Below are 57671 nucleotides of genomic sequence, written 5' to 3'. Positions count from 1 at the left end.
TTGGGAATAAATCAATCAGCGTATTTTTTTCAAATTTAGGAATTGTAAATTCAGGTAACCCTTTAGGAATTTCACCTAAAATTTGAACTCCAAATTGCTCTAATTGAAATACTCTAACCGATACAATACCCAATACTACAACTACCAATGCAGCAGGAATTTTAGTTGTTAGGCGTTTTAAAAAAACTAGGATTAATATTGAAGAAACACCGATTGCAAAAGTGAGCCAGTTTATTTCTCTTAATTGCTGAAAAGCATCAAAAACTAAAGTATGAATTTTATTATCTCGTAAAATTTGAACACCCAACAAATGTTTTAATTGATTTAAACCAATAATTAAAGCTGCGGCTGATGTAAACCCACTTATAACGGGCCTTGATAAAAAATTTACTAAAAAACCCAATTTAAAAAAACCGAAAACAACTTGTAAAAAACCCATCATAAAAGCTAAAAGAATGGCAAATTCAATAAAGTTTTCTGTTCCAATTTGTGCTAATGCCGCAACCCCAGAAGCAACTATTAAAGAATCCATGGCAACAGGACCAACAGCTAATTGACGTGATGTTCCAAAAATAGCGTACACAATTTGTGGAATCATTGCTGTGTATAATCCATAAATTGGAGGTAAACCCGCAATCATGGCATAAGCAATTCCTTGCGGAATTAACATAATTCCAACAGTTAAACCGGCCTCTAAATCACCTTTAAACCACGCCTTTTTATAATTTGGGAGCCAGTCTAAAATTGGTATGTATTTTTTAAAATTCATTTTTAAAAATTTTAGCTACACTCATCGTAAATTTTAACCTTACACTCTGAACAAACTTGTTTATCTAGATGCTTAAAAATTGTGGCTATTGCTGTATTTTTATCTTTAAAAAAGTTTTCTTCTTTAATAATTTTTGCAAATCCACCTTTTTGAAGCACATCTTGACTAATTAATTTTAACCCTACAAAATAAATTCCACCTCCCCTATTTCGCCATTTTAAAACTTCCTGCGACAACCATTCTGCCCCAGCTATATCTATAAAGTTAATCCCATTTGCAAGAATTAATAAATATTTTTGATCGTTCTTTTCATATAAATCTGTAAAATATTTAGAAATACCATCTACAGCTCCAAAATAAATTGAACCATCTATTCTTATCATTTTTAATTGTGGACATTCTTTGGTGGTAGCATCTCTAATTATATTAAAAAACTTATTGTCTTGATTTTTTCCAACAATTGCAATATTTGGTTTTGAAGTTTTCTCCAAGTAAAAAAATAATGAAATAAGAATACCCAAAAACAGTGCTGTTTCTAGTTCTAAAAATAACGTCCCTAATAAGGTCACTGAAAGCACAATAAATTCTCGCTTACTACTTTTTACAATTTGCTTAATACGTTTAAAGTCAATTAAATTATAACCAACTAGCAAAATAATACCGCCCATAGCAGGTTTTGCTAAATACGAAGCATACGTTGCAAAAAACAACACTACTAATAATAACCCAATAGCTGATACTATAGCTGCTAAAGGCGTTTTTGCACCAGCTTGATAATTTACACCCGAACGTGAAAAAGATCCCGAACTAACATACGATGAAAAGAAACTAGAAATAATATTTGTTAAACCCTGACTTACAAACTCTTGATTATTATTCAATTTTTGATGAGAGCTTAGTGAAATAACCCGAGATATAGAAACTGCTTCAACTAAACCAATTAAAGCCAAGGTAATTGCTCCTGAAGTTAGCATCCGCATATCTTCAAAATTAAAATCTGGTATTTTAAAAGGTGGTAAATTAGAAGGAACATCTCCAATTGTTTCAATACTATGAAGATTTCCTCCTAAAACAACAGCCAAAACACTTCCTAAAATCATTGCAAAAAGCATATTTAATCTAGAAATATATCTAACCTTTTTAATGAGAAGCGCAATTAAAAGCGTTCCTATTGCCACCCCTAATACATATAAATTTGTTTCTTTAATATGTGAGATTATATATGCAATAATTTCATAAAATGAACTTCCTTGTGGAACATTTATTCCAAATACATGTTTTAATTGTTTAAATGCAATTAAAATTCCTGCTCCTGCAGAAAACCCAATAACAACAGTATATGAAACAAAATTTACTAATTTTCCCATCTTAGCCAGCCCCATTACTAATTTAATTACACCAGCCATAAACGACAAAAGTATGGTTAAAGAGACAAATGCTTCCAAATCGGAATCTGGAGTTACAAATTTACTTATTATAGCAAATACAACAATTGATCCTGTAGTAGTAGGTCCAGAAATTAGATGATAAGATGATCCAAATAAGGCTGCAATAACTGGAGTAATCATAGCTGTGTAAAAACCATAAATTGGAGGTAATCCTGCAATCATAGCAAAAGCTACAGCTTGTGGAATAACAATAATTGTGCCTGTAACACCCGCAATTAGGTCATCTTTCCACGTTTTTTTAGTTAAAGGAAGCCAACGTAAAAAAGGAAATATTTTATGTAAACTCATTAGTATAAATTTAGAGTTTTATGCAATAACAAAAGTAAGATGATATATTTTTAGTTTTGTGATATAAGTCACTTATAGTTTAAAACAATTCCGCTTGAGAATCACCTTTTATTTTTCCTAAATGTTGATATGCTAAATGTGTAACTTCTCTACCCCTAGGAGTCCGCATAATAAATCCTTCTTGTATTAAAAAGGGCTCGTAAACTTCTTCAATAGTTTCAGAATTTTCACCAACCGCAGTTGCTAACGTACTAATACCTACTGGACCTCCTTTAAATTTATCTATGATGGTTATTAATATTTTATTATCCATTTCATCCAACCCAAAGGCATCTACATTTAAAGCGTTTAAAGCAAACTTTGCAATTTCAATAGTTATTGTTCCGTTTCCTTTTATTTGTGCAAAATCGCGCACTCTCCTAAGTAACGCATTTGCAATTCTTGGAGTTCCACGACTTCTTCCAGCAATTTCAATAGCTGCCTCCATAGCTATAGGCATTTTTAAAATAGCTGCACTTCTTTGTATTATAGTAGTTAGTAATTCTTTCTTATAATATTGTAATCTGCTACTTATCCCAAAACGTGCGCGCATTGGCGCAGTTAATAATCCAGATCGCGTTGTAGCTCCAATTAAGGTAAATGGTTCTAAATCTATTTGAACGGTGCGTGCATTAGGCCCAGATTCTATCATTATATCAATTCTGTAATCTTCCATTGCAGAATACAAATACTCCTCAACAATTGGACTTAACCTATGAATTTCATCTATAAATAATACATCTCGCTCACTTAAATTAGTTAATAAACCTGCTAAATCACCAGGCTTGTCCAAAACAGGTCCTGAAGTAATTTTTAAGCCAGCATTTAACTCATTTGCTAAAATATGTGCTAAAGTAGTTTTACCTAAACCTGGAGGTCCGTGAAATAAAGTATGATCTAAAGCTTCTTCACGTAAATTAGCAGCTTCAACAAAAATTTTTAGATTTTCTAAAACTTGCTCCTGCCCCGTAAAATCATCAAAAGTTAATGGACGCAGTTTTTTTTCTACGTCTAATTCTTCTGGAGAATAATGTTCTTTATCTGGATTCAAGTTTTCATTCATATTGACAACACAACTTTAGTTGCACGAAGATATAAAAAAATTAGTGACAATACTTAAATTAAACATTTCTAAAAATACTGTCATTTAAACTAAAAAAAGGCTTTATTGACTTATAAATTTGTGAACTACCAAAAATAATTGTTAATTTTACGTTTATTAACGTATTATAAACATTACACATGAATTCTAATAGACGAGACTTCCTAAAAAAATCTTCCATTGCTGGAGCGGGTTTAGCATTTTTACCTAGTTTTTTAAATGCTAGTAATTTTAATTTTTCACCTGCTTTTGGAGCAACTTATATGGGAGACTTTGCTGCTCCTAAATTAGAAACTGTTCGCTGTGCTTTTATTGGTGTTGGCGCAAGAGGTTCTGGACATGCGACAAGAACCGCTAATATTGAAGGTACTGAAATAGTTGCAATCTGTGATTTATATGATGATTGGGCTACGAATACTGCAAATAATTGCAAAAAAATTGGTGCAGGAGAACGACATACTGAAATCGCACTATATACTGGAGGGGAAAATGAATGGAAAAAAATGCTCAAGAAAGAAAAACCAGATCTCGTTTTTATAAGCACCCCTTGGAAAAAACATGCGGAAATGGCTATTTATTCAATGAAGAAAGGAGCACATGCCATGGTAGAAGTACCAATTGCTCTAACCATTAAAGAAATGTGGGATATTGTTGATACTTCTGAAAAAACTAAAAAGCATTGTATGATGCTTGAAAACGTAAACTACGGACGTGAAGAATTATTATATCTAAATATGTGTAGACAAGGTGTTTTAGGTGAATTATTGCACGGTGAAGCCTCATACATACACGAATTAAAAGGACAGATGCATCAAGTTGAGCGCGGAACAGGTTCTTGGAGAACTCCACATTATGCAAATAGAGACGGGAATTTATACCCAACGCATGGTTTAGGTCCCGTTGCTCAATACATGAACTTAGCAAGAGGTGAAGATAATTTTAATCGTATTGTTTCTATGTCTTCCCCAGGAAAAGGTAGAAATATATATGCAAAGAAAAATTTTGACGCCACTCACAAATGGAATCAATTAGATTTTAAAGGAGGTGATATTAGCACCTCTATTATACAAACTGCAATGGGACGCACAATTATGGTGCAATGGGACGAAACAAGTCCACGTCCATATTCTAGACACAACCTAATTCAAGGAACCAAAGGGACTTTAACTGGCTTCCCTACAAGAATAGTGTTAGAAGGCGGTGTTGAAGGTATTACTGAAAATCACCATCAATGGGCAGAAGGAGAAAAATTAGAAGCTATTTTTGAAAAATATGAACATCCGTTGTACAAACGTATGGGAGAAATCTCTAGAAAGAATGGCGGACACGGTGGTATGGATTATTTAATGACTTTCCGTATTATCGAATGTTTAAGAAATGGACTACCATTAGATCAAAATGTGTATGAAGGTTGTTTTTGGAGCGCAGTTTCACCGTTAAGTGAAGCTTCAGTTGCAGAACATGGAAGTTCTCAATTGTTCCCTGATTTTACAAGAGGAAATTGGAAAAACACAAAACCGTTAGCAATTGTTGAATAATAACATTACGTACTAAAAAAAGCCTTTTCAATTAATTGAAAAGGCTTTTTTTTATAAATTAAAGTTAAGATTCTTCTTCCCCTTCTTTTAGTGGTGTTGTTTGTAATACATAATCTTCTTCATGTCCAGGTTTGCTATAATCGTAAGCCCACCTATGCACCGCTGGAATTTCTCCAGGCCAATTTCCGTGAACATGTTCAACCGGAGTTGTCCATTCTAAAGTATTGGATTTCCATGGGTTTTGAGTTGCTTTTTTACCTTTATAAATACTAATAAAGAAATTTGCTAAGAAAATAATCTGAGCTGCACCACCTAATATTGCAAACATTGTAATTACAATATTTACATCAGCTACATCATCAAATAAAGGAAAAGCTGTATTTGCATAATACCTACGAGGTAACCCTGCTAAACCTACAAAATGCATCGGGAAGAAAACTCCATAAGCAGCAACAACAGTTATCCAAAAGTGCCAGTATCCTAATGTTTTATTCATCATTCTACCAAATAGTTTAGGAAACCAGTGATATACACCTGCAAACATACCATAAATTGCAGAAACTCCCATTACTAAATGAAAGTGGGCAACTACAAAATAAGTATCATGTACATTAATATCTAAGGCACTATCTCCAAGCACTAATCCTGTTAAACCTCCAGAAATAAATGTAGAAACAAACCCAATTGAAAAGAGCATTGCCGTATTCATTTGAATATTTCCTTTCCACATGGTAGTAATCCAGTTAAATGCTTTTACTGCTGATGGAATTGCAATTAGTAATGTTGTAAATGTAAAAACAGAACCTAAAAATGGATTCATCCCAGAAACAAACATGTGATGTCCCCAAACAATTGTCGATAAAAATGCGATTGCGATAATAGAACCAATCATAGCTCTATATCCAAATATTGGTTTACGAGAGTTACAAGCAATAATTTCAGATACGATCCCCATTGCTGGTAGTATTACAATATATACTTCAGGATGCCCTAAAAACCAAAATAAATGTTCAAATAAAACTGGGGATCCTCCTTGATAATGCAATACTTCACCTTGAATAAATATATCTGATAAAAAGAATGACGTTCCAAAACTTCTATCAAAAATCAACAACAAAGCCGCTGATAATAATACTGGAAACGAAACTACTCCAATTATAGCTGTTACAAAAAACGCCCAAATTGTTAATGGTAATCTTGTCATTTTCATACCAACAGTTCTTAAATTAAGAACCGTTACTATATAATTTAAAGCTCCCATTAAAGAGGATGCTATGAATATTGCCATTGATACTAACCAAAGTGTCATACCCATTCCAGAACCTGGAATTGCTTGCGGTAATGCACTTAAGGGTGGATAAATTGTCCAACCTGCAGAAGCCGGTCCTGCTTCAACAAAAAGTGAAATAACCATTATTACACTCGATAAAAAGAATAACCAATAAGAAACCATATTTAAAAAACCTGAAGCCATATCACGGGCTCCAATTTGTAATGGAATTAATAAGTTACTAAACGTTCCACTTAAACCCGCGGTTAATACAAAGAAAACCATAATGGTACCATGTATTGTTACTAAGGCCAAGTAAATATCTGGAGACATAACCCCACCGTCTTGATGGTTCCCTAAAAAAGCTTCAATAATAGTAAACGATCTATCTGGCCAAGCAATTTGCAAACGAAATAACATGGACATAAATACACCGATAACACCCATAAAAATACCAGTAACTAAATACTGTTTTGCAATCATTTTATGGTCAGTACTAAAAACGTATTTAGTAATATATGTTTCTTTATGATGATGATCTGACATAATCTATTTTTAATTTAGTAGTATAGTAGTTAGTTAATTTATTGCACAACTTGCGCCATTGTTTTTTGATTTTTTATCCAGGCATTAAAATCTTCTTCTTCTTCAACAATAATTTTCATTTGCATATTGTAATGAGAAGAACCACAAATTTTATTACATAAAAGTAAGTAGTCGAACTCATACGTGTCCTCCCCTTTTTCTGCTCGTATTTTATTAATCCCATCAACTTTAGCAATTGTTTTATCGTTCAATCGCATTTCTTCAGTTGTTAATGAAGGTGTAAAAGCAAATTGAGTTACCATACCTGGAACACAATTCATTTGTGCTCTAAAATGCGGCATATATGCAGAGTGCAATACATCTTGAGAACGGAATTTAAAAATTACTTTTCTTCCTTTTGGCAAACGTAATTCGCGTACAGGAATATCATCTAATGCATTTTTGTCGGACATATCAACACCCATTGTGTTAATTCCCTTTATGTTTCTAACATTCGCTAAACCTAATTCATTATCTTCTCCTGCATAACGAGCTTCCCAAGAAAACTGTTTTGCATACACTTCAACAATTAATGGGTTTTCTGCATCTGAAGGATCCATAACATCAACCCAAACAGATAATCCATAAAGTACTAAACCTGCTAGAACAACTGCAGGAACTACAGTCCAAATTAATTCTAATTTATGACTATCTGCATAAAATAATGCTTTTCTGTCCTTTATTCCTCTATATTTAAAAGCAAAATAAAAGAGTAAAAATTGTGTAATTGCTTGAACTACCAATATTAATACCATTGTAACCATATACAAAGTATCGTAACTTTCTCCTTCTACAGATGCCGAATCCGGCAGTAAAATTATTGAGTATTTTACAAAAGAAAAGATCATTAATCCGTAAAAGAATACTCCAAAAACTGCAAATAAAATACCTTGTGTGTTATTATCTTTTTCAGTTGCAATTACACTTTTAAAATTTAGAATACTCGTTACTTGCCAGATAGCTACTGCTACAACAATTGCCAGTAAAATATAAAGTAATGCTGTCATTTTTTTAATTTAGATTTTTTTAGTTGTGCCAAATATAAAAAAAATCCTGAATAATTTGTATTCAGGACTCTTTTCTATGAGAATATTTTATTAATTAGTAGTGAAAATGTTCACTTTCTTTTATAAAAGGACTTCCTTTTGCTAATAATGGAGCTTTTGATAATGCATTAAATACAACATAAATAAATATTCCTAAAACTAATAATGCCGAACTTATTTCTGAAATTCCAAAATACCATTGATCTCCAACCGTTGCTGGCATAATCATTACAAAAATATCTACGTAATGTCCTATTAATATTACAATACCAGTTGTAACTATAAACCAGTTTACACGTTTGTAATCACTATTCATTAAAACTAATAAAGGGAAAACAAAATTTAAAACTAACATTCCTAAAAATGGAATTTTATAATCATTAAACCTTGTAACAAAATAGGTAACCTCTTCTGGAATATTTGCATACCAAATTAACATAAATTGAGAGAACCATAAATATGTCCAAAAAATACTAAATCCGAACATAAATTTTGCCAAATCATGTAAATGGCTATTGTTTACAAATTCTAAATACCCTTTTCCTTTTAAATATATAGAAACTAATGCTATAGTAGTTATTGCAGAAACTATCATACTTGCAAAAAGATACCATCCAAATAAGGTACTAAACCAATGTGGGTCTAAAGACATTATCCAGTCCCAAGACATCATAGACTCTGTTACTAAAAAGAATACTAAAAAGGCCGCTGAACGCTTAAACAATTTTGTGTAATTGCTTAAATCAGTAGCATTATCTTGAGCTAAAGTTAACTTTCTTGAATGTTGACGATACCAAATCCAACCTGCCATATAAATTGCAGCTCTAATTAAAAAGAATGGTACGTTTAAATACCCAGTTTTATTTTGAATTAATTCATCATGCGCCACAACTTCAGGATCCATCCAAACAAATAAATGATTTAAATGTAATGATGACAACACAAAAAATACAAATAATAAAATTCCACCTATTGGTAAATAGGCCGTTATTGCCTCCATTACTCTAAATAAAACTACTGGCCAACCTGCTTGAGAAGCGTGTTGTATTGCATAAAACGCTAATGTTCCTAGTGAAATTATAAAAAAGAAAAATAGTGCAACATATAATGCTGACCAAGGTTTGTTCTTTAATAGGTGATATACGTGCTCTGCATGTGTATCATCGGAATGCGCAGAATCGTGTGAATTAGAATCATCTAAATGTGCATCGCTGTCATGTGCTGTAGCAACTTCACCATGAGTATCATGACTCTCTTGAAGCATTACTTTAACATCTTCTACAGAACTTGGTGTAGTAAAAAAACCGTAAGCAACACCTAAAATACCTACTATCATTAAGGCATAAGAAAATGTTTTTAATTTACTTGAAAAGGTATACATATCTTTAATTTCTATCTTAGTAAAAGTGTTATTTTAATAATTCGGTTCTAAGTTGTTGCACATACATAGTAACTTGCCAACGTTCCTTAGTGGTTAATTGAGACGAATGAGACCCCATTAAATTTCTACCATGCATAATTACGTGATAAATACTTCCTTCAGTTATCTCTCTATCTTTATAATTAGGAATTCCTAAAAACTTTTCTCTTTGTACCAATACTCCATCTCCTGCTCCAGATTTTCCGTGGCAAGACATACAATAAATATCATACATTTTTTTTCCATTATCTAAATTAGCTTCAGTAAGTTCTAAAGGATTTTTAAGATCTATTTTCGCAGCCTCATAACCTTCATTTGTATTTTCATATTCATAAGGAACATCTCCTCTGGCAATAGTTCCCTCAACTGGAAGTTGCGTTGTCATTCCGTTTGAAAAATTAGGGTTTTCAGTATAGGTTTCATACCCAACTGATTTGTACATATCTGGCATATATTGGTAATTTGGCTTAGATTTATCACCCCAACAAGATGATAAACTAAATAAAAAAGCCAATGCTATTGTTATTTTTAAAATGTTCTTCATTTTAATTTCTACTTTTCAGTTACTTTAATTTCAACAGTTCCTGTATTTTCTAAAAATGAAACTAACTCTTGCTCATTTTCATCTACAGCCACTTCCATTACAAACATATCATCTGTTGTTCTAGGGTCTGGATTTTCTGCTTCTTTAAATGGCCATAATCTACTTCTCATATAAAAAGTAATTACCATTAAATGTGCCGCAAAAAACACACTCATTTCAAACATTATTGGAACAAAAGCTGGCATATTTTGAAAAAATGTAAAACTAGGTTTACCACCTATATCTTGCGGCCATTGTTCTATCATCATATAATTCATCATCCAAATAGAGAATGAAAAACCAACACAACCGTACAAAAATGCAGTAATTGCAATTCGTGTTCCTTTAAGCCCCATAGCTTTATCTAATCCATGAACTGGAAATGGTGTATAAACTTCTTCAATATGATGATTTGCTGCACGCACTTCTTTAACGGCATCCATAAGGATATCATCATCATTATACATTGCTTGTATTACTTTTGAGCTCATAATTACCCGTTATTTTTTAAGTTTTTAGCTTGTCCTGCCCAATCATCTCGTTTTGCTCTTCCTTTAAATGATTCTAAAAGTGAGTCTAACAAATCATATTCTTTTTCAGTCATTTTACTAACTTGATCAAAACTATAAATACCAATAGTATTTAATGTTTTTTCTAACTTAGGACCAACGCCACTAATAAGCTTTAGATCATCAGCAGTTTGAGTTGCTGCATCAAATATACCTAGGCTTCCTAATAATTCTTTTTTCTGCTCTGCTAGATCTTCAACAATAGTTTCAACAGCTTTTTTTGAAGCTTTTACTACTTTTGCTGGCGCAGGATTTTTTCCTCCTGCATCTCTAAATAATTTATAAGCCTCTCCAGAAGATTTCAAAATAGATTTCACCTCTGCTTGCGCAATTACAGGGAATGTTCTTGCATATAATAAAAATAATACAAAGAAGAATCCTATGGTTCCAACATATATTCCTATATCAACAAATGTAGGTGAGAACATTGTCCAAGATGATGGCAAGTAGTCTCTATGTAATGAAGTTACAATAATTACAAAACGCTCAAACCACATTCCAATATTTACAACTATTGAAATAATGAACGAGAAAGTAATACTTTGTCTTAATCTTTTCGACCACATAAACTGTGGGGAAAACACGTTACAACTCATCATTAATAAATAAGCCCACCAATAAGGTCCAGTTGCTCTATTTAAAAAGGCATATTGTTCATATTCTACACCTGAGTACCAAGCTATAAATAACTCAGTAATATATGCACATCCAACTATTGAACCTGTAATCATAATTACAATGTTCATTAACTCTATGTGTTGTTTTGTAATGTAAGCTTCTAAATTTGAAACTTTTCTCATTATAATAAGCAATGTGTTTACCATTGCAAATCCTGAGAATACTGCTCCTGCAACAAAGTAAGGAGGGAATATTGTTGTATGCCAACCAGGAATTACCGAAGTAGCAAAGTCAAAAGATACAATTGTATGTACTGAAAGTACTAGAGGTGTAGCTAAACCTGCTAACACCAAAGATACTTCTTCAAAACGTTGCCAGTCTTTAGCTCTACCTGTCCAACCAAAACTTAATAAACTGTAAATTTTCTTTTGAAAAGGTCTCACAGCTCTATCACGTAACATTGCAAAATCAGGTAATAAACCTGTCCACCAGAAAACTAATGAAACCGATAAATACGTTGATATTGCAAAAACGTCCCATAATAATGGAGAGTTAAAGTTAGTCCAAAGTGTTCCAAATTGGTTTGGTATTGGTAACACAAAATGTGCATTCCAAACACGTCCCATATGAATAACTGGGAACAAACCTGCTTGAACAACAGAGAAAATAGTCATTGCTTCTGCAGAACGGTTAATACCCATTCTCCATTTTTGACGGAACAACAACAATACAGCTGAAATTAAAGTACCAGCGTGACCGATACCTACCCACCATACAAAGTTGGTAATATCCCAGGCCCAACCTACGGTTTTATTTAAACCCCAAACTCCAATTCCTGTTCCAATGGTGTATATAATTGAACCTATACCCCAAAGAAAGGCTAACAGTGCAATTGTAAAAGCTGTCCACCATAATTTATTTGCTTTACCTTCAACAGGAGCTGCAACTTCCACAGTAATATCGTGGTAGCTTTTATCCCCAACAATTAAAGGTCTTCTAATAGGTGCTTCGTAATGAGACGACATATTCTAATTTAATTATTATCTTTTATTAATATTCTTATGCTTCTTGTGTATTTCTAACTTTTACATGATAAACCACATTTGGTTTTGTTCCTATGTGCTCAAGTAAATGATATGCTCTTTTATCCTTTGCTAAACTTGCAACTGTATCTTCATGCTTGTTTACATCTCCAAAAACCATAGCTCCATTTGTACAAGCATTAGAGCAAGCAGTTTCAAATTCGTTGGTATTTACGGGTCTTCCTTCTTTCTTAGCTTTTAAAATTGTTGCTTGTGTCATTTGAATACACATAGAACATTTTTCCATAACTCCACGAGAACGAACAGTAACATCTGGGTTTAATACCATTTTACCTAGATCATCGTTCATATTGTAGTCAAATTCGCTATTGTTTGGATAGTTGAACCAGTTAAATCTACGTACTTTATAAGGACAGTTATTTGCACAATATCTTGTTCCTACACAACGGTTATAAGCCATTTGATTTTGACCCTGACGACCATGAGAAGTCGCTGCTACAGGACAAACTGTTTCACAAGGTGCGTGGTTACAATGTTGACACATTACAGGTTGAAATGCTACTGAAGGATTTTCAGAAGGATCTTCTAATTCTGCCATTGTATCTTTATAACCAAGAACTCCTGTTCCAGCTTCTTTCTTTTCATTATCTCCTGCAAAATCTTCTTCGTGAGAATAGTATCTATCAATACGCAACCAGTGCATATCTCTAGATTTTCTTATTTCTTCTTTACCAACAACAGGCACATTATTTTCAGCGTGACAAGCGACAACACAGGCTCCACATCCAGTACACGCATTTAAATCTATCGATAAATTAAAATGATGACCAACAGATCTATCAAAAGCTTCCCATAAATCTACAGAGTTAGCTTCAACTTCATTATGATCTAAAGATACTACAGGTACAACATTCCATTCTTTAGAATCAACGTTGTTATAATCATCAATAGTAGTTTCTTTAATAATATCACCTCTTCCCATTAAAGTATTGTGCAACTGAACACAAGCAAATTCGTGTTCTCCGGCAACTAACTTTAAAGTTACATCTGATTGGTAATTATTAAATCCTTTGTAAAATTGGTAGGCATTCTTTCCAGTTTGCATTTCTGCTTTTAAACCCTGCTTACGACCGTAACCTAAGGCCAATCCTAATGAACCTTTAGCTTGACCAGGTTGAATTAAAACTGGTAATACTTCAGAAATACCATTAACTGAAACTTCAACTAAGCTTCCATTTAACGCTCCGTTTGCAACATTATGGTTAATTGCTCCAATCACTTCAGCATCAGCTTTAGACATTGTTAAGTAATTATCCCAAGATGTTCTTGTTATAGGATCAGGCAATTCTTGTAACCAAGGATTATTTGCCATTTGACCATCACCCAATCCAGTTTTTGTATATAATGAAAGTTCAAATTCACTTCCTGTTATTTTTGCTAATTCAGAACCTGCAGCATCAATATCTACTTCACTTAACGTAATTTCTTCTGTTGGTAATTCGGCCGTAAAAACGCCATCATGTAAGGCTTGGTTCCAAGATTTACCTTCTAAAACTTCTGTATTCCATGTTTCTTTTAAGAAATCGTAGTAAGTTGTAGTACTTCCCGTCCAAACTAACAATGCATCTTGAAACTGACGTGTATCAAATAAAGGTTTAATAGTTGGTTGCATTAAGCTATACTGTCCTTTTTTAATAACAGCATCTCCCCAAGATTCTAAATAGTGTGGTGTAGCTAATGCATATTGAACTGCGTTTGCAGTTTCATTATCTTGCATAGAGAATGCAACAGATAACTTTACTTTTTTCAATCCTTCAACAAACTCATTTGAATTTGGCAACGTGTACACTGGATTAGAATTATTTATAATTACAGCTCCAATTTTACCTGCATTCATATCAGTAATTAATTGGGCAACAGCTGCATCATTTCCTATTCTAACATTTTTAGTTGCAACAACATCAATAACCTCACTATTAATTGCTTGATTAATAGCCAATGCTAATAATTGTGCGTTTTTATCTTGAATTCCAGTTACAACAACAGCTTTTGTTCCAGCTACCTTAATTTGTTGCGCTGCTTTTTGAATTGTTTCATTTAGAGGAGTTGCCTCTCTAGTTGCAATTCCTTTTACAACTGCTTGGTATAATTTAATAAGTGCTAAATTTTGTTCTGATGGTTTTACCATAAAACGTTTATCAGCGTTTGCACCTGTTAAGGTCATATTAGATTCGATCTGAATATGACGAGACATTTTTCCGTTAGTTGGAATACGACTTTTTGAATAACCCGCATCAAAACCTCCACCTTGCCAATCTCCCAAGAAATCTGCGCCAATTGAAACAATAACTTCTGCTTTTTCAAAATTATAGTCTGGTAACGCTCTTGTTCCATACATTGCTTCAAAAGCATCTAATGCAGTAGATTCTGAAACAGCATCGTAAACTACGTGGTTTACATTACCAAAGGTTTCACCTAAATTATTGATTAATTTTTTAGTAGAAGGGCTCGCACATGTTCCAGTTAAAACTGCGATTGGTAAACCTGCCTCTTTAACTTCATTTAATTTTGAAATAATTTGACTATCTGCATTAGCCCAAGAAATTGCAGCTCCATTTTCATTAAACCTAGACTTTTTTAAACGATGACTATCATATAATGATAAAACAGATGCTTGCACACGTGCATTTGTACTTCCGTTTGCTTCTTTATTAGGATCAATTTTTATTGGACGTCCTTCTCTAACTTTTACTAATATATTTGCAAAATCAAAACCATCTGCCATTGTAGTTGCATAATATTCTGCAACGCCAGGGATAATATCATCTGGTTTAATTACATAAGGAATTGATTTAACAACAGGACCTTCACAAGCTGCTAAAGATGCTGCTGCTGTTGTAAATCCAACGTATTTTAAAAAGTCTCTACGTGTTGTTGATGAAGTTTCTAAATTCTCTTTATTACCTAAAAATTCATCGGTAGGAATTTCTTCAACAAACTCGTTTTGTTTTAACGTATCAACAATAGAGCTTTTTGTATTTAGCTCTTCAACACTTTTCCAGTATTTTTTGTTTGATGCCATTCTATATTTAGTTATTTACTTCGTAATTAATATTAATAGTGACATTTTCCACATTCTAAACCTCCCATTTGAGCGGCCGTCACTTTTTCTACACCGTACTTTTTAGCTAATTGATCGTGAATATTTTTGTAATATCCATTTTCAGTTAAGTCTACCTCTGTATCTCTATGACAGTCTATACACCATCCCATTGTTAATGGAGAGAATTGATGCATTTCGTGCATTTCTTCTACAGGACCATGACATTTCTGACAATCAACACCAGCTACGGTAACATGTTGTGCGTGATTATAATATGCAAAATCAGCTAAATTATGAATTCGAACCCACTCTATAGGTTTTTGCTCATAACCTTCAATGTATTGCATATTTTCCTTATCCCATCCAACAGCATCATAAATTTTTTGAATTTCATTATCTAAATCTTCTTTTGAATAATCACCAAATAATGGCCCGTTATATTCAGAAATCGATTTATGACAATTCATACAAACATTGGCTGTAGGAATTCCTGAAGTTTTACTATGTTTTGCTGAAGAGTGACAGTATTGACAATCAATTTTATTATCACCAGCGTGTATTGCATGTGAAAATGCAATTGGCTGAATTGGCTGATACCCTTCGTTTACATCAATTTGCATTAACCATCCAAAGAAAAACCATGCTCCACCTAATAAAAGAAACATTATAGTTAAAAAACGTAAGAAAGGGTTAAAAATCATTGATTTCAACATACTTTCTGTTGATTCTTCTCCTTCTTCCAATTTTTTATTAGTGGTAGCCGCTACAATTAATGAAAGTAATAAGAATACTAGAATTGTAACACCTAAAGTTGGTATAACTCCAAAACCAGGTTTATTAAAAATTTTCTCCGATGAAGCATCAGCGGTTACCAAAGCAACTTCTTTTAAATCTCCAACAGCAAAATATTTTAACAAATCATCTAAATCTTGATCTGATAATTGTGGAAAAGGCGTCATAGCTGCAGGGTTACTATCCTGCACTTCTTTTGCCAATTTATCTCCAGAAGCAACTAAAGCATTGTTATCTTTAATCCAAGCTTTTAGCCATTCTGGTTCACGTTTATCTGTAATTTTAAACAATTCTGGACCAATTAGTTTGCCTTCCATTTTATGACAGGCAGCACAATTAGTTTTAAAAATTTGTTTTCCACGCTCTACACCAGGGTCAACTTCTTGCGCAACCGGTGCCGCTTTTGGTGCAGCTTCTTCACCTTTAGTATATTCTAAAATATCAACAATATCTTGATCAGATAAATGCGGATTTGCTGTCATTGGCAATTTATTGTTTTCTTCGAAAACCTGAATTGCAAGTTTATCTCCTGACTTAATCATTCCTGGACTATCTTTAATCCAGGCAATTAACCAATCTTGTTCTCTTTTATCAGTTATCCCTTTTAATGCAGGACCCACTAATTTCTTGTCGAGTTTATGGCAAGCGGCACAATTTGCTTTGAAGAGTTTCTCTCCATTCGCTACATCGGCTTGCTGTGCTGATAAACTAAGTGAAAATAATAAAAGGAAAGCAAGACTACTATTGACTAATCTTGATAATGGACTGTGTTTTTTCACACTTTTCATACTTAAAAAAAATCTTTTCTTTCTTGTTTGGTACAATATTTTCATTAAAAAAATAATGATAAAAGTCATTATTTAAAAATGATTTCACAAAAGTACTATTTAAAAGTAAAACTAAAAATCTAAAAATTGTGTTAAAGTTAATTTATATTGATTCTAAATAAGGGCTTTTTCCTTTTACATGAACAATGAATAATCTAAATTTGAAAAAAATTATAATTATGAAGTTTCTTACTAAAAAAAAACATATTGGTTTATTATTAACTCTTTTAATAACTAGTGGATTTGCTTTCGCTCAAAATGAAGCCGACAAGATTGAGGATTTAATTTCCCAAAAAAGAAGTTACAATCAACAAAATAAGAACACTATAGTTTATAAAATTCAACTTTATAATGGTGTTGAAACCGAAGCATATAAAATTGAAAGCAATTTTAAAAGTGTCTTTCCTGAATACAAAACAAACATTATTTACAAACAACCAGAATGGAAAACTCAAGTTGGTAATTTTGAAACGAAATTAGAAGCTGATAGAGTTTTATTGCTTATTAAAGAAGAATTTTCTGGAGCAATTGTTCTCGAAGATCTTATATAGTTATACCACTCTATTTAAACGGTTTGCAATTTTAATTCTTAAACCTGTATAATTCATAGTTGATTCTAAATTTTCAATTCTCTGATTTTCGTTTTCAAATTCCATAAGTTTTAACGAATTGATTTTTTCTTCAATAAGTACACGCCTTAAATTATAAATTGCATCTAAAACCATTTTAGAAAGGTCGCTTTCTTTACTTTTTACAGCAATATCTTTGCGTTCCCAATTACTTAAAACATGCTTTTCATCGTCCATTAAAATATTGGTTACTAAACTAGCTATCTCTGTATTTGTGTGATTCACCAATACATCAACCGAAATATTTTTGTTTTGGTTTAGTTGATTAATAACATCATAATAGATCTGTTTAAATGTTTCATCTGTAAATTCAACTTCATCTTCTTGTAAATTTAAATAGATTTCTTTTGAAACTAAATTTTGAAAATGTTCCTTCTTTAATGCGTGAAAATCTCTTCCGTCAACTTCACCTTCATCAACAAAATCTACAAAATCGACTTCATTATTACCATAAAGCAACAAAATTTTAATTATTTCTCGTTCATATTTTTGAAGCTCATTTACCTTTTCGAATTTAGGTGTCTTTTGCAATTGTAACATTTCTGGATACAACACATCCATTGGAGGTTCATTAGGGTCTGGACGATTTCCACTATTATAATTACTAGGTGTTCTACCCGAACTTTTTGAAGCTTCTCTTTTTTGTTTATTAAAAATTTGAGCCAATTCATTAAATAGTACATTTTCAGAAATATCCATAATTCTGGAACATTCTTGAATATAAACTTCTCGTTGAATTCTATCTGGAATTTTAGAAATACTGATAACAATATCTCTAATTAAACCCGCTTTTTTTATAGGATCATTTTTGGCCTCTTCCATTAGTAAAGAAACCTTAAAATTTATAAAATCCTGTGAATTATTTTCTAAATAGTGTTTTAATTCTTCTTCGGTTACTTTTTTAGCATAACTATCTGGATCGTCACCATCTGGAAACATTAAAACACGAACATTCATTCCTTGTTCCAGTATTAAGTCAATCCCTCTAATAGATGCTCTAATTCCTGCCGCATCTCCATCAAATAAAATAGTAATATTTTTTGTGAGACGATTTACTAAACGAATCTGATTTTCTGTAAGCGCCGTTCCAGATGAAGCAACCACATTTTCTATACCACACTGATGTAACGTTATAGTATCTGTATAACCTTCAACTAAGTAACAATTGTCTTCGCGTGCAATGGTTTGTTTTGCATAATGTATACCATATAAAACATTACTTTTATGGTAAATATCACTGTCTGGAGAATTTAAATATTTTGCGGCTTTTTTATCATTGGTTAAAATTCTACCACCAAATCCAAGTACGCGTCCGCTCATGCTATGAATTGGAAACATCACACGGCCTTTAAACCTATCGAATTGCTTGGTATTGTTAGGGTTTTGTGAATCTTGTTTTACAATAGTTAACCCAGTAGATTCTAAGTGTTTTAAGTTATATCCTTTGTTTATTGCCTCTAAAGTAAAAGCTTCCCACTCGTTCAAAGAATATCCTAATTGAAACTTTTTTATAGTTTCTTCGGTATAACCTCTTTCAATAAAATAGCTTAAACCAATTGCTTTCCCTTGTGGATCTTCTAATAAGTTTTTATGAAAATAATCACGCGCATATTCTGAAACCAAAAACATACTTTCACGCTCATCAGCTTGTTGTTTTTGCTCATCAGATTGTTCAATTTCATCAATTTCTATATTGTATTTTTTCGCTAAATAACGAATGGCTTCTGGATACGAATAATGCTCTTGCTCCATTAAAAAAGAAACCACATTTCCGCCTTTTCCAGTACTAAAATCTTTCCAAATTTGTTTTACAGGAGAAACCATAAATGAAGGTGTTCGCTCTTCAGAAAAGGGGCTTAACCCTTTAAAATTACTTCCTGCTTTTTTTAACTGAACAAATTCGCCAATAACCTCCTCTACTCTGGCGGTTTCAAAAACTCTGTCTATGGTTTCTCTGGAAATCAATTTTATTGGATATTTTTATGGTTCTAAATTAAGAAATTTTAGATAAAAAAATCACCCATTAAAAATAAAGGGTGATTTAAATTAATATGAGCCGAATTTTAAGAAACTGCTTTCAACTTTTTTAAAGTTGATTTTCTAATTTTATTATCAGCGTATTTTTCTGTTACTTTCAGCACTGTTTCATCCGTTCCTGGAAGTTCGAACATAGCATCGGTTAAAATAGCTTCACAAAGAGATCTTAAACCACGCGCTCCCAATTTATACTCAACTGCTTTATCTACAATATATTGCAACGCTTTTTCATTTATAGAAAAATCTATACCATCCATTTTAAACAGTTTTTGATATTGTTTAATAATAGAATTTTTTGGTTCGGTTAAGATTGCTCTTAACGTTTCTGCATCTAAAGGATTCATATGCGTTAAAGCTGGTAAACGACCTATTATTTCAGGTATTAAACCAAATGATTTTAAATCGCTTGGAATAATATATTGCAATAAATTATCTTCATTTACTTTATCTACTTTTATAGATGCACTGTAACCTACTGCCTGTCTATTTAATCGTTTTCCAATTAGTTTGTCAATTCCTGAAAAAGCACCGCCAGCAATAAATAGTATATCTTTTGTATTAACTTCAATAAATTTTTGATCTGGATGTTTTCTTCCTCCTTTTGGTGGAACATTTACAACTGCGCCCTCTAATAATTTTAATAAAGCTTGTTGCACTCCTTCTCCAGAAACATCACGTGTAATTGAAGGATTATCTCCTTTACGGGCTATTTTGTCTATTTCATCAATAAAAACAATACCACGTTCTGCTTTAGTTACATCGTAATCTGCCGCTTGTAAAAGGCGTGTTAAAATAGTTTCAACATCTTCACCAACATACCCAGCTTCTGTTAATACTGTTGCATCAACAATACAAAAAGGTACATTTAACATTCTTGCGATTGTACGTGCAATTAATGTTTTCCCAGTTCCTGTTTCACCAACTAAAATAATGTTACTTTTTTCAATCTCAACATCATCTTCGTCTTTGGTATTTGGTTGCAATAATCTTTTATAATGATTGTAAACTGCAACAGACATTACGCGTTTTGCCTGATCTTGACCAATCATATATTGGTCTATAAATTCCTTTATTTCTAAAGGTTTTTTCACTATTAATTCTGAGGTTAGTGAAGATGAAGAGTTTTCAGCTATTTCTTCCATCACAATACCATGTGCTTGTTCTATACACTTATCGCAAATATGTGCATCTAAACCCGCAATCAACAAATCCGTTTCTGGTTTTTTTCTACCACAAAACGAACATTCTAAAACTTCATCTTTCGCCATTTTTTAATTTCGTTATTTTTACTTTCTTATTAAAATTTCATCAATCATTCCATAAGCTTTTGCTTCTTCTGCTTTCATCCAATAATCACGGTCTGAATCTTGATGAACTTTTTCCATAGTTTGTCCAGAATGCTTCGAAATTATTTGATATAATTCGTCTTTTAATTTTAAAATTTCTCGTGCCGTAATCTCAATATCACTTGCTTGACCTTGTGCACCACCTAATGGTTGGTGAATCATAATACGCGAGTGTGGTAATGCAGAACGTTTTCCTTTTTCACCAGCGCACATTAAAACTGCACCCATTGAAGCTGCCATTCCTGTACAAATTGTAGCTACTTCTGGCTTTATAAATTGCATTGTATCGTAAATTCCTAATCCTGCATAAACACCTCCTCCAGGCGAATTTATGTAAATTGAAATATCTTTGGAATTATCTACACTTTCTAAAAATAACAATTGAGCTTGTATTATATTCGCTACATAATCATCAATTCCAGTTCCTAAAAATATAATTCTATCCATCATTAAACGAGAAAACACATCCATTTGTGCAACGTTTAACTGACGCTCTTCAATAATATAAGGTGTTACACTGCTAACAATCTTATCGTAATACGTACTACTAATTCCTTGTTGTTTAGTAGCAAACTTTTTAAATTCTTTTCCGTAATCCATTTTATAGTTTTATAAAATTATGGGGGTAAAGATAAGAAGTATTCATGAAATATTGGGACTCTAACAGAAATAGTAAATTTAGAATGAATTTATATAACAGTATTTTAACAAAAAATCGCTATTTTTATTATGCGTGCATAGTATTATTAAGTACCTTTATAATGATATTCTAAAATTTATTAATAAACTAAAAAATATATAATGAAACTTAAATTAGTATTAATACTATTAGTTGTATTTACACTAAATAGTTATGCGCAAGAATTTGAAAAAGGAACTATAGTGACTAAACATTACGACACTATTGCTAATGTGGAAATTAAAAAAATTAGCGATGAAAAAAGCTTGTTACACTTATCATATATTGATCAAGAAGGTATTGAACAAAACCTTGATATAGAAACTATTAAACACTACAATAGAGGTGAAGATGTTTTTTGTAGAATTTATAATTCTGGAGAAATGATTATGGCTAAAAAAGTTGTAATTGGTGAAAAATTAAATCTTTACCAAAGATATTATAATGGTAAAACCGTTTTTTATATTGAAAAAGTGTTTGATGAATTAATAAAAATACCTTCTTCAAGCAATAAATTCAGAAAAGTTATTGGCGATTTTTTAAGTGATGCTCCAAAACTAGCAGCACGGATTGAAGCCAAAGAACTCGTTGACATTTTAGAAATTGTGACGCTTTATAATAAAAGTTAAAATTTTAGATTTAGCTGAATGGGTCTGAAGGTTTTTACTTTCAGACCCATTTTTTTTAAGATTGATTTCGATTTTAAGTATATTTGAAATTCTAAAATACAATACTCCATGAAATTTACTAATAAACTTAGTTTTACTTTTTTCTTATTTAATACCATCCTGTTTGCACAAATAAACAATCAGCAATTTAATACTATAGATGTACAACATTATAAATTAACATTAAATGTTAACGATACTACCAATGTAATTAATGCTGAAATGGAAGTTTCAGTTAAATTTAAAAGATCAGTTTCTGCGTTTGACTTGGATTTAGTCAAACAAGATTCTACTGGAATGGGAATGCAAGTAGACAGCGTTTACCAAAATAATATAGTTGTAGATTTTAATCAGAAAAACAATAAATTATCAATTGAAGCCAAACACGTTTTTCCTCGTTTACCCTATACCTATAAAATTATGTATAGTGGTATTCCAAAAGATGGGTTAATAATTTCTAAAAATATACATGGTGATCGTACATTTTTTGGTGATAATTGGCCAAACAGAGCGCATAATTGGTTTCCTTGTATAGATCACCCATCAGACAAAGCAACTATAGAGTATATAATTAAAACACCGAACCATTACCAAGCAATAGCAAATGGTTTTGAGGTTGAAGAAACTAATTTATCTAATAATTTAAAACAATATCACTATAAAACTGAAGTTCCCTTACCAACAAAAGTAATGGTGGTTGGTATTGCTAAATTTGCTGTTCAAAATATTGGAGAAACACATAATATACCTGTTTCTACTTGGGTATATCCACAAACAAAAGAGGAAGGTTTTTACGATTTTTCAATAGCTAAAGATATTTTAGATTTCTTTATTGAAAATGTAGGAGATTACCCATTTCAAAAATTAGCAAATGTGCAGTCTAAAACACGTTTTGGAGGTATGGAAAATGCTGGAAATATATTTTATTTTGAAAAATCTGTCACTGGAAATCAAGAACATAAAGATTTAATCGCCCACGAAATTGCGCATCAGTGGTTTGGAAATTCTGCTACAGAAATAGATTGGGCACATTTATGGTTAAGCGAAGGTTTTGCAACTTATTTAACCGATTTATACATTCTAAAAAGCGATGGCGAAGCCGCGTTTAAAGATCGTTTAAATGAAGAGCGCACAAAAGTGTTGAATTTTTATAAAGTACAAAAAACTCCTGTTGTAGATACAAAAACAACCAATTATATGAAATTATTAAATCCAAATTCTTATCAAAAAGGTGCATGGGTTTTACATATGCTAAAAAATAAAGTTGGTGAAGAAAACTTTTGGAAAGGCATTAAAACCTATTACGATTTTTACAAATTTAAAAATGCCTCAACTACTAATTTTAAAAATGTAATGGCACAAGTTTCAGGTAAAAATTTAGATGTATTTTTTACGCAATGGCTTGAAAAAACTGGACAACCAAAAATAAAAACTAATTGGATTCACGGGGGCGATAAATTGCGCATTATTGTGGAGCAACTTCAAGAAACTGTTTTTCAATTTCCACTATATATAGAACTTATTTATTCTGATGGTAGCTCGGAAATTAAAACCGTTGAAGTTACTACAAAAAAAGAACCTTTTGTTGTGGTGACTAAAGATTTGGATATAAAAAAGATTAACTACGATCCAAATGTGAATTTACTATTCGAAATAGCTAATGATTAACAGCTATGGAATGCAAACTCTGCAATAGTAAAACAACGTTATTTTATTCAATTAAATATATTGATTATTATAAATGTAGTGCATGCTTTGCTGTTTTAATGGATCCAAATTGTTATCCTTCAATTAATAATGAAAAAAAAAGATACTTAGAACATAACAATAATGTACACGATCTAGGGTATCAAAAATTTGTAGATCCAATTGTAAAAGCTGTTAAAAAAGATTTTAATAATACTGCTACCGGATTGGATTTTGGTTGCGGAACCGGCCCCGTAATTACCAAACTACTGCGCGACAAAAATTATAGTATTACAACTTACGATCCATTTTTCGATAACAATCTAAACGCTTTAGAAACCAATTACAATTTTATTGTTTGCTGCGAAGTTATTGAACATTTCCACAATCCATTACAAGAATTTAAGCGTTTAAAAAACTTATTAAAACCTCAGGGTAGATTGTATTGTATGACCGATTTATTTTCAGAAAATATAAATTTTAAAAATTGGTATTATAAAGAAGACAATACACACGTAATATTTTATCATAAAAATACCTTTAATTGGATTCAAAAAAATGTTGGTTTTTCAAAAGTTACCATGAATAATAGATTGATAACCTTTGAAATATAATTTAAGGTCTATATTTGCAAAAACTAAAAAAATGACTTTTTCCGATTTAAACTTAAACCGCTTTTTACTCGATGCCCTTACTGAAATGGGTTTTGAAACACCAACACCTATTCAAGAAAAGGCGTTTAATGTAATTATGAGTAGTAGAGATATGGTTGGTATTGCACAAACCGGAACTGGAAAAACCTATGCTTATTTATTGCCAATACTAAAACAACTCCCCTTTTCCGAACAAAAACATCCACGTGTTTTAATTGTGGTGCCAACAAGGGAATTGGTTGTACAGGTAATTCAAGAGATTGAAAATTTAACCCCTTATATTAATGTTCGTTTTGCAGGAGTTTATGGAGGTACAAACTTAAATAAGCAAAAACAAGTTGTATATCAAGGTCAAGATATTTTGGTTGCAACACCAGGAAGATTACTAGATTTAGCCTTAGATGGTATTTTAAAATTGAAACAAATTCAGAAATTGGTAATTGATGAAGTTGATGAAATGATGAATCTTGGTTTTAGAGCGCAATTGATCACTTTATTAGATTTATTACCTAAAAAACGTCAGAATATTTTATTCTCTGCAACTTTAACTAAAGAAGTAAATGAATTACTACACGACTTTTTTAAATCGCCTATAAAAATTGAAGTCGCAGCCAGCGGAAGTCCTTTAGATACTATAAAACAATTGGCATATCCTGTTCCAAATTTTTATACAAAAGTTAACTTTTTAGTGCAATTATTAAAAGATAAAGAAACTTTTAAAAAAGTGTTGGTATTTGTAAAAAATAAGAAACAAGCCAATATTTTATACGAAGAGTTAGAAGGTTTAATTCCAGGTGATACAAATGTAATTCACTCTAATAAAACCCAAAATTATCGTTTACGAGCAGTAAATAATTTTGAAAAAGGTTTTTTTAATGTGTTAATTGCAAGTGATATTATTGCGCGAGGTTTAGATTTTACAGACGTGAGTCACGTAATTAATTTTAATATTCCTGAAGAACCTGAAAATTATATGCACCGAATTGGTAGAACAGGTAGAGCAGAACAAGAAGGTACTGCTATTTCATTTTTTAATAAAGAAGAAGCTGAATACTTAGGTGAAATTGAATTGTTAATGAATACTGAAATTGATGTTGAAGATCTTCCTGATCATATTTTAATTTCGACTCAACTGATTGATGAAGAGATGCCAAAAGTTGAACCGGAAAAAAGCAGTAGAAAAAAGACACTAACAGAACCCAGCGGTCCAGCTTTTCATGAGAAAAAAGAAAAAAATAGCAGGGTGAATTTAGGAGGTTCTTACCGAAGAGAAATTGCTAAAAAGTATAAAAAACCTAAAACTAGAGGTCAGAAAAGGAAGTAACAATTATCATTTTTTTTAAGCATTCAACTTGCAATAATCATACTAAATATTAGTACTTTTAATGTAAATTTTTAAGTATGCTTTTTGAAACCGAAAAACTAGAAGAAATACGTATTCAAATAGATTTAATTTTAGAGAAAATCTTAGAATATGAGAACAGGTATAACAGTCAAATTTTAAGTGTCCATCCAAATTATACCGAAAGTGCTAAAAACTTAATTCACTACTTAGCACTTAGAAGTTTTGATAATGCTGTTTTTCAAGATAAATTAAATAAAATTGGTCTGCCAAACACTTCAAGTTCAGAAAGTAGCGTTTTGAATAACTTACTCATTTACAGAAAAATAATCAATAGCTTGTTAAATAATAATGAAATTGAAGATATTCCAAATCATTTAACAAAAAGCGAAAGTAAACACCTATTAAAAAAACACACCAACGCATTGTTTGGCGAAATTGATAGAAACCGAAGAACTCGTGTTTTGGTAACGCAACCAACCGTTGCTGCTGAAGATAAAGAGTTTGCAAAAAACCTAACTAATTTAGGAATGGATGCTGCGCGTATAAATTGTGCACACGATACTGAAGTTGTTTGGAATAAAATTATTACAAATACAAAAAAAGCTAATCCAAACTGTAAAATATTAATGGATTTAGGTGGTCCAAAATTAAGAACTGGTAAAATGAAACCTGGTCATAAAGTAATTCATATAAAACCAAAACGAAATACGTTAGGACAAGTTACTGTGCCAGCAAAAGTATGGTTAGCTCCTTTTGGAATGCTTCCACCAGAAAATGCCGAAGTTGATGCAATTATTCCTGTAAATAAAAAATGGTTGCAAAAAACTAGAAAAGGATCTTATATCACTTTTATAGATTCTAGAAATAAAAAATGTAAAATTACCATTGAAAGTAAAGAAGGATATGCAAGGTGGGGATCTTGTTCAGATTCTGCTTTTGTAACTACTGGTATGCAACTAACAGTGTTTTTAGAGAAAAAATCAACTTCAGAGATTCATACAGTTCACGAAATGTTACCTTTAGAAGAAGTTATATTTTTGTTTGAAGGCGATACCTTAAAATTAAATAAAGTACCCATTTTAGGAGAACCTACAAAATACAATGAAGCTGGAGAATCAATTGAAATTGCACATATTTCGTGTACACTACCTCAGCTTTTTTCTAAAGTAAAAAAAGGGGAATTAATTTATTTTGATGATGGTAAAATTGAAGGAATTATAACCGAAGTAGCAATAGACTTTTTATTAGTTGAAATTACAAATGCTAAAAAAAATGGAAGTAAACTTAAAGCCGACAAAGGAATTAACCTTCCGAACAGCGATTTAGGCATTCATGGTTTGACAGAAAAGGACAAAGAAGATTTAAAATATATTGCTAAAAATGCTGATGCCGTCAATTTTTCTTTTGTGAACTCTAAAAAAGATGTTGATGATTTACTGAATGAATTTAAAAAACTAGAAGCCAACTTAAGCATTATTATAAAAGTTGAAACAAAAAGAGCTTTTAATAACTTACCTGGTATTTTATTAAAAGCAATGGAAAACTATCCTATTGGTGTTATGATTGCACGTGGAGATTTAGCTATTGAAACTGGTTGGAAAAATTTTGCAGTTATTCAGGAAGAAATTTTACGGATTTGTGAAGCTGCACATTTACCAGATATTTGGGCTACCCAAGTATTGGAAAACTTAGCAAAAAAAGGAATTCCAACACGTGCTGAAGTTACCGATGCTGCCATGTCTCAACGTGTAGAATGTGTTATGCTAAATAAAGGTCCCTATATTGAAAAGGCGGTGAAAATGTTAGATAAAATTTTGTGTAAAATGCAATCCATTCAAAAGAAAAAAATGGCTGTTTTACCTAAATTAGAATTTTCGAAAGAGTTATAAGATTTAATCTTAAATGGATTCTTTGTTTCTAGAACTACTAATATTCAATAAAAAAACTCCTTAAATTTCTTTAAGGAGTTTTTAATATTTATTTAAATCTTTTTATTTGTAAACTTCTTTTACAAAAGCTTCATAACTCATTTCTTTTACTTTAAAAGTAATTTTTTCTTTGTAAAAGGCAAGTAGTTTTTGACTTACTAATTGTTCTTGTAAACGTTTTGCTTCGTCTTGGTTACTTAAAACTCTTTGAACAATATCATCCAATTCTTTTTCTTCTGGATTTAATTGACCGTATTGAGCCATCTGAGCTTTTACAAAACCTTTTGTAAAGTCTTTCAATTCTTCAAAATCAAGTTTTATGTTATTATCTTTTAAAACTTTTCCTTCAATTAATTGGTAACGCAAACCTTTTTCAGATTTTTCGTATTCTTCAGCAGCTTGTTCTGCAGAGATTGGTTTTTCACCAGCCACTGCTAACCATTTTTTCAAAAATTCTGCAGGTAAATCAAATTTTGTGTTTTCTACTAAATATTCGGTTACTGCATTTAATAATTGTTGGTCTGCTTGTGTTTGAAATTGCTTTTCAGCATCTTCTTTAATTTTTTCTCTAAGTTCTTCTTCAGATTTTACAACATCTGGTCCAAAAACTTTATCAAATAATTCTTGATTTACTTCAGCAAGTTCAGTAACACTAATTTCTTCAATTGTAAACGTTAATGGAATATCTAAATCTTGAATTTCTTCATGATTTAAACCTAAAGCTCCCATTAATTTATGATCATCATCAAATAAGCCTTTTGATTTTAATTCAATAATGTCTCCAACTTTAGCACCAATAAATTTCTTTTGATTTACTTTTCCTTTTATTGAAGCTAATTCTATGGTAGATTTTTTATCTATTCCTTTTTCTTCATTAGCAAAAGTACCTGCAATATTTACACCTTCTTCTACAACTTCTTGAGGAACAATTTTACCAAAACGTTTTTGGATATTCTCAACTTCTTTATCTAATAATTCTTTGTCTGCAACAATATTGTATTGCGTAATTTTCTTTTTTGCTTCTAAATCAACGTCAAACTCTGGAGCCAAACCTAATTCAAATTCAAAAGAATAATCTTCTGTATCCCAAGAAAAATCATCTTGCATTTTTGGTAACGGATTTCCTAAAATATCTAATTTTTCTTCAACTAAATACTTGTTTAATGACTCTTGTAAAAGTTTATTTACTTCATCAATCATAATAGATTTTCCGTACTGCTTTTTCACCATTCCCATTGGCACATGTCCTTTTCTAAATCCTGGAATGTCAGCTTTCTGACGGTAATCTTGTAAAATTTTCTCTACTTTATCTTGGTAATCAGCAGCTGAAATTTCAACCTTTACTACTGCATTTAATGCATCAACACTTTCTTTTGTAATATTCATTTTATGTTGTTTTTATCTTAAATCATTCAAAATTGGGTGCAAAAGTACTACTTTTTGCGTACTTGACAAATATTTAACCCGTTCAAATTCAACTATTTTTGTTTGCCTTCATTTAAAAATGAGTACAATACAGATTGAAATATTGATAATAGCACACTAAATAATAATGCAATCCAAAAACCTGAAACTGTAAATCCGCTTACAAAGTAATCTGCTAATAAAATAATTACTGCATTTATAACTAACAAAAAGAGTCCTAAAGTTACAATAGTTGCCGGAAGTGTAAAAAATATTAACAATGGTTTTACAGTAATGCGTAATAATCCTAAAACCACTGCAACTAATATTGCACTTGTATATCCTTGAATTTCAACTCCTGGTAAAAAGCTTGCTAAAACTACAACCGCAATTGCAGTTAAAAGTATTCTTAAAATTGTTTTCATGTTGTATTTATGTTTTTAATTTCTCATAAATATAGCGAAAACAATGCCAATTGGTTATTTATGACAAAAATGAAATAACTTCATTATAAAACTGGGTTGGGTTTTCTGCGTGTAACCAATGCCCTGCATTTTTGACAGTTATAATTTTTGAGTTTGGAAAATGTTCCGCTATTAAATCAACTTCATTTTCTGTAATATAATTAGAGTTTTCCCCACTTAAAAATAATGTTTCGCCATCAAATTCTGTATATGAAGGCAACGCTGCTCCCACTTCACTATTATTTACGGTTAAACTTTCTAAGTTAAACCTAAAAGCATAAGTGTCTTTTGATTTTCTATATACATTTTTAAGCAAAAAAAGTAAAATTCCACGATCTTTAATATATATTTTTAGAGTGTCCTCTATTTTACTTCTGGTATTTTGAATTTGAAAATTTACTGCATTTAAGGCTGCTAAAATTTGTTGATGATGCGGTTTGTAGTATTTTGGACTAATATCTGCAACTATTAATTTATCAACAAACTCAGGAAAAGTAACTGAAAAAAGCATTGCTACTTTCCCTCCCATTGAATGACCAAGAAGATTTACTTTTTCTAAATTATGATGTTGGATATACTTAAATAAATCTTCAACTAGCAATTCATAATCAAAATCGTAGGCATGAAAACTACGTCCGTGGTTACGTTGATCTATTAAATGGACTTCAAAAGTTTCAGCAAATTTGTTCGCTAAAGACTTCCAATTGTCACCCATACCAAAATATCCATGTAAAATAAGTAATGGCGAGCCAGTTCCTTGTATTTTTGAATGCAATATCATCTGTTAGTTTTAGTTTTTTAGTTTTAGTTAAAAAAGACAACCTGAATTGGTTTCGGCTGCACTCAACCGCCGTCTTGGTTTTTATTACTTCAACTTTTTAACTTTAAACATTAATACCTTTCAACTTATACTTGTACATATTAATCACATTTTCCAAACCTAAATATAATGATTCGGTAATTAGCGCATGACCAATAGAAACTTCTAATAAATTTGGAATATTTTCTGCAAAAAACTGAATATTATCCAAGCTTAAATCGTGACCAGCATTTATTCCTAATCCAAGTTCCGTTGCTAACAATGCACTTTTGGTATATGGTTTTATAGCATCCTTATTTCCCAACCCATATTGTGTAGCAAAATCTTCGGTGTACAATTCAATTCTATCCGCTCCTGTTTTAGCTGCTGCTTCAATTAATTTAAAATCGGTATCTATAAAAACCGAGGTTCTAATTCCTTTCGATTTAAATTCTGCAATAACTTCTTGCAAAAATGCTTGATGTGTTATGGTATCCCAACCAGCATTTGATGTAACTGCATCAACAGCATCTGGCACCAAAGTAACCTGCGTAGGACGAATTTCCAGCACCATATCCATAAATTTCTGAATTGGGTTTCCTTCAATATTAAATTCTGTAGTTACAATTTTCTTTAAATCGTACGCATCTTGATAACGAATATGACGTTCATCTGGTCTTGGATGAATTGTAATTCCTTCCGCACCAAAATCCTGAATATCAGAAGACACCTTTACTACATTTGGAAAATCTCCTCCTCTAGAATTACGTAACGTTGCAATTTTATTTACGTTTACACTTAATTTGGTCATTGCTAAAATCTTTAAAATTAATAAAGAGTGTCAAATTTACGAAGTAATCCCTATTTAACACAAAAATGTTGCATTTAATCAAAAACTAATTCAATTTATGAATCAGGTATTTTAAAATTAAAATGCTCTAAGAATGTATTTTTGGTTTTATTTTTGATTAATTTGTAGTATAATAGCAAACAAGATGGAAACCGCTCCTTTTATATTAAAAGAATTTAAACCTTTTACACTTGATAGTAAGGTTGCCGATGCTAAATTACTTTTTAAAGAAACTGCTTTTTCACATTTTCCAATTGTAAAAAACAACAAACTTATTGGGTTAATTTCAAAAATTGATATTGATGGAATTGATACAGGTGAAAAAAAATTAGAGGACTTTAGTTATTTAATCAAATTGTTTTTTGCAGAACAATCGGAAAATTTATTAGAATTAATTAAAGTTTTTGCAGCTAACGAGACTAATTTAGTTCCTGTAATTAAAAAAAATCATACATATATAGGTTATCTAGACTTAATAGATATTTTACATGTCTACAATGAAACTCCATTTTTAAACAATGAAGGTGTTGTTATAGCATTGGAAAAAGAAATTCAAGATTTTTCATTCAGTCAAGTTTGTCAAATTGTAGAAACCAATAACGGAAAAGTATTAGGGCTTTTTATTTCTGAAACTTCAGGTGCCATTGTAAAAATTACACTTAAATTTAATGCACAAGAAATAAACGAAATCATACAAACATTTAGACGCTATAATTATAAGGTGCTTTCGAAACACAAGGAGGATTTTTACTTAGAAGATCTTAAAGAAAGGTCTGATTACTTACAAAAATACTTAAATATTTAAGGATGAAGGTTGCTATCTACGGTCAATATTTTAAAATTGAAGACACTCAATATGTTGAAGATTTATTTCAAGTATTAATCAATCATAATATAGAATTTGTAATTGAACACAATTATTACAAACATCTTAAAAAGCATCTTGATATAGCTAAATACAACACTTTTTCATCTTATAAAAAATTAGACAGCACGTTTGATTTTATGTTTACTATTGGAGGCGATGGAACTATTTTAAGGGCTGTAACATTTATTAGAGCCTCTAATATTCCAATTGTTGGCATTAATACAGGTAGGTTAGGATTTTTAGCTACAATTCAAAAAGAAAATATTTCAAATGCCGTTGAATTGCTTCTTAAAAAAGAATATGTGTTAAAAGAACGCTCTTTATTAAGTGTTTCAACTTTTCCAGAAGTTGAAAATTTAAATGCATTAAATTTTGCGTTGAATGAAGTTTCAGTAAATAGAAAAAATACTGCTTCTATGATTACAATAAAGACTTTTTTAGACGATGATTTTTTAAATTCTTATTGGGCAGATGGACTAATTATTGCAACGCCAACAGGCTCTACAGGATACTCTTTAAGTTGTGGAGGTCCAATTATTACACCACGTGCTAAAAGTTTTGTAATTACTCCTATCGCACCTCACAATTTAAATGCAAGACCTTTAGTAATTCCAGAAGACACAAAAATTACATTTACTGTAAGCGGAAGAGAAGACCAATTTTTTCTTTCATTAGACTCTAGAATTAAAACCATTAATAACAATACAGAGATTACTATTAAAAAAGCCGATTTTAACTTAAAAATGGTGCAATTTAAAGAACAAACATTTTTAAAAACACTAAGAGAAAAATTGCTTTGGGGACAAGATACTCGTAATTAAGAGCACATTTATTACAAAAAGTTAAATAATAGCCTCAACAATATTTTTAGTTATAAACAGTTTATCAAAAAAGACATTGTTAAACTTCTAAAAGCAAGTATATTTAATTATATTTGCTCGCTATTTTATTTATGAAAAAAAATATTGTACTTATTGCATTTATCTGTATCACAACAAGTTCCTTTGCTCAAATTCACGAAATTGGAATACTAGCTGGTGGAAGTAACTATATTGGAGATATTGGTTCAGAATATTATATAAACCCAAACAGTTTTATGGGAGGTGTAATTTATAAATGGAATGTAAACCCACGAATTTCATATAGAGGTACTTTTACTTTTACACAACTAATAGCTGATGATGCAAATGCAACAAATCAAGCACGCTTAAACAGAGGTATAAACTTTAAAAACAGCCTAAAAGAACTAGCTTTAGGTTTGGAATTCAATTATTTTGAATATAATTTAGACGATTTTAGTAAAACTAAAACACCTTATTTATTGGTTGAAATTGCTGCTTTTAATTATAAAACAATAGTGAGTGGCACAGATGAGTCTAATTATGAATATGAAACAAACACCTCTTTTGCAATTCCTTTTGGAGTTGGTTATAAAACTAAACTATTTGGCGATTTTGCAATAGCTTTAGAGCTTAAAGCACGCTATACTTTTGTAGATAATCTCGATTTTAATAATGATAAAATAGATTCGTTAAAATTTGGAAACCCAAATAGTAATGATTGGTATATTTTTAGTGGTTTTAATTTAGTATATACTTTTGGAAGACCACCTTGTTATTCAACACCCTATTAATGGAAGCTTTAAAAAACAGCATATTAAAAAATAAGGTCCCAACACATATTGCCATAATTATGGATGGCAACGGTCGCTGGGCAAAACTTAAAAATAAACCAAGAATCTTTGGACATAAAAATGGTGTAAATTCTGTTCGAGAGACCATTGAAGCTTGTGGAGATATTGGTATAGAATACTTAACACTGTATGCTTTTTCTACCGAGAATTGGAACCGTCCAAAATTAGAGGTAAAAACATTAATGGCGCTATTGGTTTCTTCCCTTAAGAAAGAGTTAAAAATACTTCAAGAAAACAATATAAAACTCAACACTATTGGAAATATTAACGATTTACCAAAAAGTGCCCAAAAAGAACTCAAAGAAGTTATTGAAAAAACCAAAAACAACAACGCTTTAACCCTAACTTTAGCTTTAAGTTACGGATCGAGAGATGAAATTGTTAATGTTATCAAAAATATATCAAAAAAAGTTGTTAATAATGAACTTCAGATTGAAGAAATTGATGAAAATATTATAAATAATCATTTATATACGTTTTCTTTGCCTGATGTTGATTTTTTAATTCGCACAAGCGGAGAAAAAAGAATCAGCAATTTTTTATTGTGGCAAATAGCGTATGCCGAAATGTACTTTACAAATACACTTTGGCCAGATTTTAAAAAAGAAAATCTGTATAATGCAGTTTTAGAATATCAACATAGAGAACGAAGGTTTGGAAAAACCAGTGAACAAATTGAAAAAATAAATGAATAATTTAAAAATAGCCCTTTTACTTTTTACCATTATTTTGAGTTTTAACTCGCTAAATGCGCAAGAAGAACAAACCAATAACGCTAAAAATGTCGAAATAAAAAATAGTGAAAATGCAAACGACACTATAAAAAAAGACACTATTCAACCTGTTAATTTAACCACAAATTTTGTTAAAGATAGCTCTTACGAACTTGGAGGAATAACCGTTAAAGGTCTTCAAAAATTCGAAGAACAAACCGTTAAGGTTTTTACTGGTTTAAAAGATGGTCAAGAAATTAAACTTCCCGGAGATAAACTAACAAGTGCCATAAAAAAATTATACGAAACCAAGCAATTTAGCAATGTAGAAGTCTATATTTCTAAAATTGATGGAACTACAGTTTATTTAGAATTTGAAGTTGAAGAATTACCGCAACTTAATAATATTACTATCAGTGGTGTAAAATCAAGCAAGGCAAAAGAACTTCAGCAAGATGCCGAATTAAAAAAAGGAGCTATGGTAACAGACAATTTAATTGTTACCACCCAAAACTATTTTAAAAAGAAATACCAAGAAAAAGGATTCTTAAAAACCAAAGTTTCACTAGACACCAAAAAAGATACTTCTGGAGTAAACATAGTTAATATGCTTGTGCATATAGATAAAGGTGAAAAAGTAAAAATTAAAAATATTACTTTTGAAGGGAATGAAGCTTTTACTGATAAGAAGCTAAGAAAGGCAATGAAAAACACCAAAAAGAAAATGTTTGGTAGGTTTTGGAAAGGTTCTAAATATATAGATGCAGATTTTAAAGAAGATCTTGAAAACATTGTTACAACCTACAGCGAAAAAGGACATAGAGATGCCCGAATTACAGACCATTCTCTTACTTGGAATGATGACAATACATTAAACTTAAACCTTAAAATTGAAGAAGGTAAAAAATATATTTTTGGTGATATTAAATTTATTGGAAACAGTAAATACACCGATGAACAATTACAACGAATTTTAAGAATTGAAAAAGGAGACACCTACAATGGTAAGGTTTTAAAAGATCGTGTTACAGGCGATGGTTCTCCAGATTCTGAAGATATTTCAACCGTTTACCAAAACAATGGTTATTTATTTTCACGTGTTTTACCTGTTGAAACAAGAGTAAATAACGATTCTATTGACGTAGAAATTAGAATTTACGAAGATCAGCAAACTAAAATTAATAAAGTAACCGTTAATGGAAATGACAGAACTAACGACCACGTTATTTACAGAGAAATTACAACTAAACCTGGTTATTTATACAGTAAAGCAGATATTATTAGAACCATTAGAGAAATTGGCCAATTAGGCTTTTTTGATGCCGAAGCAATTTCACCTGATATTCAACCAAACTTTACAGACAAAACAGTTGATATTGATTATACCGTTGCTGAAAAAGGCTCTAGCCAAATAGAATTACAAGGTGGTTACGGTGGTGGCTCTTTTATTGGAACCTTAGGACTATCATTCAACAATTTTTCTACACGAAATATTTTTAATAAAAAAGCATACAAACCGCTTCCAATGGGAGATGGACAAACTTTATCTTTACGTCTACAAAAAAGTAGGTATTATACAACTTCAAGTTTTTCTTTTACAGAACCTTGGTTAGGTGGAAAAAAACCTAGATCATTATCTTTTTCAATTTACAACTCTAAACAATTTAGATACGATTACTTTACAAATAAAGTTGATAAAGACCAACGTTTAAATATTGTTGGTGCAACAATTGGTTTAGGACAACGTTTAAAATGGCCAGATGACTTTTTTACGCTCTCACAAAGTATTAGTTACCAATTGTACGACTTAAAAGATTATCCTATTTCTACTTTTTCATTTTCAACAGGAGAATCAAATAATTTAGCATACAATATTACTTTGGCAAGAAATTCTGCAGGTCCAAACCCGATTTTCCCAAAATCCGGGTCAGAATTTAGTATTGGAGCAAAAGTAACGTTTCCATATTCTTTAGTGAATAATAAAGATTATGCAACCATAGAAGATCAGGAAAAATACCGTTGGTTAGAATACTACAAAGCCAGCTTTAAAGGAAAATGGTATACAGCATTAACCAAAGATTTAGTTTTAATGACCAATACAGAATTTGGAATTTTAGGACATTACAATAAAAAATTAGGAGATTCGCCATTCGAACGCTTTTTTGTAGGTGGAGACGGTATGGCATCTTATCAATTAGACGGTAGAGAAACTATTGCATTAAGAGGTTACGAAAACGGAAGACTTTCATCTATTCAGGGTGGTACTATTTATAATAAATTTCAAATGGAAGTTCGATATCCAATTACGTTAAAACCTTCTGCATCTATTTATGCACTAGGGTTTTTAGAAGCTGGTAACTCGTACGATGGATTTAAAAACTTTAACCCATTTCAACTAAAAAGATCAGCAGGTTTAGGACTTAGAATATTTATGCCAGCATTTGGATTATTAGGTATAGACTTTGCTCACGGATTTGATCCGTTACCCGGAGGTTTAGAAAAATCTGGTTGGCAAACTCACTTTATAATAGGGCAACAATTCTAATGTAAATCTGTTATATTTGTAGATAAATTATAAATTGGCACGGTTTTTTCTAAATACATATTAGTTATGACAAAAAAAGTTCTTTTATTTGCATTTTTAATTTTAGGGTTTTCAGCAATAGCTCAAAAAGCTCAAAAGATAGGTTATATTGATATGGAGTATATTTTAGAAAATATTCCAGAGTATAAAGAGGCCCAATCTAAATTAAATTCTAAAGCCTTAACATGGCAACAGAATATTGAAAAACAACAAAAAGAAATTGAAGCTTTAAAATCTGAATTAAATATTGAAAAAGCTTTAATGACGAAAGAATTAATTTTAGATAAAGAGGAAGATATTCAAATTAAAACGTTAGAATTAAAAAAATTACAAGATTCCTATTTTGGAGTTGAAGGAGATTTATTTTTACTAAGACAACAATTGGTGCAACCAATTCAAGATTTGGTTTACAACGCAATACAAGATATTGCCGTAAAGAGAAAATACGATTTTGTTTTAGATAAATCTACCGATTTAATAATGTTGTACACAAATAAGCAATATGATATTAGTGAATTGGTGATTAAAAGTATTTCAAGAGAACAAAAATTAGATGCTGCTAAAGAGAAAAAAAAGGGAAATAATAGCAATATTGTAAATACAGAAGGTGACAACCAAGAGACCAAAGAGGTTGAAAAAAAATTAACAGATAGAGAAGCAAAAAAAGCTGAGTTACAGAAAAAAATAGAAGAAAAAAGAGCGCTACAATTAAAGAAAAGAGAAGATCTTAAAAAAGCTATTGAAGCCAAAAGATTAAAAAGAATAAAAGAGATAGAAGACGCTAAAAAAGCAAAAGAAACAAAACAAGAATAATTAATTTAAACATCAAGAATAAAATGAAACAATTTAGAACTTTATTACTAATTGCTATAGTTGCATTAGGATTTAATTCAATTCAAGCTCAAACAAAAGTAGGTCATATAAGTACTGATTTATTACTTAGTCTTATGCCGGAAACTAAAACTTTAAATGCAGATTTAGAAAAATTAAGTAAAACTTATGAGTCTGAATTAAAAGCAGAAAATGATAAACTAGAAGCTAAATTAAAAAAATATGAAGCTGAAGTAGGTTCTCAAACAGATGAGGTAAATCAACAAAGAAGTGTTGAAGTGCAACAAGACAGACAAAACTTATACCAAGCATCTCAAATTGCACAACAAGATATTGCTAAAAAAAGAGATGATAAATTAAAACCTATTCTAGAGAAAGCTAGAAAAGCAATTGAAGATGTTGCAAACGAGCAAGGTTTTACATATGTTTTAGACGCATCAACCATTATTGTTGCAAATGGTACAGATTTATTACCAGCAGTAAAAGCTAAATTAGGTATTCAATAAAATAAACAACCTATATATATAAATTAAATCCCGCAATAGCGGGATTTTTTTATACATTTATAGTTCAAAAAATAGTATTCAACGTGAACAAACAACCTATTGGCTTATTTGATTCTGGCATTGGTGGAACTTCAATTTGGAAAGAAGTTGTAAAATTATTACCAAATGAAAATACCATTTATTTAGCCGATAGTAAAAATGCTCCCTATGGAGAAAAAACTTCTGAAGAAATAGTAGCTTTAGCTATAAAAAATACCGAAATCTTAATTTCTAAAGGCTGTAAACTTATTATTGTTGCTTGTAACACCGCAACCACAAATGCTATAAGTTATTTAAGAAAACACTACAATGTTCCGTTTATTGGTATAGAACCTGCAATTAAGCCAGCAGTACTATTTAGTAAAACAGGCGCTATTGGTATTTTAGCAACAAAAGGTACATTGTCTAGTAAATTATTTGAAAAGACCACAAAAGAATATGCTAAAAACAGTACTACTATTGAACAGGAAGGCACTGGTTTAGTACCACTAATTGAAGCTGGCAAGCTCAATTCACAAGAAATTACACAATTACTTGAAAAGTATTTAAAACCAATGCTAATCTATAATATTGACCATTTAGTGTTAGGTTGCACGCATTACCCTTATCTCATTCCACAAATAAAAAAAATAGTAGGAAAAAATGTAAAAATCATTGATTCTGGTGAGGCTGTTGCAAAACAAACTAAAGCTATTTTAGAAAAGCATTGTTTAAATTCAGAAATTAAAAATTCTAAACCTCATAAATTTTATGTTAATGTTGATGAAACTGTTCTTAGAAACATCTTGAATAATGTTTCTGAAGATTTCGTTATAGAATCAATCAATTTTTAACTGCGTTAAGGATAGAACGGTTTGTTTGAGCTCTTTTTGGGGTATCCACTCCAATTAGTCACCCAAAAAAGCGAGTAGTGATAGCCTGACCTGCAAGGTAACGCCCAACTACTAATCTTTATACCAACTTGAATACTTTACGTAATTATTAGCTATTCTATCTATTTCACCTGAAATTAGTTCTTGGCTAATATCTTTTACTTTTTCAGCAGGAACACCTGCATAAATAGCTCCAGATTCTACGTGGGTCCCCTTTGTTACAACTGCACCGGCCGCAATAATAGAATTGCTTTCGACAACACAATCGTCCATTACAATGGCTCCCATACCAATTAAAACATTATCGTGTATTGTACAACCATGTACCAAAGCATTGTGCCCAATAGATACATTGTTTCCAACATTTGTTGGGGATTTCTTATAAGTTGCGTGAATTACAGCACCGTCTTGAACATTTACTTTATTACCTAGTTTTATGTAATGTACATCTCCTCTAATAACCGCATTGTACCATATACTACATTGGTTTCCCATTTCAACCTCACCAATAATCACTGCATTTTCTGCTATAAAGCAATCTTCTCCAAATTTGGGCTTATTGCCATTTAATTCTTTAATAATCATAATTTAAAACTGAATTCTATTAAATTTCTTAAAACATTCTATTCGTTTTCCCTCCTCTTTCGTTCCAGAATCTTCTAGAGCCGAAACAACCAAAATTAAATCCTAATGTTATTTGATGATAACTGGCATCATCAAATAAAATTTCACCTGTTTGTTTTGTGTACGTATAAGAGAACATATATTTTTCAAAATTAACACCTACAATTGGCGTTAAATAATTTAATTGATTGGTATCTGTTGTATCAAAACCTCTTCTGTATGAAAATGCCGCCCAAAGCTTTGCAGTTGGAAGTTCTTTATAAACTTTCATGTTAAAATCAACAAATTTTTCACTGGTTCTTTCAATATATTGAATCATTACAGAAGGTTCAAACTCTATGGTTTTCTTGTTTTTATAATAATCGAAATAATATCCAAGAGAAAGTAAATACCTTCTAAGGTTTAGCGATTCGTAATTACTATTATATAAATTTCTAGCGTTCAGCATTAAATTTTTAACTGTTAAATAACCAAAAAAGTCTACATTGTGGTATGCCATACTAAAATCGGCATTAAAATAACTTTCGCTTTGAACTATCTGAGAAATTACTGGATCTGGTATATCAAATGAAGATTCGTCTAGTTTATTGCTAACCATCATCATAGACAGTCCAAAAGATAGTTGCTTATAATCTTCTATTCTTCCTAAATTTAAATGGTAAGCATACGTTGCTTGGACACCTTGCTGACTGTGGTAGCCATTTTTATCGTTAAATATAACCAGCCCTAATCCTGCTTTCTGACCAAATCTAGAATGTACATTTAACGTTTGTAACGATGGGGCATCTTTTATTCCACTCCATTGATTTCTGGCAGTTAATCTTATATTACCACAATCTCTAAATCCTGCTGCTGAAGGATGTACTAAAAACACATTGTCGGATAAATAATCTGAATATATTGGTAGTGTTTCTTGCCCATAACTAAACGACAAACACAAAAGAAAAAGTACTGAAAAAAATTTATTTTCTAGAATCATCCCAATAATAAACATCAAATATATAATATTATATTGAAATAATTTATAAGAAAATTATTCTAAAATCATAGAAAGCGCATTTACTAAAAACTATTTTGCGTATTGACGTGTGCCCTAACTAAAAACACACGCCTTAAATACGCGTAGCAAATTAAACATCAACACCTTCTTATGGTGAATCAGGCTTTTTCATAGCTTTTTCTTTCAAAGATAAATTAGAGTTTACTTAAAATTTCTGTTTTAAATTTTCTATACCCTCTAATAAAAATTAAATATTGTTCTCTATACAATTCTTGCTGGTTAACATAATACATATCGTAAGGAATATCCATACATTCTAAGGAATTTTCACTTTTATTCCTAAAATCATAAAACAAGCTTAACAAATAATTGTTTTCCTCTTTTTTGTTCATTAATTCTAAATTAAAGTTGTTTTTAAATTGCAATATGTGAATTAGTTTAATTAAATAATTTAATTCTTTTGCAATAAATTCAAAATGTTCAATCCAATTGTCTAACTCAATAAATTGTTGATTTATGGTTACTTCCTCATCTGGTTGATGACTATAAAATAATGGCATATAAAACGACTTTTAAAATTAATATTAAGGAAATATTACTCGTTGGAGATAGTTTTTATTAATACGTTCAATAGCAACCATATTTGCTGTCGTTCGCACTTCTACCTACTGTTTTTGATATTTTTAAAACTATATTAAACGCTTCTTTTATTTTCGATTTAATTTTAAATCAATTCTAATTCAGTTTTTTTTATCACAGAATCATGCTTTCGTGTTGGTTTGTTTACTTCAAACTCACTACAGGACCAAATAAATCGCTTACTCTCTGTAAGTGTGCAAGATTCTGTATAAATACAATTAGAACACAAGCTACTATCTATTTTATTCATAATACTATCTTTTAATTCATCTCTATAAATCAACATTCATTCCAATACATAAAATAATTTTAATAAAACATATAATAAATTGATTTTCAGATTTTTAAAATCAACTTAATCAATATAAGATATATATTAAAGCGAGGAGATTCTCCTCATATGAGGCAAAATTACCCAAAATATAAATAAAACTATTATTGAATTTTTTGACGAAGTGTTTTTCGATCTATTTGTAAAATTTCAGCGGCTTTAGATTTATTATTGCCAGTTGCCTCCAACACTTTTAGAATGTAGTTTTTTTCATACTCTTTAAGCGAAATAAAAGATGTATTGTTAAAGTTAATTTTAAACTTTAAATAGTCTGGTAAATCTTTAACTTCAATTGTATTGGTATCAGCTAAAATAATAGCTTGTTGCACAACATTTTCTAATTCTCTAATATTTCCTTGCCAATAATGTCGCTGCAAAATATCAAGTGCATCATTAGATATTTTTATAAACTTATCTTTATACTCTATTCCGTATTTAAATAAAAATTTGTCTACTAAAAGTGGTATGTCAGATTTTCTATTTCTAAGTGGAGGAACCGTAATTTGAACTACAGTTAAACGGTAATATAAATCTTCTCTAAATATTTTTTTTTGAATTAGCTCTTCTAAATTACTATTTGTTGCCGTAATAACGCGCACATCTAATTTTTCAGATTTTTGAGATCCTATTTTAGTAATTTCCTTTTCTTGTAATACACGTAATAACCTTGCTTGAACGGCTAAAGATGCATTTCCTATTTCATCTAAAAAGATGGTTCCTGCATTTGCCGCCTGAAAGAATCCATTTCTATTGGTGTCCGCTCCTGTAAAAGCTCCTTTCACATAGCCAAACAATTCCGATTCTAATAAGGTTTCTGGAATTGCAGCACAGTTAACCGCAACAAATGGTGCTCGAGCAAATTTCCCCATATAGTGAATAGCTCTAGCAACCAACTCTTTACCTGTACCGCTTTCACCTTGTATAAAAACAGTTGCTTTATTATCTTTAACCCTTTCAATAATTTCAGTTACTTTTTTTAACTCCTTAGAATTACCAATTAATTCGCCATAACTTTGTTGATTTGCCTTATTTAAAACTGTATTTTGAGTTGCATTGGTTTTTACTTTTTGAGAAAACGATTTTACCACAGCTTCTTTTAATTCCTCTTTTGTAAAAGGCTTTACCAAATAATCGACTGCACCTGATTTCATAACATCAACTGCATCATGTAATGACGGATAGCCAGTAACAACCAATTTAGGAAGTTCTGGAAAATGCTCGGTAACATATTTAATCAACTGAAAACCGTCAACGTCAGGCATTTTAAGATCCGTAATTAACAAGTCTATTTGAGTATCTTTTAATATTTGAATTGCTTCTTTTACCGATATTGCCTTAAAACTATGATAATTTAAATCGTGTAAATGCCTTTGTATTAGTTCTAAAATATTAACATCATCATCAACAATTAAAATGTTTTCTTTTTTGAATGGCATAACTATTATAATTTTGGGAAATTAACAATAAAAGTAGTGCCATTAGGAAAGTTAGGTTGGTGTTTAATGGTACCTTTATGACTTTTAATAATTCCATGCACAACACTTAACCCTAAACCAGAACCATCTCCAACAGGTTTGGTTGTGAAAAAAGGTTCAAATATTTTATCTGAAATACTATTTTTTATTCCAGGACCTTGATCAGAAATACTTAATGTTACATTTTTTATATTATCAATAATATTTATAGTAATAGTACTTTCTTCTGGTGAAAAATAAATAGCGTTTAAAATTAAATTAAAAACAACTTGTGTAAGTTGAATGGTATCTGCTTTTAACTTAATTAATGGTGCACTGCAATTTAAATTATATTTTATTTTACTTTTTTTAAAGGTTGGATCTAATAAGTTAATAGCGTCTGATATAACCTCATTAACAGTGATAACCTCCATTTTCTGGGGCATCTCACAAGCGAAGAACATTAATTTTTTAACCACTTCTCTTGAAAATATAGCACTATTTATAATTTTATCAATGTCTTTTTCTGCTTGACTCCCTTTTTTAAATCTATTTTTCAATAATTCTGCAAACCCTAATATATTTGCTAAAGGTGTATTTAATTCATGTGCAATACCAGCTGTAATCTCACCTAAAATACTAATTCTGTCGGCGCGTTCTACCTTTCTTTTTAAAAGTGCTTCATTTTCTTCAATTCGTTTTCGCTCTAATAAATTTCCTATTTCAACACCAATTTTCCTCAACAATAATTTTTCTTCGTACAAAAAATCTTTTTTTGAAAACTTATTGCAATTATACCCTGCTTTTAAAACACCTTCCTGTTTGTTAAAAACAGAAATAGATGAAGAAATATAGGTCCTTTTTTCAGGAAACTCTTCTGTAGAAATAAAAAATTCACTGGTCTTAATTTCAACACAAGCGCCTTCACTAAAACGCAACGCATCTTTCAAAGATAAAACAATAGCTTTTAAACTTTTTTGAATTTCACTGTAATCACAATTTATAATAATTGAGGTTACTTTATACAAACATGTAAGTTCTTTAATGCGCTCTTTTAGCTTCTCTTCTGTTGTAATTAAAGGTGTCATTTAAGTTTAAAATAATGAGATTGTATTTAAATTATAAAATTACTCTTTTTTACTTAAATTATCCTTTTTATTCAACTTGGATCTTTAAAGGGTTTCAGTAATTAACGCTTTTTAAAGTTTTCTTCTATTAACTACTGAGTTACTATCTATTAATTTATTGTAAGGATCTACACCAACTTCCGTTGATTTTTCATTTACAACAATGCTTACTTTATTAATTATTAAAAAAATTTAAGATTATCACATTGAATTGTTGATCTTTTATTTTTGACAAGCACGATATAGGTGTCTTTATCTTATGACCTGATAAACAAAATATTATACAAAAAAAGCTGTCTAAAAAACACTTCTTAGACAGCTTTGATAATTACAAAATAAAAATTACTTACACGTTTTCCGCTAACCAATCTCCAACTTCTTTAGTTCCGTAAGCATTATTCTCTTCGGCTAAATCTTCAGTAACAATACCTCTGTTTAAAGCATTATTTACAACTGCTCTAATGGCTTTTCCCTCTTCTAAAAGACCAAAGTTTTCAAACATCATTGCAGCGGATAAAACGGTTGCCATTGGGTTTGCTATATTCTTTCCTGTTGCTTGTGGATACGATCCGTGAATTGGTTCAAATAAACCAATATCTGAACCTAAAGATGCTGATGGCATTAATCCCATAGAGCCAGAAATTACAGAAGCTTCATCGGTTAATATATCTCCAAATAAGTTTTCAGTGATTAATACATCATAACTATTTGGCCATTGTACTAAACGCATTGCAACTGCATCTACAAATTCGTAAGAAACCTCAACTTCAGGATAATCTTTTTCCATTGCTTGCACAGTTTCTCTCCATAAACGAGATGTTTCTAGAACGTTAGCCTTATCTACACAACACAATCTTTTGGAACGTGTCATTGCTAATTCAAACCCTTTTTTAGCTAAACGTTGCACTTCTTCACGTGTATACACACAATTATCAAAAGCAGTTTCTCCACCATCTCTTCTTCCTTTTTCTCCAAAGTAAATACCTCCTGTTAATTCTCTTAAGAAAACTAAGTCTGTTCCCTCAATACGTTCTCTTTTTAAAGGAGATTTGTCTAATAATGAAGGGAATGTAAACGTTGGACGGACATTTGCAAATAAACCTAAAGCTTTACGCATTTTTAACAATCCTTGTTCTGGACGAACTTTTGCAGAAGGATCATTATCGAATTTTGGATGCCCAATTGCTCCAAACAACACAGCATCTGAATTTTTACAAATTTCATGCGTTTCATCTGGGTAGGGTTCACCAACGGCATCAATTGCAGCTGCTCCAGTTAACGCAGGTTTCCAGCTAATTTCATGATTAAATTTTGTTGCAATAGCATCACATACTTTTACTGCTTGATCAATTACTTCAGGACCAATTCCATCTCCTGCTAAAAGTGCTATATTTAATTTCATATTTTTTAAGCTTTTGGCTGTTCGCTTTGGCAATTTGCTCAGTAAACAGCTATAATTTATTTTAATTTAATTTGTCTTTAAGCTAATAGCAAAAGGCTAAAAGCACTAACTATATATTCAACATTTTTTGAGTGGCTTTAATTGCAGACACTGTTTGATCTGAATCTAAACCTCTCGTTATAAATCTCTTATCTTTTGTTTCCCAAGTAATTATAGTTTCACAAAGTGCATCTGATGTACTTCCTGGTGGAATTCTTACAGCATAATCTACCAATTTTGGTAGCGACATTCCTTTGTTTACATATATTTTTTTAATCGCATTCATAAAAGCATCATACTGTCCATCTCCTTGAGCATGTTCTTGAAAATATTCATCATCTATTGTTAAAGCTACTGTTGTAGAAGGTTTTAATCCTTTTGAGTGTGTTAAAACATAAGATTCGATCGTAACTTTTTCTTGATATAAATTACTATCCAATACATCGGAAATTATATAAGGTAAATCTTCTTTAGTAACCAATTCTTTTTGGTCTCCAAGTTCAATAATGCGTTGTGTTACCTTTTTTAAATCTTCATCATTTAATTGCAACCCTAATTCCTGTAAATTTTTTTCAATATTTGCTTTTCCTGATGTTTTACCTAAAGCATATTTACGTTTTCTACCAAAACGTTCTGGCATTAAATCGTTAAAATACAGGTTGTTTTTATTGTCACCATCTGCATGAATCCCTGCTGTTTGTGTAAACACATTATCGCCAACAACTGGCTTATTTGAAGGGATTCTAACCCCTGAAAACGTTTCAATAAGCTTACTTACAGAGTATAAAGAAGTTTCTTTTACTTGTATTTCAACCTCCTCTTTAAAGAAGTCGTTTATTACTGCAACCACACTTGCCATTGGTGCGTTTCCAGCCCGTTCACCCATTCCGTTTACAGTTAAATGCAGCCCTTTAGCGCCAGCTTTAATAGCTTCCATAACATTTGCTACACTTAAATCATAATCGTTATGTGCATGGAAATCGAAATGTGTATCTGGATATTTTGCTGTAATTTGTGAAAAATAATCAAATGTTTGGTAATGTGTAAGCACTCCTAAAGTATCTGGCAATAAAATTCTCTCTAAAGGAAGTGTCACTAAAAAATCTAGAAATTGAAAGACATATTCGGGGGAATTATGCATTCCGTTGCTCCAATCTTCCAAATAAACATTCGTTTTAATTCCAGACTTTTGAGCTAAATCTACAACTTCTCTTATTTCAGAAAAATGCTGCTCTGGTGTTTTTTTAAGTTGATGTGTTAAATGATTTAAAGATCCCTTGGTTAATAAGTTTTGAACCTTAGCACCTGCATTATTCATCCAATCTATAGAGCTTCCGCCATCAACAAAAGTTAACATTTCAACCCTATCTATATAGCCATTTTTGTTAGCCCAATCTGTAATTGCTTTTACAGCATTAAACTCACCTTTAGAAACTCTGGCAGATGCTACTTCAATTCTATCAACATTTAATTCTTCCAATAACAATTTTGCTATGGTTAATTTTTCCGCTGAAGGAAATGATACTCCGGAGGTTTGTTCACCATCACGAAGCGTAGTATCCATTATTTCTATTTTTCTTTTAGTCATACTAAAAAGGTCTTGAGTCTGCGAACTTTTCTATTTCTGGTTTCATTTTTGTTAAATAGTCAATATCATCATAACCATTTAACATATTATCTTTTTTATAACTATTAATTTCAAAAGACTCTTGAGCTCCTGTAGCTAAAATTGTAATTGTTTGTTTTGGTAAATCAATTTCAATTTCAGTATTTGGATCTGCTTCAATTTCTTTGTATATTTTGTCTAAGAATTGAGCACTAACCTGAACTGGTAAAACACCAATATTTAAACAATTTCCTCTAAAAATATCTGCAAAGAAACTTGAAACCACACAACGAAATCCATAATCGTATACCGCCCATGCGGCATGCTCTCTGGATGAACCTGAACCGAAGTTTTTACCACCAACTAATATTTTCCCTTTATAAATAGGGTTGTTTAATACAAATTGTTCTTTTGGTGTATTATCTGGATTGTATCTCCAATCTCTAAATAAGTTATCTCCAAAACCTTCACGTTTAGTCGCTTTTAAAAAACGAGCTGGTATTATTTGATCGGTATCTACGTTTTCAATTGGTAATGGAACCGCTGTACTTTTTAATATTTCGAATTTATCGTAGGCCATATTATTTGCTTTTGGCTACTAGCATTTAGCTCTTGGCTAATTACCAGTATTATTAATTTTACTTATTAATTTATTTAAACTTCTTTTAAGCTGGTCTATTTTTCCAACTAAATCTATACTATCTATTTCTGAAACAAAATTTAAATCTTTCACAAGAATTAAAAAATATTCCAATTCTGTAGCTGAGCCATTTGCAATAACAAGAAATCTTTTAAACTCAACTTCACTTTCTCTTCCACAGGCCTTCTGCTATATTTGCAGAAATCGACGATGAAGCTCTTCTCATTTGACTTGTTAAGCCATATTGATCATCTTTTGGAAAAACGTTTGTTAATTTATAAACATCTAATGTAATTTGATGTCCTAATTCCCAAACTTGATATTTTCTAAAGTTTCTCATTTTAGTAGATTACAGGCTAATTGCAAACAGCTATTAGCCTTTTAAAAGGGTTCTTGGATCAGTTACAACTCCTGTTACAGCTGTTGCTGCTGCAACTAACGGACTCGCCAACATTGTTTTTGATCCTGGTCCTTGACGTCCTTCAAAGTTTCTGTTTGAAGTACTTACTGCGACTTTACCTGCAGGGACTTTATCATCGTTCATTGCTAAACAAGCTGAACAACCTGGTTCGCGCAATACAAAACCAGCTTCAGTAAAAATATCTAACAAACCTTCTTCTTTAATTTTTGCTTCAACAATATGAGAACCCGGAACTAACCAAGCAGTAATATTATCAGCTTTTTTACGCCCTTTTACAATAGATGCAAACGCTCTAAAATCTTCAATTCTACCGTTGGTACAACTTCCAATAAATACGTAATCTACTGGTTTTCCAATCATTGTTTCACCTTCAGCAAATCCCATATAATCTAATGATTTTTTATAAGTTGCTGCACCACCTATAACTTGATTAGCACTAGGAATATTGTTTGAAATTCCAGTCCCCATACCTGGGTTTGTTCCGTACGTAATCATTGGTTCAATTTCGGAAGCATTGAACGTTAATTCTTCATCAAAAACAGCGTCTTCATCTGTTTTTAACGTTTTCCAATAAGACATTGCTTTATCCCAATCTTCTCCTTTTGGTGCAAATTGTCTTCCTTTTACGTATTCAAAAGTTTTTTCATCTGGAGCAATCATTCCTCCACGAGCTCCCATTTCAATACTCAAATTACAAACAGTCATACGGCCTTCCATGGTCATATTTCTAAACACATCTCCTGCATACTCAACAAAATAACCAGTTGCACCAGAAGTTGTTAATTTAGAAATTACAAACAGTGCAACATCTTTAGGTGTTACTCCTAAACCTAGCTCACCATTTACATTGATACGCATTTTTTTAGGCTTAGGTTGCATAATACATTGTGACGAAAGTACCATTTCAACTTCTGAAGTACCAATACCAAATGCAATGGCTCCAAATGCTCCGTGTGTTGATGTGTGTGAATCTCCACAAACAATAGTTGCTCCTGGCAATGTTATACCATATTCAGGACCTACAACGTGTACAATTCCATTTTGTTGATGTCCCAGCCCCCAGTGAGAAATTCCCCATTCGGCAGAATTTTCTTCTAAAGCTTTCAGTTGATTTGCTGAAAGTGGATCTTCAACTGGTAAATGTTGGTTTATTGTTGGCGTATTATGATCTGCAGTTGCAAACGTTTTATTTGGAAATAACACCGAATTATTTCTACTTTTTAATCCTAAAAAAGCGACAGGACTTGTTACCTCGTGTATTAAATGTCTGTCTATAAACAAAACATCTGGTCCATCTTCAATTTTCCTTACTACGTGAGAATCCCAAACTTTGTCAAATAATGTTGTACTCATTTAAATTTTTTTTGTGTTTATTTATACAACCATGCAATGTAATGCATCGCTGAAAGAATGGCTGCAAATTTAAAAAAAACTACTATGTTCTCAATTTTATTATTATTTTTATACGATACCCAAGAAGAATTTTTAATAAATATTAGTTTAACTCTTTTTTATTAAACATTTCATATGAGAACTAATTCCAAAAACTAAAACTTTAAATAATTGCTAATAGTATTACTCTTGCAACTTTCTAATTTTATTAATTTAATACATTTTACAATGCTAAAAGTTTAATTTTTGAAAATATTTCAACCTAAAAGGTACTTTTATTAATTTTTGACAGAAATTAGTTCTTATTAAAATCTTCATTAAAAGAATTTATTTAAAAAATAGCATTGAATAGAATTACTATAATAATGTAAATAAATCTTCTCAAATATATTATGCACTACGATATCCAAAATTTCTTAAAGCGTTTTAAATCTTTTTTTTACTAAAAAAATGGTATTTTAAATCCAAAGACAAGTAACCTCCTTCTAAAAAAATAGCTAGATAACCTTTAGAGGATTATATTTGCCTAATTTTAATCTTATGAGCTTTACATTATTATCTTCACCTTTACAAGGGTTTACAGACTTCCGATTTAGAAATGCCCTAAACAATCAATTTGGAGGAATTGATACTTTTTATGCACCCTACATTCGGTTGAATGGAAAATTTATTATTAAAAATTCTTATCAAAGAGATTTATTGCCAGAAAATAATGTTGGTTTAGAAGTAATTCCTCAAATTATTACAAATGATGCTGACGAGTTTTTATTTGTAGCAAACTACGTTAAAGAACTTGGTTATAAAGAATTAAACTGGAATTTAGGCTGCCCTTATCCAATGGTTACAAAATGTGGCATGGGTTCTGGACTTATAAACGAAAGTCAGAAGATTAACGAAATTCTAAAAAAGGTTCATTCAGAATCTGATATTTTAGTTTCTATGAAAATGAGATTGGGCTATGAAAACAGTGAGGAAATTTTAAAAACACTTCCAATATTAGATTCATTTCCTCTTAAAAATATTGCAATACACGCGCGCATAGGAAAACAGTTGTATAAAGGCGGTGTTAATTTAGAAGGATTTCAAAAATGTATTGATATTGCAAAGCATACATTGTATTACAACGGAGATATTACTTCGGTTGCAAAATTTAGAGAAATGCAAGAACTATTTCCAACAATAAACCATTGGATGATAGGAAGAGGTTTGATTTCCGATCCTTTTTTACCAAGTATGATTAAAAATAACACGTTAGAATATCCTGAAAATAAAATAGTACTATTTATTGAATTTCATAATACACTTTACCAACAATACAGTACATCACTTTCTGGAGCAACACATATTTTACTAAAAATGTATCATTTATGGGAATACTTTTCTTTGTCTTTCTCCAACCCTCGCAAAACTTTAAAGAAGATTAAAAAAGCAAAAAGCATTAAAAATTACGAAGCAGCAGTAGCTGATATTTTTAATACAGAAAAGAATTTAAGATAACTATTTAGCTTTATTTTTAAATACTTTGTTCGCTTAAAAACAATTTTAAAAAATAATTCAACTATACTATCTGCCATAATTTTAAATTACTTACGCTAACCTCTTAACTTTCAGCTTATAATTATGAAATATATTTGATTATTAATAATTTCTTTTATATTTTTATAGCTTGATTAGTTAACCAACTGTTTACCTTTAATTTTTTATAAATGGAATATATTAAAAAGGATGATAACGAAACATCTACATTTATTAAAGAATTTGCTTTGAAAAATTATAAAACATATTTAGCACATTATGAATCTCGGAATTTAAAACCGATTCCATTTCATGAATTTTTTAAAAATTACACTTCTCATGAAAACTAACTTTTAAAAGTATTTTTTTTTAGATTTAAATTCTACTCTGATACGTATACAAATCAAAATAGCGCCCTTTTTTAGCTAATAATTCATTGTGCTTTCCACGTTCTACAATTTCTCCCTCTTCAATAACCAAAATTTGATCTGCTTTTTGAATGGTACTCAATCTGTGGGCAATTACAAATGTTGTTCTGTCTTGCATTAAAGTTTGTAAACTTTTTTGAATAAAAGATTCACTTTCAGTATCTAAGTTTGAAGTTGCTTCATCTAAAATTATCACTTTCGGATTCGCCAATATAGCTCTGGCAATAGAAATTCTTTGACGTTGACCTCCAGATAATTTCACACCTCTTTCACCAATAACTGTATTTAAACCTTCCTCAAATCTATCGGTAAATTCATTAACATACGCGCCTTTAACTGCTTCTAACAATTGTTCTTCTGTAGCATTTGGTCTTGGAAATAAAATATTTTCTCTAATTGTTCCTTCATATAAAAAATCGTCTTGTAAAACAACTCCTAACCTACTTCTAAAACTATTTAAATTTACTTTAGACATATCAACACCATCTATAAAAATATTTCCTTTTGAAGGATTTAAAAACGATGCTGCTAAACTTGCAATTGTAGATTTACCTGAACCTGAAGAACCGACCAATGCAATTACAGTTCCCTTTGGCGCTTTAAATGAAATATTATGCAATACTTCTTTTCCTTTTTCATAACTAAATGAAACATTTTCAAACAAAATATCCCCTTCAATTTTATCTAAAACTTCAGTTCTCACTTTAGGATTGTCTTCTTCAGTCATATTCATTAACTCTTCGGTTCTATCCAAACCTGCCATAGCTTCGGTTAACTGACTTCCAATATTACTCATTTGCACAATTGGTGCAATTAAAAACCCTAAAAACAATGTAAAAGACACAAATTCACCGTAAGTCATAGTGTTATTCATAATAAAATAACCACCAATTCCCATAATTCCAGCGGATGCTAATCCTAATAAAAACGTTGAAGAACTTGTCATTAGTGCAGTTGCTGTTAAACTTCTTTTCACATTTAAAAACAGTTTTTCCACTCCTTTTTCAAAAGTTTTGTTTTCCTGCGCTTCCGCATTAAAACCTTTAATTACACGAACTCCATTTAAGGTTTCTGTCAACCTACCCGTTACTTCTGCGTTAATTTTTCCACGTGCTCTAAAAATAGGTCGTATATATCCAAATGCCTTTAAAGCAACCACGGCAAAAATAGCTACAGGAACCAATACAAAAAGGGTCATTAATGCATTTATTTTAATTAAAATTACTAATGAAATTATTGCAGTAATAGAGCCTCCAACTAATTGTACTAAACCGGTACCAACAAGATTCCTAACACCTTCAACATCTGTCATTACTCTAGAAACTAAAGCTCCGGATTTATTGTTATCGAAAAAACTTATTGGTAATGTAAGAAGCTTTTTTTGGACTTTTGCTCTTAATAGTGAAATTAAATGCTGTGCTTCTACACTTAACAAACGCGTTAAAGAAAACGATGTTATGGCTTGAACAAGAATTGCAGCACATACAATAATAATTAACGTAGTTAATGCACTCATATCCTTTGACGGGATTACGTCATCAATTAAGTTTTTACTAGCATAAGGCAATACCAAACTAGACAAACTTTTAGCCATTATTAAAATTAAACCTAAAAAAATAATTCGTTTTCTCGGCCAAATAAATTCCTTAAATGCCCACCAAAATGATACGTTACTTTTACTCATAGTATTTTGTAGTCGAAAATCGAGCCAGAACTTTACAAATGACAATTAGGCAGTGAAACAATAACACATTATTAATTGTATTTTTATCGCTTACTTATTTTATTTCCCGAAATTGCTTTTTGACGTGAACATTTAAAACGTGAAATAGCTGAATTTCTTTTTTTTAAATGTTTTTGACTAACTCCACTATTTACTCTTTTTCTCCAAAGCTTAAAACTAGACTCCTTAAGATTACCACGCATTAATATAATAATTTCTTTTTCCGACATTCCAAATTGAAAAAGAATTGCTTCAAAAGGGGTACGATCTTCCCACGCCATTTCTATAATACGATCTAATTCTATTTCTGTAAGTTGTATAGTGTCTTTCAAACTAAAGTTATATTTTTTTCCAAATTTGTTCTGCATTTAAGTAAAAACTTCCTAAAAAATTAAAATTACATTCTTCAGGAGCTATAATAGAAAGAAAAGAATCGCCGTTTTTTCTTTTGTATAAATGATATATTTTTCCAATAATAGGCTCAAAAGTAAATGTTGCGTCAAAAATGAGTTTATTGTATTCAAACTCTTCCATCATTTTTTTGTATTCCACTTTTAATTCTAAATATTTAGCTTCAACCTTACTATTAATTTTATGAATACTTCTATTTTTCCAAGCAACAGTATCTAATGTTGTAATTACAGGTGAACCTGTAGAAATTGCATACGGTTTTAACGCTGCATCGTATTTTTGAGTTTCAGTATTAAAAACTACATTATCTGGTTTTTTATTTGTTGCTACCATTTGTTTAATTTTATTAAGGCAACTTTTCAATTTGATTCATTACTTGCTCAGCTTCGTACACTTTTTGGTCGCTCAATTTTCTGTTGGTTGTAGATAAATTATACGATTCTTTTAAAAGCTCTTCGTATTGCGCTTGTAATTTCTCTTTCACTGACTTTTTTTTAAATAATCCGAACATATTCTTTACAGTTTTAAATTTCAAGAAATTATTTTCTTAAAATAATTGTGCTAATTTACAAAAAATGTTTAACAATTTTCAAAAATTGTTAAACATTTTAATGATTATGTTTTAATTATTGATTACTTTCTTTTTTTCACCGTCTTCAGAGATTGAACCTTTTCTATTAAATCCATCTTGAATTTTAGGCAACACACGTCTTGGAGATCTAAAGTCGACTAAGATCCAAGATGAAAAACCTTGTAACTGTTCAATTCCTTCAAGCATTTTTTATGTTTGAATATATACGTCTTCTTGATATTCTTTCAATTTTTGAAATATATTTTTTGTTTTAATAATTCCTGAGGTTTTCCACCAACTAAGATTTCAAATTCACCTTCTTCAATAATCCATTTATTATTAATCCCAATACTTTCCAAATCTTTAGTAGTTAAATCAAATTCTAATGTTTTTATTTCGTCTGCTTTTAAATTAACTTTATCAAAACGAACTAATTTTTTAGAATCTGGAGAAACCGTTGCAACTAAATCTTTTATAAAAACCTGTACAATTTCTTTCCCTTCTCTTTTACCAGAATTTTTAATAGTAATAGCAACTTTAAATTTATCAGAAGTTGTTAAAGTGTCTTTACTAATTTTTAAATTTGAGTATTCAAAAGAGGTATAAGATAATCCGAATCCAAATTCAAATTGTGGATAAAAACCATTATAACCCCAATCTATATCTCGTATATCTGCTTTTTTATAATAATAAGGCAATATGTTTCCAGTAAATTTTGGATACGTATAAGGCAATTTCCCACTCGGGTTTATAGTTCCGAAAATAACATCAGATATAGCTCTTCCACCTTCTTGACCAGGTAAATAAGCCATTAAAATTCCGTTAGCCAACGGTTCAATTTCTCTGACAATTCGCGGGCGCCCTTGTACCATTACTAAAATAATAGGCTTTCCTGTTTTAGCTAATTTTTTAACTAATTCTTGTTGTACTTTAGGCAATTCCAACTCATTAATATCTGATGGTTTTTCTGAAGCTGGTATTTCTCCAACACATACAACAATATAATCTGCTTTTTTTGCTTTTGAAACAGCCAAATCAGAATTAATATTTTCTAAATAATCTGTTCCTTCTACAAAATCAACATTTTTAGTTCCAACTTGTTTTTTAATTGCATCGAGAATTGTTAATTTACTTGGATCATTATAGGTAGTGTCTCTTCCTAAAAACGATCTTGACCAAGCTCCATTTAACATATTAATTGAATTTGCCGAATAACCAGTTACCAATACTTTTTTATTGGAAGAAAGGGGTAAAATAGCGTTTTCATTCTTTAATAAGGTAATTGCTTCACTTGCTGTTTTATAATTAGCAGCAATGTGCTTTTCACTTCCAAAATCTGGATATTCGTTTGGGTTATTATAAGGAGTTTCAAATAGATTTAAGTAAAATTTTAAACGTAATACACGTGTTACCGCATCATCAATTCTTTCTTTTGAAATTTCTCCAGCTTCAACCAATTCTACAATAAGATCGACTACATCCGCATCATAAGGATTCATTAATAAATCGATCCCTGCATTAACGGCTAATTTAGTTGCTTCCCGCATATCTTTAGCAGATTGATGTGCTGCCACTAAAAATTCAACATCACTAAAATCTGATATTACCACACCTTTAAAACCCATTTCACCTTTTAGAATATCGGTAATATAATAGGTGTTTAAATGGCAAGGAACTCCGTTAACAGCATTTGAACTAATCATTACACCCATTGCTCCATTTTCTAAAGCTTTTTCAAAAGGAGGTAAAAAATATTGACGTAAGCTATTCTCAGGAATTATTGCATTTGCTCTGTCTTTTCCATTTTTTCCAGCTCCATAACCTACAAAATGCTTCATACAAACTGCAGAACTTGCTGAATTTTCTAATCCTTTTTCCTGAGATCCTTTAATATAAGCATTTGTCATTTCTGAAATTAAATATGGATCTTCACCAAAGCTTTCTCCAATTCTTCCCCAAAGTGGATTTGTTGCTACATCTGCATTTGGATTGAAATTCCAAGGAAGTGAGGCCGCTCTAGATTCATAGGAGGTTATCTCCGCTCCAATTCTAGAAAGTTCTGTATTCCAAGTTGCAGCCACAGCAATTTGATGTGGAAACATTACAGAACCATTTACATAATTTGCCCCGTGAATATTATCAATTCCATATAAAACAGGAATTCCTAAGCGTGTTTTTTGCATTGCAGAATCCTGAATTTCTTTTACAATTTTAAACCACTCTTCTTTAGTAGCCGGATATTGTGGCGTGTTATGTATTGACCCAACGGCATAATCAATAATAAATTTTTTAAATTTTTGAGCATCAAAATTAACACTATCTCTTACGTCCCAATATTCACCTTTTAAAACTGAAGGTAAACCAATATTTAGCATTTGACCCGCTTTTTCTTTTAAAGTCATTTTGGTTACTAATTCTTCTATTTTAGCTTCAGTTTCTTCAGTTTGCAAACTGCTTATTTTAAGACTTAAATCAATAGGTTTTTCATTCTTAGCACAACTCATAAAAATTATGATTATTAATGTTATTTGATATATTTTCTTCATTTATATTGAATTATATATTTCTACTTCTTTTAACAACAAAGGAAAGTCTAGTTGCGTTATGTTATAATCATAACCACACAACTCATAAAGAACAGTTTTGGTATGACTAGCAATATCGATATTTAATTTACTTTATTTCTTTTCTGAATTAGGTGCTTTATTTATTGT

Annotated in this window: 53 protein-coding genes (1 of these 53 cut by a window edge); 17 read left to right on the top strand and 36 right to left on the bottom strand. The window is 30.9% G+C overall.

Annotated elements, in window-relative coordinates; genetic code table 11:
- The 3 genes from IEW75_RS12555 to ruvB form a co-directional block, all read right to left on the bottom strand.
- Positions 1-769: the start of a SulP family inorganic anion transporter gene (locus IEW75_RS12555; RefSeq protein WP_134248887.1), read on the bottom strand. Its footprint begins 968 nt before the window's first position; 769 of the gene's 1737 nt are visible here — the first part of the coding sequence; it begins with the start codon at positions 767-769; its stop codon lies beyond the left edge, outside the window.
- Between the two features lie 11 nt (positions 770-780).
- Entirely contained in the window at positions 781-2505 is a 1725-nt protein-coding gene (locus IEW75_RS12550) for a SulP family inorganic anion transporter (RefSeq protein WP_134248888.1), read from the bottom strand.
- A gap of 79 nt (positions 2506-2584) precedes the next feature.
- Positions 2585-3607 carry a Holliday junction branch migration DNA helicase RuvB gene (gene ruvB, locus IEW75_RS12545; protein ID WP_134248889.1) on the bottom strand — a complete coding sequence of 341 codons (1023 nt, stop codon included), beginning with the start codon at positions 3605-3607 and terminating at the stop codon, positions 2585-2587.
- 179 nt (positions 3608-3786) lie between these two features.
- Between ruvB and IEW75_RS12540 the strand changes: the two genes are divergently transcribed.
- Positions 3787-5184: a Gfo/Idh/MocA family oxidoreductase gene (locus tag IEW75_RS12540; protein ID WP_134248890.1), complete on the top strand. Its 1398-nt coding sequence runs from the start codon at positions 3787-3789 to the stop codon at positions 5182-5184.
- 64 nt (positions 5185-5248) lie between these two features.
- Here the strand turns inward: IEW75_RS12540 and IEW75_RS12535 are convergent, their stop codons facing one another.
- The 8 genes from IEW75_RS12535 to IEW75_RS12500 form a co-directional block, all read right to left on the bottom strand.
- Complete coding sequence (locus IEW75_RS12535; protein ID WP_134248891.1) at positions 5249-7000, bottom strand: cytochrome c oxidase subunit I; 1752 nt, start codon at positions 6998-7000, stop codon at positions 5249-5251.
- A gap of 38 nt (positions 7001-7038) precedes the next feature.
- Positions 7039-8046 (bottom strand): cytochrome c oxidase subunit II, encoded by a 1008-nt coding sequence (locus IEW75_RS12530; protein WP_134248892.1) that lies wholly within the window; start codon positions 8044-8046, stop codon positions 7039-7041.
- Positions 8047-8140: 94 nt separating this feature from the next.
- Complete coding sequence (locus tag IEW75_RS12525; RefSeq protein ID WP_134248893.1) at positions 8141-9466, bottom strand: quinol:cytochrome C oxidoreductase; 1326 nt, start codon at positions 9464-9466, stop codon at positions 8141-8143.
- 28 nt (positions 9467-9494) lie between these two features.
- Positions 9495-10049: a c-type cytochrome gene (locus tag IEW75_RS12520; protein WP_134248894.1), complete on the bottom strand. Its 555-nt coding sequence runs from the start codon at positions 10047-10049 to the stop codon at positions 9495-9497.
- A gap of 8 nt (positions 10050-10057) precedes the next feature.
- Positions 10058-10579, bottom strand: a complete 522-nt coding sequence (locus IEW75_RS12515; protein ID WP_134248895.1) for a DUF3341 domain-containing protein — start codon at positions 10577-10579, stop codon at positions 10058-10060.
- 2 nt (positions 10580-10581) lie between these two features.
- A complete protein-coding gene (locus tag IEW75_RS12510) occupies positions 10582-12300 on the bottom strand; it encodes a helix-hairpin-helix domain-containing protein (RefSeq protein WP_134248896.1) in 1719 nt (572 codons plus the stop codon).
- Between the two features lie 34 nt (positions 12301-12334).
- A complete protein-coding gene (locus IEW75_RS12505) occupies positions 12335-15400 on the bottom strand; it encodes a TAT-variant-translocated molybdopterin oxidoreductase (protein ID WP_134248897.1) in 3066 nt (1021 codons plus the stop codon).
- 32 nt (positions 15401-15432) lie between these two features.
- Positions 15433-17001 (bottom strand): c-type cytochrome, encoded by a 1569-nt coding sequence (locus tag IEW75_RS12500; protein ID WP_229714452.1) that lies wholly within the window; start codon positions 16999-17001, stop codon positions 15433-15435.
- Between the two features lie 218 nt (positions 17002-17219).
- Here IEW75_RS12500 and IEW75_RS12495 point away from each other — a divergent pair, with 218 nt between their 5' ends.
- Positions 17220-17591, top strand: coding sequence for an SPOR domain-containing protein (locus IEW75_RS12495; protein ID WP_134248898.1), 372 nt, complete (start codon positions 17220-17222; stop codon positions 17589-17591).
- Here the strand turns inward: IEW75_RS12495 and dnaG are convergent, their stop codons facing one another.
- From dnaG to clpP, 3 genes are all read right to left on the bottom strand, one after another.
- Positions 17592-19634, bottom strand: a complete 2043-nt coding sequence (gene dnaG / locus IEW75_RS12490; protein ID WP_134248899.1) for a DNA primase — start codon at positions 19632-19634, stop codon at positions 17592-17594.
- Positions 19635-19732: 98 nt separating this feature from the next.
- Positions 19733-20974, bottom strand: coding sequence for an ATP-dependent Clp protease ATP-binding subunit ClpX (gene clpX, locus IEW75_RS12485; RefSeq protein WP_134248900.1), 1242 nt, complete (start codon positions 20972-20974; stop codon positions 19733-19735).
- 18 nt (positions 20975-20992) lie between these two features.
- Positions 20993-21652 carry an ATP-dependent Clp endopeptidase proteolytic subunit ClpP gene (gene clpP, locus IEW75_RS12480; RefSeq protein ID WP_134248901.1) on the bottom strand — a complete coding sequence of 220 codons (660 nt, stop codon included), beginning with the start codon at positions 21650-21652 and terminating at the stop codon, positions 20993-20995.
- Positions 21653-21853: 201 nt separating this feature from the next.
- Between clpP and IEW75_RS12475 the strand changes: the two genes are divergently transcribed.
- The 5 genes from IEW75_RS12475 to IEW75_RS12455 all read left to right on the top strand — a co-directional run bounded on the left by IEW75_RS12475 (position 21854) and on the right by IEW75_RS12455 (position 27972).
- Positions 21854-22360, top strand: a complete 507-nt coding sequence (locus tag IEW75_RS12475; RefSeq protein ID WP_134248902.1) for a hypothetical protein — start codon at positions 21854-21856, stop codon at positions 22358-22360.
- A gap of 108 nt (positions 22361-22468) precedes the next feature.
- The gene (locus tag IEW75_RS12470) at positions 22469-24067 is read left to right on the top strand and encodes a M1 family metallopeptidase (RefSeq protein WP_134248903.1); all 1599 of its coding nucleotides are present in this window, start codon (positions 22469-22471) and stop codon (positions 24065-24067) included.
- Between the two features lie 98 nt (positions 24068-24165).
- Complete coding sequence (locus tag IEW75_RS12465) at positions 24166-24699, top strand: class I SAM-dependent methyltransferase (RefSeq protein WP_204744222.1); 534 nt, start codon at positions 24166-24168, stop codon at positions 24697-24699.
- Positions 24700-24730: 31 nt separating this feature from the next.
- Positions 24731-26062 (top strand): DEAD/DEAH box helicase, encoded by a 1332-nt coding sequence (locus IEW75_RS12460; protein WP_134248905.1) that lies wholly within the window; start codon positions 24731-24733, stop codon positions 26060-26062.
- Between the two features lie 77 nt (positions 26063-26139).
- Positions 26140-27972, top strand: coding sequence for a pyruvate kinase (locus tag IEW75_RS12455; protein WP_134248906.1), 1833 nt, complete (start codon positions 26140-26142; stop codon positions 27970-27972).
- A 102-nt stretch (positions 27973-28074) separates the two neighbouring features.
- Here the strand turns inward: IEW75_RS12455 and tig are convergent, their stop codons facing one another.
- The 4 genes from tig to IEW75_RS12435 form a co-directional block, all read right to left on the bottom strand.
- Positions 28075-29397 carry a trigger factor gene (gene tig / locus IEW75_RS12450; RefSeq protein WP_134248907.1) on the bottom strand — a complete coding sequence of 441 codons (1323 nt, stop codon included), beginning with the start codon at positions 29395-29397 and terminating at the stop codon, positions 28075-28077.
- A 92-nt stretch (positions 29398-29489) separates the two neighbouring features.
- Complete coding sequence (locus IEW75_RS12445; RefSeq protein ID WP_134248908.1) at positions 29490-29840, bottom strand: phage holin family protein; 351 nt, start codon at positions 29838-29840, stop codon at positions 29490-29492.
- Positions 29841-29898: 58 nt separating this feature from the next.
- Positions 29899-30660 (bottom strand): alpha/beta fold hydrolase, encoded by a 762-nt coding sequence (locus IEW75_RS12440; protein WP_134248909.1) that lies wholly within the window; start codon positions 30658-30660, stop codon positions 29899-29901.
- A gap of 103 nt (positions 30661-30763) precedes the next feature.
- Positions 30764-31489 (bottom strand): pyridoxine 5'-phosphate synthase, encoded by a 726-nt coding sequence (locus IEW75_RS12435; protein ID WP_134248910.1) that lies wholly within the window; start codon positions 31487-31489, stop codon positions 30764-30766.
- 184 nt (positions 31490-31673) lie between these two features.
- Here IEW75_RS12435 and IEW75_RS12430 point away from each other — a divergent pair, with 184 nt between their 5' ends.
- The 8 genes from IEW75_RS12430 (at position 31674) to murI (ending at position 39595) form a co-directional block, all read left to right on the top strand.
- The gene (locus tag IEW75_RS12430; RefSeq protein WP_134248911.1) at positions 31674-32333 is read left to right on the top strand and encodes a CBS domain-containing protein; all 660 of its coding nucleotides are present in this window, start codon (positions 31674-31676) and stop codon (positions 32331-32333) included.
- 2 nt (positions 32334-32335) lie between these two features.
- The gene (locus tag IEW75_RS12425; protein ID WP_134248912.1) at positions 32336-33217 is read left to right on the top strand and encodes an NAD kinase; all 882 of its coding nucleotides are present in this window, start codon (positions 32336-32338) and stop codon (positions 33215-33217) included.
- Between the two features lie 131 nt (positions 33218-33348).
- Positions 33349-34029 carry a type IX secretion system protein PorG gene (gene porG, locus IEW75_RS12420; RefSeq protein ID WP_134248913.1) on the top strand — a complete coding sequence of 227 codons (681 nt, stop codon included), beginning with the start codon at positions 33349-33351 and terminating at the stop codon, positions 34027-34029.
- The gene (gene uppS, locus IEW75_RS12415; protein WP_134248914.1) at positions 34029-34784 is read left to right on the top strand and encodes an undecaprenyl pyrophosphate synthase; all 756 of its coding nucleotides are present in this window, start codon (positions 34029-34031) and stop codon (positions 34782-34784) included. The genes porG and uppS overlap by 1 nt, the downstream gene beginning before the upstream one ends.
- Positions 34777-37347, top strand: coding sequence for an outer membrane protein assembly factor BamA (gene bamA / locus IEW75_RS12410; protein WP_134248915.1), 2571 nt, complete (start codon positions 34777-34779; stop codon positions 37345-37347). The genes uppS and bamA overlap by 8 nt, the downstream gene beginning before the upstream one ends.
- Positions 37348-37413: 66 nt before the next feature.
- Positions 37414-38199 (top strand): OmpH/Skp family outer membrane protein, encoded by a 786-nt coding sequence (locus tag IEW75_RS12405; protein ID WP_134248916.1) that lies wholly within the window; start codon positions 37414-37416, stop codon positions 38197-38199.
- A 23-nt stretch (positions 38200-38222) separates the two neighbouring features.
- Positions 38223-38723, top strand: coding sequence for an OmpH/Skp family outer membrane protein (locus IEW75_RS12400; protein ID WP_134248917.1), 501 nt, complete (start codon positions 38223-38225; stop codon positions 38721-38723).
- 83 nt (positions 38724-38806) lie between these two features.
- On the top strand, positions 38807-39595 hold the full coding sequence (murI, locus tag IEW75_RS12395) for a glutamate racemase (protein ID WP_134248918.1): 789 nt from the start codon (positions 38807-38809) through the stop codon (positions 39593-39595).
- Between the two features lie 111 nt (positions 39596-39706).
- Here the strand turns inward: murI and IEW75_RS12390 are convergent, their stop codons facing one another.
- The 12 genes from IEW75_RS12390 to leuC all read right to left on the bottom strand — a co-directional run bounded on the left by IEW75_RS12390 (position 39707) and on the right by leuC (position 50270).
- Positions 39707-40219, bottom strand: coding sequence for a gamma carbonic anhydrase family protein (locus tag IEW75_RS12390; protein WP_134248919.1), 513 nt, complete (start codon positions 40217-40219; stop codon positions 39707-39709).
- Between the two features lie 28 nt (positions 40220-40247).
- Positions 40248-41252 carry a PorP/SprF family type IX secretion system membrane protein gene (locus tag IEW75_RS12385; RefSeq protein WP_229714457.1) on the bottom strand — a complete coding sequence of 335 codons (1005 nt, stop codon included), beginning with the start codon at positions 41250-41252 and terminating at the stop codon, positions 40248-40250.
- A gap of 200 nt (positions 41253-41452) precedes the next feature.
- Positions 41453-41818: a hypothetical protein gene (locus tag IEW75_RS12380; RefSeq protein ID WP_134248920.1), complete on the bottom strand. Its 366-nt coding sequence runs from the start codon at positions 41816-41818 to the stop codon at positions 41453-41455.
- Positions 41819-41982: 164 nt separating this feature from the next.
- Positions 41983-42147, bottom strand: a complete 165-nt coding sequence (locus IEW75_RS12375; protein ID WP_158283804.1) for a hypothetical protein — start codon at positions 42145-42147, stop codon at positions 41983-41985.
- A gap of 185 nt (positions 42148-42332) precedes the next feature.
- The gene (locus IEW75_RS12370; RefSeq protein WP_134248921.1) at positions 42333-43664 is read right to left on the bottom strand and encodes a sigma-54-dependent transcriptional regulator; all 1332 of its coding nucleotides are present in this window, start codon (positions 43662-43664) and stop codon (positions 42333-42335) included.
- Positions 43665-43669: 5 nt separating this feature from the next.
- Positions 43670-44770 (bottom strand): sensor histidine kinase, encoded by a 1101-nt coding sequence (locus IEW75_RS12365; RefSeq protein WP_134248922.1) that lies wholly within the window; start codon positions 44768-44770, stop codon positions 43670-43672.
- Between the two features lie 385 nt (positions 44771-45155).
- Positions 45156-46211 carry a 3-isopropylmalate dehydrogenase gene (gene leuB / locus IEW75_RS12360; protein ID WP_134248923.1) on the bottom strand — a complete coding sequence of 352 codons (1056 nt, stop codon included), beginning with the start codon at positions 46209-46211 and terminating at the stop codon, positions 45156-45158.
- Positions 46212-46320: 109 nt separating this feature from the next.
- Positions 46321-47838 (bottom strand): hydroxymethylglutaryl-CoA lyase-like TIM-barrel protein, encoded by a 1518-nt coding sequence (locus IEW75_RS12355; RefSeq protein WP_134248924.1) that lies wholly within the window; start codon positions 47836-47838, stop codon positions 46321-46323.
- A 1-nt stretch (position 47839) separates the two neighbouring features.
- The gene (leuD, locus tag IEW75_RS12350) at positions 47840-48436 is read right to left on the bottom strand and encodes a 3-isopropylmalate dehydratase small subunit (protein WP_134248925.1); all 597 of its coding nucleotides are present in this window, start codon (positions 48434-48436) and stop codon (positions 47840-47842) included.
- 36 nt (positions 48437-48472) lie between these two features.
- Positions 48473-48634 (bottom strand): four helix bundle protein, encoded by a 162-nt coding sequence (locus tag IEW75_RS15905; protein ID WP_240035473.1) that lies wholly within the window; start codon positions 48632-48634, stop codon positions 48473-48475.
- A gap of 25 nt (positions 48635-48659) precedes the next feature.
- Positions 48660-48836, bottom strand: coding sequence for a four helix bundle protein (locus IEW75_RS15900; RefSeq protein WP_240035472.1), 177 nt, complete (start codon positions 48834-48836; stop codon positions 48660-48662).
- Between the two features lie 33 nt (positions 48837-48869).
- On the bottom strand, positions 48870-50270 hold the full coding sequence (gene leuC, locus IEW75_RS12340; RefSeq protein WP_134248926.1) for a 3-isopropylmalate dehydratase large subunit: 1401 nt from the start codon (positions 50268-50270) through the stop codon (positions 48870-48872).
- A 579-nt stretch (positions 50271-50849) separates the two neighbouring features.
- Here leuC and IEW75_RS12335 point away from each other — a divergent pair.
- Together IEW75_RS12335 and IEW75_RS12330 are read left to right on the top strand one after the other, a co-directional pair.
- The gene (locus IEW75_RS12335; protein ID WP_134248927.1) at positions 50850-51806 is read left to right on the top strand and encodes a tRNA dihydrouridine synthase; all 957 of its coding nucleotides are present in this window, start codon (positions 50850-50852) and stop codon (positions 51804-51806) included.
- Between the two features lie 209 nt (positions 51807-52015).
- Positions 52016-52174, top strand: a complete 159-nt coding sequence (locus IEW75_RS12330; protein WP_158283805.1) for a hypothetical protein — start codon at positions 52016-52018, stop codon at positions 52172-52174.
- A gap of 25 nt (positions 52175-52199) precedes the next feature.
- On the opposite strand, the gene IEW75_RS12325 is transcribed toward IEW75_RS12330, so the two are convergent.
- From IEW75_RS12325 to IEW75_RS12300, 6 genes are all read right to left on the bottom strand, one after another.
- Entirely contained in the window at positions 52200-53936 is a 1737-nt protein-coding gene (locus IEW75_RS12325; RefSeq protein ID WP_134248928.1) for an ABC transporter ATP-binding protein, read from the bottom strand.
- An 83-nt stretch (positions 53937-54019) separates the two neighbouring features.
- Positions 54020-54343, bottom strand: a complete 324-nt coding sequence (locus tag IEW75_RS12320) for a TIGR03643 family protein (protein WP_134248929.1) — start codon at positions 54341-54343, stop codon at positions 54020-54022.
- Complete coding sequence (locus tag IEW75_RS12315; protein WP_134248930.1) at positions 54315-54719, bottom strand: DUF2452 domain-containing protein; 405 nt, start codon at positions 54717-54719, stop codon at positions 54315-54317. Before IEW75_RS12315 ends, IEW75_RS12320 begins: the two co-directional genes overlap by 29 nt.
- Before the next feature lie 13 nt (positions 54720-54732).
- Positions 54733-54897 (bottom strand): Lacal_2735 family protein, encoded by a 165-nt coding sequence (locus tag IEW75_RS12310; protein WP_134248931.1) that lies wholly within the window; start codon positions 54895-54897, stop codon positions 54733-54735.
- A gap of 111 nt (positions 54898-55008) precedes the next feature.
- Positions 55009-55164 (bottom strand): hypothetical protein, encoded by a 156-nt coding sequence (locus IEW75_RS12305; protein WP_308423341.1) that lies wholly within the window; start codon positions 55162-55164, stop codon positions 55009-55011.
- A 38-nt stretch (positions 55165-55202) separates the two neighbouring features.
- Positions 55203-57503, bottom strand: a complete 2301-nt coding sequence (locus IEW75_RS12300; protein WP_134248932.1) for a glycoside hydrolase family 3 N-terminal domain-containing protein — start codon at positions 57501-57503, stop codon at positions 55203-55205.
- Between the last annotated feature and the right edge of the window lie 168 nt (positions 57504-57671).

Source organism: Lutibacter litoralis, assembly GCF_014646675.1.
GTDB classification, from domain to species: Bacteria; Bacteroidota; Bacteroidia; order Flavobacteriales; family Flavobacteriaceae; genus Lutibacter; species Lutibacter litoralis.
The sequence above is the reverse complement of the archived record's forward strand: the minus strand, read 5'-3'. Positions and strand labels throughout refer to the sequence as shown.

Coding starts and splice junctions, on each gene's coding strand:
- IEW75_RS12550 (WP_134248888.1), bottom strand. CDS start 2,505: ATGAGTTTACATAAAATATTTCCTTTTTTACGTTGGCTTCCTTTAACT.
- ruvB (WP_134248889.1), bottom strand. CDS start 3,607: ATGAATGAAAACTTGAATCCAGATAAAGAACATTATTCTCCAGAAGAA.
- IEW75_RS12540 (WP_134248890.1), top strand. CDS start 3,787: ATGAATTCTAATAGACGAGACTTCCTAAAAAAATCTTCCATTGCTGGA.
- IEW75_RS12535 (WP_134248891.1), bottom strand. CDS start 7,000: ATGTCAGATCATCATCATAAAGAAACATATATTACTAAATACGTTTTT.
- IEW75_RS12530 (WP_134248892.1), bottom strand. CDS start 8,046: ATGACAGCATTACTTTATATTTTACTGGCAATTGTTGTAGCAGTAGCT.
- IEW75_RS12525 (WP_134248893.1), bottom strand. CDS start 9,466: ATGTATACCTTTTCAAGTAAATTAAAAACATTTTCTTATGCCTTAATG.
- IEW75_RS12520 (WP_134248894.1), bottom strand. CDS start 10,049: ATGAAGAACATTTTAAAAATAACAATAGCATTGGCTTTTTTATTTAGT.
- IEW75_RS12515 (WP_134248895.1), bottom strand. CDS start 10,579: ATGAGCTCAAAAGTAATACAAGCAATGTATAATGATGATGATATCCTT.
- IEW75_RS12510 (WP_134248896.1), bottom strand. CDS start 12,300: ATGTCGTCTCATTACGAAGCACCTATTAGAAGACCTTTAATTGTTGGG.
- IEW75_RS12505 (WP_134248897.1), bottom strand. CDS start 15,400: ATGGCATCAAACAAAAAATACTGGAAAAGTGTTGAAGAGCTAAATACA.
- IEW75_RS12500 (WP_229714452.1), bottom strand. CDS start 17,001: ATGAAAAGTGTGAAAAAACACAGTCCATTATCAAGATTAGTCAATAGT.
- IEW75_RS12495 (WP_134248898.1), top strand. CDS start 17,220: ATGAAGTTTCTTACTAAAAAAAAACATATTGGTTTATTATTAACTCTT.
- clpX (WP_134248900.1), bottom strand. CDS start 20,974: ATGGCGAAAGATGAAGTTTTAGAATGTTCGTTTTGTGGTAGAAAAAAA.
- clpP (WP_134248901.1), bottom strand. CDS start 21,652: ATGGATTACGGAAAAGAATTTAAAAAGTTTGCTACTAAACAACAAGGA.
- IEW75_RS12475 (WP_134248902.1), top strand. CDS start 21,854: ATGAAACTTAAATTAGTATTAATACTATTAGTTGTATTTACACTAAAT.
- IEW75_RS12470 (WP_134248903.1), top strand. CDS start 22,469: ATGAAATTTACTAATAAACTTAGTTTTACTTTTTTCTTATTTAATACC.
- IEW75_RS12465 (WP_204744222.1), top strand. CDS start 24,166: ATGGATCCAAATTGTTATCCTTCAATTAATAATGAAAAAAAAAGATAC.
- IEW75_RS12460 (WP_134248905.1), top strand. CDS start 24,731: ATGACTTTTTCCGATTTAAACTTAAACCGCTTTTTACTCGATGCCCTT.
- IEW75_RS12455 (WP_134248906.1), top strand. CDS start 26,140: ATGCTTTTTGAAACCGAAAAACTAGAAGAAATACGTATTCAAATAGAT.
- tig (WP_134248907.1), bottom strand. CDS start 29,397: ATGAATATTACAAAAGAAAGTGTTGATGCATTAAATGCAGTAGTAAAG.
- IEW75_RS12445 (WP_134248908.1), bottom strand. CDS start 29,840: ATGAAAACAATTTTAAGAATACTTTTAACTGCAATTGCGGTTGTAGTT.
- IEW75_RS12440 (WP_134248909.1), bottom strand. CDS start 30,660: ATGATATTGCATTCAAAAATACAAGGAACTGGCTCGCCATTACTTATT.
- IEW75_RS12435 (WP_134248910.1), bottom strand. CDS start 31,489: ATGACCAAATTAAGTGTAAACGTAAATAAAATTGCAACGTTACGTAAT.
- IEW75_RS12430 (WP_134248911.1), top strand. CDS start 31,674: ATGGAAACCGCTCCTTTTATATTAAAAGAATTTAAACCTTTTACACTT.
- IEW75_RS12425 (WP_134248912.1), top strand. CDS start 32,336: ATGAAGGTTGCTATCTACGGTCAATATTTTAAAATTGAAGACACTCAA.
- porG (WP_134248913.1), top strand. CDS start 33,349: ATGAAAAAAAATATTGTACTTATTGCATTTATCTGTATCACAACAAGT.
- uppS (WP_134248914.1), top strand. CDS start 34,029: ATGGAAGCTTTAAAAAACAGCATATTAAAAAATAAGGTCCCAACACAT.
- bamA (WP_134248915.1), top strand. CDS start 34,777: ATGAATAATTTAAAAATAGCCCTTTTACTTTTTACCATTATTTTGAGT.
- IEW75_RS12405 (WP_134248916.1), top strand. CDS start 37,414: ATGACAAAAAAAGTTCTTTTATTTGCATTTTTAATTTTAGGGTTTTCA.
- IEW75_RS12400 (WP_134248917.1), top strand. CDS start 38,223: ATGAAACAATTTAGAACTTTATTACTAATTGCTATAGTTGCATTAGGA.
- IEW75_RS12390 (WP_134248919.1), bottom strand. CDS start 40,219: ATGATTATTAAAGAATTAAATGGCAATAAGCCCAAATTTGGAGAAGAT.
- IEW75_RS12385 (WP_229714457.1), bottom strand. CDS start 41,252: ATGTTTATTATTGGGATGATTCTAGAAAATAAATTTTTTTCAGTACTT.
- IEW75_RS12380 (WP_134248920.1), bottom strand. CDS start 41,818: ATGCCATTATTTTATAGTCATCAACCAGATGAGGAAGTAACCATAAAT.
- IEW75_RS12375 (WP_158283804.1), bottom strand. CDS start 42,147: ATGAATAAAATAGATAGTAGCTTGTGTTCTAATTGTATTTATACAGAA.
- IEW75_RS12370 (WP_134248921.1), bottom strand. CDS start 43,664: ATGCCATTCAAAAAAGAAAACATTTTAATTGTTGATGATGATGTTAAT.
- IEW75_RS12365 (WP_134248922.1), bottom strand. CDS start 44,770: ATGACACCTTTAATTACAACAGAAGAGAAGCTAAAAGAGCGCATTAAA.
- leuB (WP_134248923.1), bottom strand. CDS start 46,211: ATGAAATTAAATATAGCACTTTTAGCAGGAGATGGAATTGGTCCTGAA.
- IEW75_RS12355 (WP_134248924.1), bottom strand. CDS start 47,838: ATGACTAAAAGAAAAATAGAAATAATGGATACTACGCTTCGTGATGGT.
- leuD (WP_134248925.1), bottom strand. CDS start 48,436: ATGGCCTACGATAAATTCGAAATATTAAAAAGTACAGCGGTTCCATTA.
- IEW75_RS15900 (WP_240035472.1), bottom strand. CDS start 48,836: ATGAGAAACTTTAGAAAATATCAAGTTTGGGAATTAGGACATCAAATT.
- leuC (WP_134248926.1), bottom strand. CDS start 50,270: ATGAGTACAACATTATTTGACAAAGTTTGGGATTCTCACGTAGTAAGG.
- IEW75_RS12335 (WP_134248927.1), top strand. CDS start 50,850: ATGAGCTTTACATTATTATCTTCACCTTTACAAGGGTTTACAGACTTC.
- IEW75_RS12330 (WP_158283805.1), top strand. CDS start 52,016: ATGGAATATATTAAAAAGGATGATAACGAAACATCTACATTTATTAAA.
- IEW75_RS12325 (WP_134248928.1), bottom strand. CDS start 53,936: ATGAGTAAAAGTAACGTATCATTTTGGTGGGCATTTAAGGAATTTATT.
- IEW75_RS12320 (WP_134248929.1), bottom strand. CDS start 54,343: ATGCAGAACAAATTTGGAAAAAAATATAACTTTAGTTTGAAAGACACT.
- IEW75_RS12315 (WP_134248930.1), bottom strand. CDS start 54,719: ATGGTAGCAACAAATAAAAAACCAGATAATGTAGTTTTTAATACTGAA.
- IEW75_RS12310 (WP_134248931.1), bottom strand. CDS start 54,897: ATGTTCGGATTATTTAAAAAAAAGTCAGTGAAAGAGAAATTACAAGCG.
- IEW75_RS12305 (WP_308423341.1), bottom strand. CDS start 55,164: ATGCTTGAAGGAATTGAACAGTTACAAGGTTTTTCATCTTGGATCTTA.
- IEW75_RS12300 (WP_134248932.1), bottom strand. CDS start 57,503: ATGAAGAAAATATATCAAATAACATTAATAATCATAATTTTTATGAGT.